General features: G+C 70.6%; 52 protein-coding genes (1 of these 52 running past the window's edge). 31 read left to right on the top strand and 21 right to left on the bottom strand.

The features are described from left to right. A protein-coding gene (gene cobF / locus AAHG03_RS24490) for a precorrin-6A synthase (deacetylating) (RefSeq protein ID WP_342153963.1) crosses the window boundary here: on the bottom strand, window positions 1-176 show its start. The gene continues 580 nt to the left of window position 1, outside the view; the window shows 176 of its 756 coding nt (coding positions 1-176); the start codon lies at window positions 174-176; its stop codon lies beyond the left edge, outside the window. A gap of 494 nt (window positions 177-670) precedes the next feature. On the opposite strand from cobF, the gene AAHG03_RS24485 reads away from it, so the two are divergent. The 5 genes from AAHG03_RS24485 (at window position 671) to AAHG03_RS24465 (ending at window position 5236) form a co-directional block, all read left to right on the top strand. Continuing rightward, the gene (locus tag AAHG03_RS24485; RefSeq protein ID WP_342153961.1) at window positions 671-1930 is read left to right on the top strand and encodes a nucleotide disphospho-sugar-binding domain-containing protein; all 1260 of its coding nucleotides are present in this window, start codon (window positions 671-673) and stop codon (window positions 1928-1930) included. Further along, entirely contained in the window at window positions 1927-3312 is a 1386-nt protein-coding gene (locus AAHG03_RS24480; protein WP_342153959.1) for a glycosyltransferase, read from the top strand. The genes AAHG03_RS24485 and AAHG03_RS24480 overlap by 4 nt, the downstream gene beginning before the upstream one ends. Further along, complete coding sequence (locus tag AAHG03_RS24475; RefSeq protein ID WP_342153957.1) at window positions 3309-4253, top strand: class I SAM-dependent methyltransferase; 945 nt, start codon at window positions 3309-3311, stop codon at window positions 4251-4253. The genes AAHG03_RS24480 and AAHG03_RS24475 overlap by 4 nt, the downstream gene beginning before the upstream one ends. 62 nt (window positions 4254-4315) lie before the next feature. Further along, window positions 4316-4639, top strand: a complete 324-nt coding sequence (locus AAHG03_RS24470) for a hypothetical protein (RefSeq protein WP_342153955.1) — start codon at window positions 4316-4318, stop codon at window positions 4637-4639. Between the two features lie 45 nt (window positions 4640-4684). After that, entirely contained in the window at window positions 4685-5236 is a 552-nt protein-coding gene (locus tag AAHG03_RS24465) for a Uma2 family endonuclease (protein ID WP_342153953.1), read from the top strand. 97 nt (window positions 5237-5333) lie between these two features. Here AAHG03_RS24465 and AAHG03_RS24460 read toward each other — a convergent pair whose 3' ends face one another. Further along, on the bottom strand, window positions 5334-6377 hold the full coding sequence (locus tag AAHG03_RS24460) for a threonine aldolase family protein (protein ID WP_342153951.1): 1044 nt from the start codon (window positions 6375-6377) through the stop codon (window positions 5334-5336). A 233-nt stretch (window positions 6378-6610) separates the two neighbouring features. On the opposite strand from AAHG03_RS24460, the gene AAHG03_RS24455 reads away from it, so the two are divergent. Beyond that, entirely contained in the window at window positions 6611-7288 is a 678-nt protein-coding gene (locus AAHG03_RS24455; protein WP_342153949.1) for a GntR family transcriptional regulator, read from the top strand. 194 nt (window positions 7289-7482) lie between these two features. Here the strand turns inward: AAHG03_RS24455 and AAHG03_RS24450 are convergent, their stop codons facing one another. Then, window positions 7483-8295, bottom strand: coding sequence for an enoyl-CoA hydratase/isomerase family protein (locus AAHG03_RS24450; RefSeq protein WP_342153947.1), 813 nt, complete (start codon window positions 8293-8295; stop codon window positions 7483-7485). Between the two features lie 24 nt (window positions 8296-8319). Then, complete coding sequence (locus tag AAHG03_RS24445; protein ID WP_342153945.1) at window positions 8320-9540, bottom strand: CaiB/BaiF CoA transferase family protein; 1221 nt, start codon at window positions 9538-9540, stop codon at window positions 8320-8322. 250 nt (window positions 9541-9790) lie between these two features. Between AAHG03_RS24445 and AAHG03_RS24440 the strand changes: the two genes are divergently transcribed. Next, window positions 9791-10252 carry a hypothetical protein gene (locus AAHG03_RS24440; RefSeq protein ID WP_342153943.1) on the top strand — a complete coding sequence of 154 codons (462 nt, stop codon included), beginning with the start codon at window positions 9791-9793 and terminating at the stop codon, window positions 10250-10252. Between the two features lie 268 nt (window positions 10253-10520). Next, window positions 10521-10940, top strand: coding sequence for an FKBP-type peptidyl-prolyl cis-trans isomerase (locus AAHG03_RS24435; RefSeq protein WP_342153941.1), 420 nt, complete (start codon window positions 10521-10523; stop codon window positions 10938-10940). A 15-nt stretch (window positions 10941-10955) separates the two neighbouring features. Here the strand turns inward: AAHG03_RS24435 and AAHG03_RS24430 are convergent, their stop codons facing one another. The 9 genes from AAHG03_RS24430 to AAHG03_RS24390 form a co-directional block, all read right to left on the bottom strand. Next, window positions 10956-15008 (bottom strand): PAS domain S-box protein, encoded by a 4053-nt coding sequence (locus tag AAHG03_RS24430; RefSeq protein ID WP_342153939.1) that lies wholly within the window; start codon window positions 15006-15008, stop codon window positions 10956-10958. A gap of 225 nt (window positions 15009-15233) precedes the next feature. Continuing rightward, window positions 15234-16247, bottom strand: coding sequence for an adenosine kinase (locus AAHG03_RS24425; protein ID WP_342153937.1), 1014 nt, complete (start codon window positions 16245-16247; stop codon window positions 15234-15236). Between the two features lie 271 nt (window positions 16248-16518). Further along, window positions 16519-17052 (bottom strand): DUF4142 domain-containing protein, encoded by a 534-nt coding sequence (locus AAHG03_RS24420; protein ID WP_342153935.1) that lies wholly within the window; start codon window positions 17050-17052, stop codon window positions 16519-16521. An 80-nt stretch (window positions 17053-17132) separates the two neighbouring features. Next, window positions 17133-18260 carry a carboxylate-amine ligase gene (locus AAHG03_RS24415; RefSeq protein ID WP_342153933.1) on the bottom strand — a complete coding sequence of 376 codons (1128 nt, stop codon included), beginning with the start codon at window positions 18258-18260 and terminating at the stop codon, window positions 17133-17135. Between the two features lie 81 nt (window positions 18261-18341). Further along, window positions 18342-18704, bottom strand: a complete 363-nt coding sequence (locus tag AAHG03_RS24410) for a hypothetical protein (RefSeq protein WP_342153931.1) — start codon at window positions 18702-18704, stop codon at window positions 18342-18344. Beyond that, complete coding sequence (locus tag AAHG03_RS24405) at window positions 18701-20290, bottom strand: S10 family peptidase (RefSeq protein ID WP_342153930.1); 1590 nt, start codon at window positions 20288-20290, stop codon at window positions 18701-18703. The genes AAHG03_RS24410 and AAHG03_RS24405 overlap by 4 nt, the downstream gene beginning before the upstream one ends. Window positions 20291-20330: 40 nt before the next feature. Continuing rightward, on the bottom strand, window positions 20331-20816 hold the full coding sequence (parT, locus tag AAHG03_RS24400) for a type II toxin-antitoxin system Prs ADP-ribosylating toxin ParT (RefSeq protein WP_342153927.1): 486 nt from the start codon (window positions 20814-20816) through the stop codon (window positions 20331-20333). Then, window positions 20813-21289, bottom strand: a complete 477-nt coding sequence (gene parS / locus AAHG03_RS24395; RefSeq protein WP_342153925.1) for a type II RES/Xre toxin-antitoxin system antitoxin — start codon at window positions 21287-21289, stop codon at window positions 20813-20815. The genes parT and parS overlap by 4 nt, the downstream gene beginning before the upstream one ends. 58 nt (window positions 21290-21347) lie before the next feature. Beyond that, a complete protein-coding gene (locus tag AAHG03_RS24390) occupies window positions 21348-21800 on the bottom strand; it encodes a DNA polymerase III subunit chi (protein WP_342153923.1) in 453 nt (150 codons plus the stop codon). A 132-nt stretch (window positions 21801-21932) separates the two neighbouring features. Between AAHG03_RS24390 and AAHG03_RS24385 the strand changes: the two genes are divergently transcribed. Next, the gene (locus tag AAHG03_RS24385) at window positions 21933-22235 is read left to right on the top strand and encodes a hypothetical protein (RefSeq protein WP_342153922.1); all 303 of its coding nucleotides are present in this window, start codon (window positions 21933-21935) and stop codon (window positions 22233-22235) included. 74 nt (window positions 22236-22309) lie between these two features. Here the strand turns inward: AAHG03_RS24385 and AAHG03_RS24380 are convergent, their stop codons facing one another. Further along, complete coding sequence (locus AAHG03_RS24380) at window positions 22310-23938, bottom strand: CTP synthase (protein ID WP_342153920.1); 1629 nt, start codon at window positions 23936-23938, stop codon at window positions 22310-22312. Window positions 23939-24102: 164 nt separating this feature from the next. After that, window positions 24103-24558, bottom strand: a complete 456-nt coding sequence (secG, locus tag AAHG03_RS24375; protein WP_342153918.1) for a preprotein translocase subunit SecG — start codon at window positions 24556-24558, stop codon at window positions 24103-24105. A 218-nt stretch (window positions 24559-24776) separates the two neighbouring features. On the opposite strand from secG, the gene AAHG03_RS24370 reads away from it, so the two are divergent. After that, window positions 24777-25049, top strand: coding sequence for a hypothetical protein (locus AAHG03_RS24370; RefSeq protein ID WP_342153916.1), 273 nt, complete (start codon window positions 24777-24779; stop codon window positions 25047-25049). Window positions 25050-25205: 156 nt separating this feature from the next. Here the strand turns inward: AAHG03_RS24370 and tpiA are convergent, their stop codons facing one another. Continuing rightward, on the bottom strand, window positions 25206-25970 hold the full coding sequence (tpiA, locus tag AAHG03_RS24365; RefSeq protein WP_342153914.1) for a triose-phosphate isomerase: 765 nt from the start codon (window positions 25968-25970) through the stop codon (window positions 25206-25208). A 329-nt stretch (window positions 25971-26299) separates the two neighbouring features. Between tpiA and AAHG03_RS24360 the strand changes: the two genes are divergently transcribed. The 7 genes from AAHG03_RS24360 to AAHG03_RS24330 all read left to right on the top strand — a co-directional run bounded on the left by AAHG03_RS24360 (window position 26300) and on the right by AAHG03_RS24330 (window position 34605). Continuing rightward, window positions 26300-28201: a peptidylprolyl isomerase gene (locus AAHG03_RS24360; RefSeq protein WP_342153912.1), complete on the top strand. Its 1902-nt coding sequence runs from the start codon at window positions 26300-26302 to the stop codon at window positions 28199-28201. Between the two features lie 8 nt (window positions 28202-28209). Beyond that, window positions 28210-29730, top strand: a complete 1521-nt coding sequence (trpE, locus tag AAHG03_RS24355) for an anthranilate synthase component I (protein WP_342153910.1) — start codon at window positions 28210-28212, stop codon at window positions 29728-29730. Between the two features lie 380 nt (window positions 29731-30110). Then, window positions 30111-30713, top strand: coding sequence for an anthranilate synthase component II (locus AAHG03_RS24350; RefSeq protein WP_342153908.1), 603 nt, complete (start codon window positions 30111-30113; stop codon window positions 30711-30713). A gap of 189 nt (window positions 30714-30902) precedes the next feature. Further along, window positions 30903-31916 carry an anthranilate phosphoribosyltransferase gene (trpD, locus tag AAHG03_RS24345; RefSeq protein ID WP_342153906.1) on the top strand — a complete coding sequence of 338 codons (1014 nt, stop codon included), beginning with the start codon at window positions 30903-30905 and terminating at the stop codon, window positions 31914-31916. A 31-nt stretch (window positions 31917-31947) separates the two neighbouring features. Next, complete coding sequence (trpC, locus tag AAHG03_RS24340) at window positions 31948-32787, top strand: indole-3-glycerol phosphate synthase TrpC (protein WP_342153904.1); 840 nt, start codon at window positions 31948-31950, stop codon at window positions 32785-32787. Window positions 32788-32831: 44 nt separating this feature from the next. Next, window positions 32832-33275, top strand: a complete 444-nt coding sequence (gene moaC / locus AAHG03_RS24335; RefSeq protein ID WP_412759789.1) for a cyclic pyranopterin monophosphate synthase MoaC — start codon at window positions 32832-32834, stop codon at window positions 33273-33275. A gap of 103 nt (window positions 33276-33378) precedes the next feature. Next, complete coding sequence (locus AAHG03_RS24330) at window positions 33379-34605, top strand: molybdopterin molybdotransferase MoeA (RefSeq protein ID WP_342153900.1); 1227 nt, start codon at window positions 33379-33381, stop codon at window positions 34603-34605. A 42-nt stretch (window positions 34606-34647) separates the two neighbouring features. Here the strand turns inward: AAHG03_RS24330 and AAHG03_RS24325 are convergent, their stop codons facing one another. From AAHG03_RS24325 to AAHG03_RS24305, 5 genes are read right to left on the bottom strand one after another with little or no spacing between them, the layout of a single operon-like run. Next, a complete protein-coding gene (locus AAHG03_RS24325) occupies window positions 34648-35535 on the bottom strand; it encodes a type II secretion system minor pseudopilin (protein ID WP_342153898.1) in 888 nt (295 codons plus the stop codon). After that, window positions 35532-36137, bottom strand: a complete 606-nt coding sequence (locus AAHG03_RS24320; RefSeq protein WP_342153896.1) for a prepilin-type N-terminal cleavage/methylation domain-containing protein — start codon at window positions 36135-36137, stop codon at window positions 35532-35534. Before AAHG03_RS24320 ends, AAHG03_RS24325 begins: the two co-directional genes overlap by 4 nt. Then, a complete protein-coding gene (locus tag AAHG03_RS24315) occupies window positions 36130-36525 on the bottom strand; it encodes a type II secretion system protein (RefSeq protein WP_342153894.1) in 396 nt (131 codons plus the stop codon). The genes AAHG03_RS24320 and AAHG03_RS24315 overlap by 8 nt, the downstream gene beginning before the upstream one ends. Then, complete coding sequence (locus tag AAHG03_RS24310) at window positions 36522-36980, bottom strand: GspH/FimT family pseudopilin (RefSeq protein ID WP_342153892.1); 459 nt, start codon at window positions 36978-36980, stop codon at window positions 36522-36524. The genes AAHG03_RS24315 and AAHG03_RS24310 overlap by 4 nt, the downstream gene beginning before the upstream one ends. Further along, entirely contained in the window at window positions 36977-37588 is a 612-nt protein-coding gene (locus AAHG03_RS24305; RefSeq protein WP_342153890.1) for an SCO family protein, read from the bottom strand. Before AAHG03_RS24305 ends, AAHG03_RS24310 begins: the two co-directional genes overlap by 4 nt. Window positions 37589-38196: 608 nt before the next feature. On the opposite strand from AAHG03_RS24305, the gene AAHG03_RS24300 reads away from it, so the two are divergent. The 14 genes from AAHG03_RS24300 to AAHG03_RS24235 all read left to right on the top strand — a co-directional run bounded on the left by AAHG03_RS24300 (window position 38197) and on the right by AAHG03_RS24235 (window position 55807). After that, window positions 38197-38676, top strand: a complete 480-nt coding sequence (locus AAHG03_RS24300) for a YidB family protein (protein ID WP_342153889.1) — start codon at window positions 38197-38199, stop codon at window positions 38674-38676. A gap of 78 nt (window positions 38677-38754) precedes the next feature. Continuing rightward, on the top strand, window positions 38755-39987 hold the full coding sequence (locus tag AAHG03_RS24295; protein WP_342153887.1) for a LysM peptidoglycan-binding domain-containing protein: 1233 nt from the start codon (window positions 38755-38757) through the stop codon (window positions 39985-39987). A gap of 113 nt (window positions 39988-40100) precedes the next feature. Beyond that, window positions 40101-40565, top strand: coding sequence for a hypothetical protein (locus AAHG03_RS24290; protein ID WP_342153885.1), 465 nt, complete (start codon window positions 40101-40103; stop codon window positions 40563-40565). 288 nt (window positions 40566-40853) lie between these two features. Further along, a complete protein-coding gene (locus tag AAHG03_RS24285) occupies window positions 40854-42668 on the top strand; it encodes a sensor histidine kinase (RefSeq protein WP_342153883.1) in 1815 nt (604 codons plus the stop codon). 8 nt (window positions 42669-42676) lie between these two features. Then, a complete protein-coding gene (locus AAHG03_RS24280; RefSeq protein WP_342153881.1) occupies window positions 42677-44020 on the top strand; it encodes a sigma-54-dependent transcriptional regulator in 1344 nt (447 codons plus the stop codon). Between the two features lie 395 nt (window positions 44021-44415). Beyond that, window positions 44416-45747 carry an MFS family transporter gene (locus tag AAHG03_RS24275; protein WP_342153879.1) on the top strand — a complete coding sequence of 444 codons (1332 nt, stop codon included), beginning with the start codon at window positions 44416-44418 and terminating at the stop codon, window positions 45745-45747. Window positions 45748-45923: 176 nt separating this feature from the next. Then, window positions 45924-47582: an acetolactate synthase large subunit gene (locus AAHG03_RS24270; protein WP_342153876.1), complete on the top strand. Its 1659-nt coding sequence runs from the start codon at window positions 45924-45926 to the stop codon at window positions 47580-47582. Window positions 47583-47674: 92 nt separating this feature from the next. Continuing rightward, window positions 47675-48853 (top strand): iron-containing alcohol dehydrogenase, encoded by a 1179-nt coding sequence (locus AAHG03_RS24265; protein ID WP_342153965.1) that lies wholly within the window; start codon window positions 47675-47677, stop codon window positions 48851-48853. A 90-nt stretch (window positions 48854-48943) separates the two neighbouring features. Beyond that, the gene (locus AAHG03_RS24260; protein ID WP_342153874.1) at window positions 48944-49816 is read left to right on the top strand and encodes a poly(R)-hydroxyalkanoic acid synthase subunit PhaE; all 873 of its coding nucleotides are present in this window, start codon (window positions 48944-48946) and stop codon (window positions 49814-49816) included. After that, complete coding sequence (phaC, locus tag AAHG03_RS24255; protein ID WP_342153872.1) at window positions 49813-50937, top strand: class III poly(R)-hydroxyalkanoic acid synthase subunit PhaC; 1125 nt, start codon at window positions 49813-49815, stop codon at window positions 50935-50937. The genes AAHG03_RS24260 and phaC overlap by 4 nt, the downstream gene beginning before the upstream one ends. 28 nt (window positions 50938-50965) lie before the next feature. Beyond that, window positions 50966-52945: an acyl CoA:acetate/3-ketoacid CoA transferase gene (locus AAHG03_RS24250; protein WP_342153870.1), complete on the top strand. Its 1980-nt coding sequence runs from the start codon at window positions 50966-50968 to the stop codon at window positions 52943-52945. Beyond that, on the top strand, window positions 52938-54401 hold the full coding sequence (locus AAHG03_RS24245; protein WP_342153868.1) for an NAD-dependent succinate-semialdehyde dehydrogenase: 1464 nt from the start codon (window positions 52938-52940) through the stop codon (window positions 54399-54401). Before AAHG03_RS24250 ends, AAHG03_RS24245 begins: the two co-directional genes overlap by 8 nt. A gap of 93 nt (window positions 54402-54494) precedes the next feature. Then, window positions 54495-54890, top strand: a complete 396-nt coding sequence (locus AAHG03_RS24240) for a phasin family protein (RefSeq protein ID WP_342153866.1) — start codon at window positions 54495-54497, stop codon at window positions 54888-54890. A gap of 8 nt (window positions 54891-54898) precedes the next feature. After that, a complete protein-coding gene (locus AAHG03_RS24235; RefSeq protein ID WP_342153864.1) occupies window positions 54899-55807 on the top strand; it encodes an alpha/beta fold hydrolase in 909 nt (302 codons plus the stop codon). The last annotated feature ends 454 nt before the right edge of the window (window positions 55808-56261 follow it).

Below are 56261 nucleotides of genomic sequence, written 5' to 3'. Positions count from 1 at the left end.
CCGGGCCGCTCGCGGTAGCGCTCGCAGATCGTCCGGCGCACGGCGTTGAGGCCGGACTTGGCCTCGCCCTTGTCGAGGGCGAAGACGACGTCGATGGCGTTGAGCGCCCGGATGCCCTGAAGCGTCAGGTGCTCGGGATTGCCCGTGCCGATGCCGATGAGATGGATGGTTCGCAACGTCCGCGTCCTGCGCGGGGACGCCTGGTCCCCGAAACGGCTCCCCGAGACGGGAGCGATGGAAGCGGCTTCTTAAACGTTTGGGGTCATAAAGGGAGGGTCGGCGGGGTTCAGCCGACCAGGGCGGTCAGGCAGACGCCGAACAGGGTGACGAAGGACATCGTCGCCATGAACTTGATGTCTTCGATACGCTGGCTCATCGCTCTCGCTCCATCGGCTGGCCCGCTGGCCGCCACATCCGTTAAGTAACTCCTAATCTGTTTCGCTGGGATGCCGCGGTGCGTTTCGTCACCGTGACTCACGCAATCCCGGGCTCTTCCCGACGAAACATCCTTAACGGTTTATGAACAGCCGTAAGACTGGTCGAGCGCCGCTTCGGGACTGCTGAACGCGCGATCGGGCTCCGCGGTTTCAGCTTGACCGTTGCGTGGCCTTGCATCTCGGCGAAGTGCCGCGCAGGAAGGCGGCCGCTCACGATTCGCGCGGAAGAAGTCATGGCGCAGATCGCCTTCGTCGCGCCGCCCTTCCTCGGCCATCTCAACCCGATGCTGGCGCTGGCGGCCGAGCTGGAGCGGCGCGGCCACCGCGCCACCTTCCTGCACATGGCGGATGTCGCCCGCTTCGTGGAGACGCGCGGCCTCGCCTTCCGCCCGCTCGGGGCGTCGAGCCATCCGGCGGGATTCCTCGCCGAGATGAACCGCGGGATCGGGCGCCTCAACGGGCCGTTCGGGGTGCGCCGCACGGTGAGCCGCGTCGCCGGCATCACCGAGATGCTGTGCCGCGAATTGCCCGCGGCGCTCCGGGCGATCGGCGCCGACCTCATCGTCTGCGATCAGGTCGAGGCGGCGGGCGGGCTCGCCGCGATGCATCTCGGGCTGCCGCACGTTTCGCTGGCGAGCGCGCTGCCGATCAACTGGGAGGCGGCGGTGCCGCCGATCTTCACGCCCTGGCGCCCCCATGCGGCGCCCTGGGCGCTGACGCGCAACCGCGTCGGTCATCGCGCCACCGCGTACCTGATGCGCCCGATCGGATCGGTTGTAATCGAGTACGCGGATCGGTGGAATCTCGGTCCCCGCCGCCGGGTCGATCATGCCCTTTCGGCCTATCTGCAGATTGCGCAGACGGTCGCGGGGCTGGAATTCCCGCGCCAAAAACTGCCGCCGGTCTTCCACTATGTCGGGCCGATCCGCGCTCCCTCGCCCCCCGGCCTCGCCCTCCCCCGCGACGGGCGCCCGCTCGCCTACGCCTCGCTCGGCTCGCTCCAGGGCGGGCGCTTTTCCGTGTTTCGCCGCTTCGCCGAGGCCGCCGAGCGGGCCGGGATGCAACTCGTCCTCACCCATGCGGGCGGGCTGAGCGAGGCGCAGGTCGCCCGCCTGCCGGGCAAGCCGCTCGCCTACGATTTCCTGCCCCAGGGGCCGGTGCTGCGGGAGGCGTCCGTGGCGATCCTGCATGGCGGGCTCAACACCGTGCTCGATGCCTGCGCCGCGGGCGTGCCGCTCGTCGTCGTGCCGATCGCCTTCGAGCAGGGCGCCATCGCGGTGCGGGTGGAACATGCCGGCGCCGGGATCGGCCTGCCGCGCTGGCGCCTCTCGGCCAACGCGCTCGCGGCGGCGGTCGCCCGCGTGCGGGACGAGCCCGCGTTTCGCGCGGCGTCCGTGCGGCTGCGTGAAGAGATCGCCCGCGCCGGGGGCGTCGCGCGAGCCGCCGACCTCACCGAGACGCTGCTGCGCACCGGTCAGCCGGTGCTGGCTTGAGCGTCGGCCTTTCGCAGCCGGGGCCGGGCCGCTACAGCACCTCGCGGGGCGAGCAGGGTCTTTTGAAGGTGTCTGACCAGTCCAACGAGGCGGGGCGTCGACCGCGCACCGTCCTCGTCACCTTCGGCACACGCGGCGACGTGATGCCGTTCTGCGTGCTGGGCCGGGCGCTGACCGAGCGCGGCCACGCGGTCCGCCTCGTCACCACCAGCGACTACCACAAGAGCGTGCGCGGCTTCGGCCTGGAGCCGGTCGAGACCGGCGAGGGCTTCGAGGCGATCCTGAAGGACCCGCGCTTCGAGCCGCTGTTCCGCAACTACTTCTCCGCCGGCCTCTCCAGCCTGCCGCTGATCGGGCATCTGCGCCGCGCCGTCCAGGATCGGCTGACCACGCTGATCGAGACGAGTCTCACCGAGATGCGCGACGCCGACATCGTCGTGTTCAACCCCTTCGCCTTCTTCGCCGGACCGCTGGCGCGGGAACTCGGCATTCCCGCGGTGCGGGTGATGGCCCAGCCGCTGCTGCCGACCCGGACGATGTCGGCCTCACTGTTCGGCGGGGTCGATCGCGGCCGGATCGAGAACCGGTTGAGCTACGAATCCTTCCGGTTGCTGTCGCTGTTCGGGCGCCGTTCCTTCGCCGAGATCCGGCGCCGCCACGGCCTTGGCCGGGGGCTGCGGGCGCTGTCCAACCCGCTGACGAAGGATCTCGCCGGCCTGCACCACATCGCCGCCTGGAGCCCGGCGCTCAGCCCCGATCCCGGCGATTGGCCGGTGCCGGCGCTGGTGACCGGGGCGTGGCAGACGCGGCCCGATCCGCAAGCCCGCCTCGGCGAGCATATCGAGGTGTTTCTCGGCGCCGGCCCGCCGCCGGTCTATGTCGGCTTCGGCTCGATGTTCTGGGGAGCCAAGCGCAACACCGAGGTGGTGCTGCGCGCCCTCGAACTGTGGGGCGGCCGGGCGATCCTCCAGACCGGGCCGGGGGGCTTGCAACCGCCCGCCGACCTGCCGCCGAACCTCACCCATACCCGCCACGCCGACCACGGCCTGCTGTTCCCCCGCGTCGCCGCCGTGGTGCATCACGGCGGGGCCGGCACCACCGCGGCGGCGCTGCGCGCCGGGCGCCCGAGCGTGATCCTGCCGCTGCTTGGCGACCAGCTCTTTTGGGGAAGACGCGTCGCGGCGCTCGGCGCGGCGGAAGAGCCGGTGCCGCTGCGTCAGGTCGGCCCGGAGGAACTCGCTGCCCGGATCGCCCGCGCGGTGTCCGATGCCGGCATGGCGCAGGCGGCCGCCGAAGTCGGTCGACGCCTCTCCGAGGAGCCCGGTGTAACGATCGCCGCCGACCGGATCGACGGTCTCGCCCGCGAGAGGATGCGCCGATGAGCGAGCCCGCTCACCCCCTCTGCCCCGTCACCGGCGAACCGGCGGTACGGCGGGTGCAGGTCGTCGATGCCCGGCTGCTGACGGCGCTGTGGCGCATCGTCCACCGCACCGATCCGCGCCCGAGCTTTCGCGGCGCCGCCCGCTTCGGCCTGTGGGAATCGCCCACCGGCCTCTACTTCTTTGATCCCATGCGGGCGGGCGATGCGGGCTTCTATGCCGGCTTCTACCGTAGCCGCTTCATGCAGGGGTACCTGCGCGATGCCGGCCGGGCCGAGTTCGGGCTCGTCGCGGAGTGCATCGCGCCGGGCGCGCGGGTGCTCGATGTCGGCTGCGGCTTCGGCACCTTCCGCCACCGCGTGCCGCGGGCCGACTATACCGGCCTCGACCCGAACTTTTCCGGCGACCCTTCCGAGAATCCGTGGGCGCGGGCCGAGATGCTGGCCGAGCATCTGGCGGAGCGCTCGGGCTTCTACGACGCGGCCTGCGCCTTTCAGGTGATGGAGCATGTCGAGGACCCGCTCGGACTGATGCGCGAGATGGCCGCCGCCCTGCGCCCCGGCGGCTCCGCCTTCGTCTGCGTGCCGCACGTGCCCTCGGCCCCGACCCGCGTTCCGAACTGGCTCACCAACGCCGTGCCGCACCATCTGACATGGTGGACCGCCCCCGCGCTGCGGGCGCTCGCCGCGCGGGCCGGGCTGACGGAGGCCGAGGTGCTGGTCGTGCCCTGGTCGCGCGCCGACGTGTTCGTCTACTGGCTCGCCCGGTTCTCGCCCGTGAAGGCGACGACGCGCCACTACCGCCACGCCGCCGCGTGGCACCTCGCGCCGCTCGCCGCCGCGCTCCCGGCCTATCTCGCGAGCCGGTTCATGCCCCTGCCGAAGCCCGGCCGCGACGAGGGCGTCTCGCTGCTGCTGGTCGCACGCAAGCCGGCCCTCGCTTGACGGGAAGCGGGCCACTTGGACAGAAGCCGCCCGGAATGGGGGCAGGATCGAGGACCATGCCAATGACGACCCGACGACGCGCCGCCCTCGGCCTGATCGGCCTTCTCGCCGGCCCGGCGCTCGCCGCCCCCTGCATGCCGCCCGCCCCGCCCCCGGCGGAGGCGCGGCCGACGGCGCCGAAGCGCCCCGAGAAACCCGCTTGCCTCGACGCCAAGGGCGGCTGCCCCGGCTGGGAGGCCTACAGCTTCAACGACGCCGTGAAGGCCTACAACGCGCAGGTCCAAACCTACCGGCCGCTCGCCGAGGCCTACCTGCAGAAGCTGAACGCCTACGTGAAGGCGGCGAGCGACTACGCGCAGTGCGAGGCGAAGGCGTTGCAGCCGTAGCGGCGCCGCCTTCGCGGCATGAAGGCCCTGTGTTAGTCTCGAAACATGAGCGTCCAGGCTAAAGCCGACATGACCGTCGATGCGTTCCTCACCTGGGCCGAGGGGCAACCGGGACGCCACGAACTCATCGACGGCGAGGTCGTGGCGATGTCGCCGCAACGAGCGCGGCACACCCGCGTGAAGTATCGTGTGCAGTCCGCGCTCGAACGCGCCATATCGGACGCGGGCCTCCCCTGCGAAATGCTGCCCGACGGCATGACCGTGCGGGTCGATGCGCGTACCGCCTTCGAGCCGGATGCGCTCGTACAGTGCGGTGAACTCTTATCCGACGATGCCGTGGAGGCGGACAGCCCCATCATCGTCGTCGAAGTGCTATCGCCCGGCACGAAGCGCATCGATACCGGCCACAAGCTTCAGGGGTACTTCCGCCTGCCGAGCGTGATTCACTACCTCATCGTCGATGCTGAGCGGCGCACGGTCATCCACCACCGCCGCGGCGAGGGCGAGCTGATCGAGACCCGGATCGCCTCGTCCGGCGAACTGCGCCTCGATCCGCCCGGCCTGACGCTGCCGGTCGCCGCTCTCTTCGACGCTTAGCGCGTCGTCCTGGATATCATATCCAAGACGACGCGCTAAGTTATTGTGCCGCATCGGCTTTTTCCGAAAGCCGGCTCCCACCTTTCGGGCCGATGCTTTAGCGCTTCTTGGCAAAGGCCAAAGCCTTCGCCCGCATCACCTCGGCCGCCCGCGCGATGCCGTCCGCGTCCACGTCGAGATGGGTGGTGGCGCGAATGTGGTGGGTGCCGAGCGCGCGCACCCGCACGCCCTCCTCCAGGCAGGCGGCGGCGTACTCCGCGCCCGTGATGCCGAGGCCTTCAACCGAGAAGTACAGGATGTTCGACTGCCCTGCCGTCTCATCGAAATCGAGGCCCGGTAGACCGGCGACCGCCTTGTGAAGCTCCCTGGCGTGGGCGTTGTCGCGGGCGAGCTGATCGATGTGGTGATCCAGCGCGTAGAGCCCGGCCGCGGCGAGCACGCCCGACTGGCGCATGGCGCCGCCGAGCCGGTACTTCCACTGCCACGCCGCCTCCACGAACGCGGAGGAGCCGCACAGGACCGCGCCCACCGGGCAGCCGAGCCCCTTGCTGAGATCGATCCAGGCGCTGTCGAAGCCCGCGGCGTAGTCGGAGGCCGGGATGCCGGTGGCGGCGACCGCGTTGAGCAGGCGGGCGCCGTCGATATGCGCCACCAGCCCGCGCCCCTGCGCCACGTCGCGGATGCGGCGCATCTCGGCGAGATCCCACACCGTGCCGCCGGAAAAGCTCGTGGTCTGCTCGATCGAGACCAGGGCCGAGCGCGGCGCGGTGCGTTGCCGGGGACGGATCGCCGCGGCTACGGCATCCGCCGTGAACAGCCCGACCCTTGTGGACAGCGGCCGCACCGACACGCCGCCGAGCGCCGCCGCGCCCGCGGCCTCGGTGTTGTAGATGTGCGACTGGTCGTCGACGATGATCTCGTCGCCGCGCCGCGTGTGCACGAGGATCGAGGCGAGGTTGCACAGCGTGCCGGACGGCATGAACACGCCGGCCTCCAGCCCGAGCAGGGCCGCCACTCGCTCGCACAGGGCGTTGGTGGTGGGATCGGAGCCGGATTGCTCGTCGCCGACCTCGGCCCTGGCCATGGCCTCGCGCATGCCGGGCGTCGGCCGGGTCTGGGTGTCGCTGAACAGGTCGATCATCGCGGTTTCGTGTCTCGCCGCCGGGGCCCGGCTGGTCGGGCACGATATTGCATGAAAAATACAAACCGTGCCAAGCTCGGTCCGGGCGCTGCCGGGGAGCGCTTCCGGCGACACCGACAAGGTTTTCAACCGGCTCGCGAAGTCGGGATGCCGGTCCTGCCTCGACATCGGACGAGCCGCTCCCTAGACATCGAATCGCGAAATCTCGCATTCAAGAATGATTTGACCGCTCGATGAATAGAATTGAGCCCAGTATCGGGATCAGCCGGCGCTACCTCCACGACGAGGTGGCCGACCGCATGCGCGAGCTGATCAACGACGGCGAGTTGGAGCCGCGCGCGCGGGTCAACGAGAGCGAGTTGACAGAGCGTTTCGGCATCTCGCGCACGCCGCTGCGCGAAGCGATCAAGATCCTGGCGACGGAAGGTCTTCTGGAGCTGCTGCCGAATCGCGGTGCGCGGGTCGCCAGCATTTCGCAGACCGAGCTGGAGGAGATGATCGAGATCGTCGCCGGCCTGGAGGCCACGGCCTGCGACATCGCCTGCCGGGTCATCAGCGATGCCGAGATCGAGGCCATCGCGGCCAAGCACGACGCGATGATCGAGGCCTGGAAGGCGCGCGACACGGCCCCGTATTTCCGGCTCAACCGCGAGATCCACGAAGCGATCATGCAGGCGAGCCGCAACACCAAGCTGCGCAGCCTCTACGACGGGCTCACCGGCCGCATCCAGCGCACCCGCTACACCGCCCACCAGACCGACGAGCAATGGGCCAAGGCGGTCGATGAGCACGAGCGGATGATCAAACACCTGCGCGCCCGCGACGGCGACGCGCTCGCCACGGTGATGCGCAATCACATCCGCTCGAAGAAGCCGGTGATCGCCGCGATGTACGGCGAGGAGGACGGCTGAGGCGGGGAAGCGCCAGCCCGGCGGTTCTCCCGGCAATCCCACCCACCGCCCTCATCCTGAGGTGGCCGCGTCAGCGGCCCTCGAAGGAGGGCTCCAGGGATCGCGCGACTCGCTGGAGCCCTCCTTCGAGGCTCAGCCTTCGGCTGAGCACCTCAGGATGAGGGGGGTGTGTGGGAGGAGCGCTGGCCCCGCCCTCACCGCCCCCTGAACGCGGGCGGGCGCTTGGACAGGAACGCGTCCATGCCCTCGCGAAAATCCTCGCTGGTGTAGCAGAGCACGATCAGGTCGTCGCCGGATGCGTCCTGCCCCTCGCTGGCCTGCCCTTTGGACAGGCGGCGCAGGCCCTCCTTGGTCGCCTGCAGCGTGAGCGGGGCGTGGCTCGCGAGCAGGGTCGCCAGTTCGCTCGCGCGGGCCTGCACGGCGGCGGCGTCCGCCACGACCTCGTTGGCGAAGCCGATGGCGCGGGCCTCGTCGGCGCCGACGAGGCGGGCGGTGAACAGGATGTCCTTCACCCGCGGCGCGCCGATCAGGCCCGAGAGCCGCCGCAGGGTCGATTGCGACAGGCAGTTGCCGAGCGTGCGCGCGATCGGGATGCCGAAGCGGGCGTCCTGGGAGGCGATGCGCAGGTCGCAGGCCGCGGCGATCGCCATGCCGCCGCCGGTGCAGGCGCCCGCGACCGCGGCGATGGTCGGCACCCGCAGCCGCTCCAGGCTGCCGAGAACCTTGTCCATGAAGCGCTCGTAGCCCAGCGCCTCCTCGGCCGTGCGAAAATTGCGGAACTGGCCGATATCGGTGCCGGCGGCGAAGGCCTTGTCGCCCGCGCCCGTCACGATCACCGCCTTGACCGAGCGGTCGGCCTCGATCCGCCCGCACAGCTCGACCAGCCGCTCGTACATCGCGAAGGTGAGCGCGTTGCGGGCCTGGGGCCGGTTGAGGGTGATGCGGGCGATGCCGCCGTCATCGACCGCGTAGAGGAGTTCGTCGCTCAAGGCGGCCTCGGTCGTCATCGGTCAGGCTCCGGTTTTTTCGGATCAGGCTGCGGTTTCGCCGACGATGCCGCGGGCGATCAGATCGTCGATCTGCCCCGCATCGTAGCCGACCTCGGCGAGGATCGCGCGGCTGTGCTCGCCGAGCAGCGGCGCCGGGCCGTGGACGCGGCCGGGCGTCTGCGAGAATTTCACCGGCAGGCCCAGTGTCTCCATCCGCCCGGCGCGGGCGTGATCGACTTCGACCACCATCGCGCGGGCGCGTGTATGCGGGTCGGCCTGCATCGCCAGCACGTCGAGCACGGGCCCGGCGGGCACGCCGCCCGCTTCCAGCCGGGCGAGCCAATCGGCGGACGGGGACCGGCGGAAATGCGGGGCGAGCGCTGCGGCCAGCGCCTCGCGGTTCGCCATCCGGTCGCGATTGGCGGAAAATCGCGGATCGGCCGAGAGGTCTTCGGCGCCGAGCACTCCGAGCAGCCGCAGCCAGTTGGTCTGGTTGGCCGCGCCGATGGTGATCCACCCGTCCGCGGTCTCGAATGCCTCGTAGGGGGCGTTGAGGGGGTGAGCCGAGCCCATCGGCCCCGGCGCGGCGCCCGTCGCCATGGCGATGGCCGATTGCCAGTAGGTCAGGGTGATGCCGGCCTCGAACAGCGAGGTGTCCACGATCTGACCCTCGCCGGTCTTGAGGCGATGGGCGTAGGCTGCCAGCACGCCCATCGCGGCGAGCAGGCCGGCGGTGATGTCGGTGACGGGCGGGCCGCACTTCATCGGCGGGCGCCCCAGCCCCTCGCCGGTGATGCTCATCAGCCCGCTCATGCCCTGCGCCACCAGATCGAACCCGGCCCGCTCGGCATAGGGACCGGAGCGGCCGAAGCCGGAGAGCGAGCAGTAGATCAGCGCCGGAAACTCGGCCTTCAGCACGTCGTAGCCGAGGCCCAGCCGCTCCATCGTGCCGGCGCGGTAGTTCTCGATCAGCACGTCGGCTCCCGCCAGCAGCCGGCGCAGCACCGCCTTGCCGTCCGGGTTCTTGAGGTCGAGGCTGATGCCGCGCTTGCCGCGGTTCATCATCATGTAGGCGGCGCTCTCGCCTTCGATGGCGGGCGGCACCGAGCGGCGGGTGTCGTCGCCGCCATCGATTTTTTCGACCTTGATCACCTCGGCGCCCATGTCGCCGAGCATCAGCCCGCAGACCGGGCCGGCCATGATGTGGGCGAGTTCGATCACGCGCAGGCCCGCGAGCGGCCCGGAACGGGGCGGCTCGGCCATCACGCGCCTCGATGCGGCGGCACGAAGATATGGCCTCGGCCCATCGCAGTTCCCCCCGCCCGCGCTGCCCGCGAGCCGTTGAATTATGAATCGAGCTTACGCAGTCCGCCGGTCTCGGGGCAACCGCGGCCTTGTGCGATCCTTCGGCGGCTTGTCGGTACTCGGTACGTATCGTGCGCGGGAACGCGCAGCCCGCCCAGGCGGTTATCGACGCGAGCGTGGCCGTATGGCGCGGGACGGGAGAGACGGGATGCACGGGGTGAGAACGGTGGTCGGCCTCGCGGCCCTCCTCGGCGGGTTCGTGACAACGAGCGCGGCCGAGGCCGGCTGCACCCGGCAGATCGTCAACCGCTCGGGCTACACCGCCCTCGTCAGCCGCGACGGCGGCCCCTGGGTCGCGGTGCGCCCGCACCGCTCGCAGGCGATCCGCTTCAACCAGTCCGGCCGCATCGACGTGGCCCTGACCTGCGGCCCCGGCGCCGGCCCCGAGGGCGCGGCGTTCCGGGCGAGCTACGGCACGGTCGCGGTGATCGACCGCTGCTACATCCGGTTCGGCGACGGCTTCTTCGAGGAGCAGCTCGGCGGCGGCTTCTGGGGCCGCAAGGACACCGCGCCGCTGGCGCTGAACAACCCGCGCCAGGGCGACCTCGTGGTCGGCCCGGCGGCAGGCGCCTGCGTGACCGAGCGCGCCGCGCTCAGTGCGCGGTACTGAGAAACTGACCCCCGTCATTCCGGGGCGCTGATAAGCGAACCCGGAATCCACGACTGGCCGCGACGCCTCGTATGGCCGCGCATCACGGGTGGATTCCGGGTTCCGCTGCGCGGCCCCGGAATGACGGTGAGGGGAATGAGAGAAGGGCGGTGAACCCCCGGGCTCCCCTGCGCCCCCAACCTACCCCATTCCCAAAAATTCGCTTTCCGAACAGCAGCGTGGTAACCCGCCGGCCCGTCGTCGCGAACGACGCGCCGAGACGAGATTCATGCGTCCGATCCTTCCCATCGCCGGAGCCATCGCCCTCGCCATGACCGCAGCCGCTTCCGCCCAGCCCGTCACGCTGCCCTCGGGCCTGTCCTACGTCGACGAGGTGGTCGGCACCGGCCCCGAGCCGCAGACCGGCCAGCAGGTCACCGTGCACTACACCGGCTGGCTCGATGCCGGCGGCGGTCAGAAGGGCAAGAAGTTCGATTCCTCCCGCGACCGCGGCCAGCCCTTCAGCTTCAAGATCGGCGCCGGCCAGGTGATCCGCGGCTGGGACGAGGGCGTCGCCACGATGAAGGCCGGCGGTCGCCGCATCCTCACCATCCCGCCGGAGCTGGGCTACGGCCCCCGCGGCGCGGGCGGCGTCATCCCGCCGAATGCCACGCTGATCTTCGACGTCGAGCTGATCGGCTCCCGTTGAGTTGAAGCCTCGCGCCTACGCCGCCTTGGCGTAGGCGCTGGTCGCCATGGCGTTGCGGGCCCGCTCCGCCGCCTCGCGCAGTTCGGCGGCGCGTAGGCGTCCGTCCGCGCCGGTCGTGCGTTTTTCCAGATCGCGGCACAGCTCCGACAGCTCGACGAAGCCGAGCTGGCCGCTGAGCGAGACGAGCGCGTGCGCCTCGGTGGCGAAGTCCCTGGCGCCGATCTCGGCGGCGCAGAGCAGGCCGACCCGCCGCTCGATCTCGCGCATCGCCGCCGCCAAGAGGTCGCCGATCCGCTCGCGGCCCACCACGCCTGCCATCATCTCCAGCATCGCCTCGTCGAGGATGCGGGCCGGCGCCGGAGCATCCGCCCGGCACAGCCGGTCGATCGTTCCGAACAGGTCGGGCCAGTGCACGGGCTTGGCCACATGCGCGTCGGTGCCCGCCGAGCGGCAGCGCTCGACCTCGTCGTTCATGGCATTGGCGGTCAGCGCGATGATCGGCAGGCGGGCGTGGCCGTTCGCCAACTCGAAGGCGCGGATCGCGGCGGTGGCCTCCAGCCCGTCCATCTCGGGCATCTGCACGTCCATCAGGATCACGTCGAAGCCGGTGCCGGCCTTCACGGCCTCCAGCGCCTCACGGCCGTTGCCGACGAGGGTGACGGCGTGGCCCTTCCGTTGGAGGACGGTGGTGAGGATCTCCTGATTGATGCGGTTGTCCTCCGCCAGCAGGATGCGGCGCACGCTCGGCGCGGCGCCGAGCAGTTCCGGCCGGGCGGAGGCCGGGCGCTCGGCCTGGGCCAGCGGCAGGGGCAGCGCGAACCAGAAGGTCGAGCCCGCGCCGACCCGGCTCTCGACGCCGATCTCGCCGCCCATCAGCGCCGCGAGCCGCTTGCAGATGGCGAGCCCGAGGCCGGTGCCGCCGAAGCGGCGCGCGGTCGAGCCGTCGGCCTGGCTGAAGCGCTCGAACAGACGCGGCAGGGCGTCCTCCGCGATGCCGATGCCGGTGTCCGACACTGCGATGCGCACCAGCGGCACGCCGCCCTGCGCGCCGGCGCGGGTCACGGCGATCGACACCCGCCCCCCGGCCGTGAACTTCACCGCGTTGGTGGCGAGGTTGAGCAGGATCTGGCGGATGCGCGTCGGGTCGCCCTTCAGCCAGTCGGGCAGATCGGGGGCGATGGAGACGGTGAGCGCCAGATCCTTGTCGCGGGCGGCTTCGGCTGCCAGCCTGCGGCAGCTCTCGACTAGTTCGGACAGGCTGAACGGCACGCTCTCGACGATCATCTCGCCGGCCTCGATCTTCGAGAAGTCGAGGATGTCGTTGACGATGGTGAGCAGCGAGCGGCTCGATTCCTGGGCGAGGCCGACGAGGCGGCGCTGAGCCGGGTTCAGGCTCGGGTCGCTCTGGAGCAGGTCGTGGGTGCCGAGCATGCCGGCGAGCGGCGTGCGCAGCTCGTGGCTCATGTTGGCCAGGAACTCGGCCTTGATCCGCGCGCCGGCCTCGGCCTGCGCCTTGGCCTGTTCGAGATGGCGGGCCTGCCGCTGGCGCTCGGTGACGTCGCGGATCGCGGTGACGATCTGCACGTCGCCCGCCTCGCCCGGCACGCGGCGGAAGGCGGCCTCGGCCCAGATGTAGTGGCCGGCCTTGTGGCGCAGGCGGTAGATGACGCTGGCGGCCGGACGCGCGTCGCTGAGGCGGAGCGTGGTGGAAAAAACCTCGGCGAGGTCGTCCGGGTGGATCCAGTCGCGCATGCCGAGGCCGTGGGCCTCCTCCACCGTGTAGCCGAGCATCGCGGTGACGGCGGGCGAGATGTAGCTGCGCCGCCCGTCGGCATGGCCGAGCACGATCAGGTCGGAGGCGTTGTCGGCGAGCAGGCGGTAGCGCGCCTCGCTCTCGCGGCGGGCCTCGTCGGCGCGACGGCGCTCGTCGATGTTGCGCACCGAGGCGACGAAGCCGCCGAAGCATCGTCCTGGCAGGCGCAGGGCCTTCAGCGAGGCCTCGACCCAGATCCAGCGCCCGTCGCGGTGGCGCAGCCGGGCGACGCTCACGGCCCGGTCCCTTCTGCCGTCCGCGAGGCCGGCGAGCGTCGCGGCGAAATCCGCCGCGTCGTCGGCATGGACGAGGTCGGAAAACGGCGTGCCGGTCAGCGCCTCGGGCTCGCCGCCGACGAGGTCGCGCACCGCGGGCGACACGTAGAGGCAGCGCCCGTCGGGGCCGGTCTGCACCACCATGTCGGTGGCGGCGTCAGCGAGCATGCGGTAGCGCGCCTCGCTCGACACCACCGAGGCCTCGGCGCGGATGCGCTGGGTGATGTCGGAGAAGACGCCGAACAGGCCGGTGACGACGGGTGCGCCGTCCTCGCCCGCGGGTCCGAGCACGCAGATGCCGCGGGCCTGAACGTGGCGCACCTCGCCGTCGGGCCGCACGAGACGCTTGGTGAACTCGAAGCTGCCGTGGCTCTCCACCGCCCGAGCGATCAACCCGGCGACGCTGTCGCGGTCGTCCGGATGGTAGGCGGCGAGACCGTCTTCCAGGGTCGGCCGGAACGTCGCCGGGTCGCGGCCGTGGATGCGGTAGACCTCGTCCGACCAGCGGATCAGGCCGCTTCCCACGTCGAGATGCCAGTGGCCGACATGGGCCATCTGCTCGGCCATGAGCAGGAGGCGGTTGGCATCGAGCGCGGCGGCTTCCGCCTCGCGCAGGTGGGTGATGTCGCGCGCGCCCGCGAAGACGCGCCCGATCCGCCCATCGGGCCGGTGCAGCGGCACGTGGACGACCTCCCAGACGCGGCCCCCCTCCCCGTCGCCGCGCTCGAACGCCCGCGGGGCGCCCGCCCGGATCGTGGCGTCGAGGTCGGCGGCGACGGGGGCGTGGAGGTCCGGCGGCAGGATCTCGTACAGGGGCCGGCCCTTGATATCGTCGCTGCGGCGCCCGAGCATCCCGGCGGCCCGGCCGTTCAGCGCCTCCAGGCGCACCGTGCCGTCGGGCTCGATCCGGTGGACGAACAGGCCGTCGGTGGAATGGTCGAACAGGGCGCGGAACAGCGATTGCGCTTCCACCGCCTCGCGCTCCGCCGCGCGGATGCGGCGCTCGCGCCGCTCCAGGCCGATGCCGAGGCCGATCAGCGCCAGCACGGCGAGCCCGAGGGCGGCGGCCGTGATCAGCGCCTCGCGCCGCCACGCCGCGACGATGTCGTCGAGGCTGACGCCGACGGAGACGATGAGCGAGGGATGGCGCGCGAGGCGCTCGTAGCCGGTGAGCCGCAGCACGCCGTCGACGGCGCCGGGCAGTTCGAGCAGGTGCGTCGCCCGGCCGCCCGCATTGAGCGCGCGGAAGAACGCGGTGTCGGCGAAGCTCCGGTCGGTCGGCGCGACCGCGGGGCGGCGCACCAGAAGGCGCCCGTCCTCGTGCCAGAGGGCGATGGCGCCGCGGGTGTCGAGCCGAACGCCGTCGTAGACGTCCTGCAATACCTTGGGGTCGAGGGCGGCCACCACGATGCCGCTGAAGCTGCCGTCGGGCCGGGTCAGCCGCCGGGAGATCGGGATGATGGGGCCGGCATGCCCCCGGTCCGGCCGCGGCGTGCCGACGAACAGGCTGGTGCCCGGATGCGCGCGGTGCCAGCGCAGGTCGTCGCGGCCCGGCTCCGGCGCGCGGCCGGCCTCGGGATCGCGCGAATCGGCAAGCCAGTGCCCGTCGGCGTCGAGCACGGCGAGGTAGCGGACATGGGCCGAGCCCTCGGCGCGGCGCCGGATGTAGTGCGAGAGCGCTGCGCGATCCTCGCTGCCGGCGCGCTCGGCCATGCCGGAGAGCGTCAGCTCGATGCCGTCGAGGAGGCCGGTGGCGTGCTGAGCCATCGCGCGGCTGATGTTGGTCACATCGTCGCGCGCCTTGCTCATCGCCGCGTCCCAGGCGCGGGAAATCTGCCACACACCGAGCAGGACGATGAGCAGCGCGCAGGCGAAGGCCGTCACCACTCCGGGGCCGGAGCGGAACAGCGGGGAGCGCAGGCCCGGATCGGTGCGCACGTCGGGGGCGGCCTTCCGTGGGACCGCCTTCCTGGCGGCCATCTTCGCGTCAGTGCCGAATCGGGGTTCGGCACGCCGCAGATTCCACATGACCGGGCAAGCAATGGTTAACGCGTCGGTAACGCTGCGCGCGTTTCGTCCCCGTGCCCCAAAAACACGAATGCGGACAGGCCGTTGCCACGGCCGGACCGCCCTTTCACGATCCCGTGATCCGCGTATCCCGGAAACGGTTCGGCAACCGGAGCGCCGAACCGGCTCGGAAACCCGTCAGATCAGCTTCTGCTCGCGGGCGAGCGCCTGGAGGTCGCGCTGCGGCCGGGCGCCGATATGCTCGATCACCTCTGCCGCCGCGAGCGCGCCGAGGCGGGCGCTCGCCACGTAGTCGAGGCCGCGGGCGTGGCCGGCGAGGAAGCCCGCGGCGAACAGGTCGCCCGCGCCGGTGGTGTCCACCACCTCGCGCACCGGCGAGGCCTCGACCGAGCGGACCTCGCCGCCGCGCACCACCAGCGCGCCCTCGGCCGAGCGGGTGACGAGGCCGAGCAGGTGCTTGCCGTGGCCGCCGCGCTCGTCGCGGAGCGCCGCGATCGCCTTGTCCGGATCGTCGGTGGAATAGAGGCTCTGCAGCTCGCCGATATTGGCGAACAGGATGTCGATGCTGCCCTCGCGGATCAGCCCCAGGAACTCGTCGCGGTAGCGATCGACGCAGAACGCGTCCGACAGCGTCAGCGCCACGGCGTTGCCGGCGCCGTGGGCGATGCCGACCGCCTTGCGGAACGCGTCCTTGGCGGCGGGCGGATCCCACAGGTAGCCTTCGAGGTAGGTGACGCGGGCGGCCCGCACCGCAGTCTCGTCCACGTCGTCGGAGGACAGCTTCTGGCAGGCGCCGAGATAGGTGTTCATGGTGCGCTCGCCGTCCGGCGTCACCAGGATGAAGCAGCGAGCGGTGGCCGGACCCTCGCTCGCCGGGGCGCTCTCGAACGCGACGCCGGTGGCCTTGAGGTCGTGGCTGAACAGGCGGCCGAGTTCGTCGTCGCGGACCTTGCCGACGAAGCCGGTCTTGGCGCCGAGCAACGCCGCGCCGACGGCGGTGTTGGCGCCCGAGCCGCCGGAGACTACGGTGGCCGGCCCCATCACGGAGAACAGCGCCTCGGCGCGCGCCTCGTCGATGAGCTGCATCGCGCCCTTGGCCACGCCCTGTTCGACCAGGAAGGCGTCGTCGGCATGCGCGATGAGATCGACGATGGCGTTGCCGAGGACGAGGAGATCGAGGGGTTGCGACATCGGTCCGTCCAGTCTCGCGGGGTCAGATGATCCCGCGGCTGTCGCACCGTGCCGATGGGGCGTCAAGCAACGGCTCGTCCGCGAGGCGTCGCCGCTCTTGCAGCCGAATGGAGCGCTCTGCGCTTCGTCAACCCACCCCCGTCATTCCGGGGCCGCGAAGCGGAACCCGGAATCCACCCGTGATGCACGGTCTCACAAAGCGTCGCGGCCAGTCGTGGATTCCGGGTTCGCTTCGCGCCCCGGAATGACGGTGGGTGAATGTACGTAGGAGCTATTTCTTATCCAGCTCCTGGGCCATCTTAAGATGCTCGTCGATATGCGGCTTGTTCTTGGCCGCGAACGCCTTCAGCTCGGCGTTGTCGCCGCCCTCCGCGTAGCGCTTGTAGAGGTCGGACGCGGTCTTGTGCCCGCGCACCTGATCCTCGTGATACTGCTTGGTGAAGTCGGCGCCCTTCAGGCCCTTGAGCGTGTCGAGCTTGCTCTGGTGGGTCGAATCGAGCGCCTTCGGCAGCTCGGCCTTCACATGGCCGCTCTGAAGGATCATCTTCATCTCGTCGGAGATCTTGCGGTGATCCTCGATCATCTTTTTGGCGAACGCCTTGGTCGGCTCGTCGGCGCGCTCCAGGGCGAGTTCGCTGGTCTGGATCTCGAACAGGTCGCTGATCGCGGCCTGCGTGACGAAATCCTGGGTCGAGGGGCTGACGCCGATCAGCGAGTTCACCCCGGTCTTCTCGCCGACCGATTGCGCCGCGGCGGGGCCGGCGGCGGCGATCAGCAGGCAGGCGACGGCAGTCGTTACTCTCATGACGGGCACTCCTGTGGCGGCTCCCTCTCGGGCTGTGGGAACCGGGGGGTGAGCCGCCGGTTCCTGCCGCGACCCGGAGGCTACCCGCCGCAATCCGCCGTCTCGCGGGCGAGCCAGTCGATGACGCGCGACAGCGCCCTGCGCTCGCTCGCGCCTTTCCCGAGCGCCTTCTCGTAGGCGGCGATCTGCCCGTCGGCGCTCGATCCGCAGGAGGCGATGGTGAGCGCGTGGGCGACCTGGGAAGCGCAGCCCAGGGCCGCCGCGTCCTCCGCCGTGAGGTCGAGCAGGCGCTCGACGAGGCGGCGCACCGGCACGATCTCTTCCGCGGCCTCGTCGATCAGCGAGGCGTGGACGCCGTCGCGCTCGGCCCGCCACAGGTTCTCCTGAGCGACGCCGCGGCTGGCGCCGGTGAGCGGCACGGCGAGGTCGGGCCGGCGCACGTAGAGGCGCACGAGGCAGCGGTAGAGCGCGGCGATGGCGAGCGCGTCCTTGAGCCGGGTGCAGCTGTCGGCGACGCGCAATTCCAGGGTCGGATAACGGACGGACGGGCGGATGTGCCACCAGAGATAGGTCGCGTCCTCGACCGCGCCCGCCCGCGTCATCACCCGGACGAAGCGGTCGAAGTCGGCGGCGTCGGCGAAGAGTTCGGGCAGGCCGGTGCGGGGCAGCTCGGCGTAGGCGCGCAGGCGGTAGCCCGCGAGGCCGGTGCGGTGCCGGTCGTAGAACGGCGAGGAGGTCGAGAGCGCGAGCAGCACCGGGAGATGCGGCATCAGCCGGTTGATCAGCGCGATCCGTTCGTCCGGGTCCGGCACCTCGACATGGACGTGCAGCCCGCAGACGACCGAGCGGCGCCCGACCATCTGGAGGTTGTCGATCATCTTGCGGTAGCGCAGCTTCGAGGTCTCGCGCTGCTTGGCCCAGATCGCGGTCGGATGGGTGCCGGCGGCGAAGACCTTCAGGCCGTGCTCGCGTCCGATCCGGCACAGGCCGGTGCGCAAACCCGCCAGCGCGTCCTCGGCCTCCGCGAAGCTGTCGGAGGGTTTTGAGGAAATCTCCGCCTGATTTTCGAGCAGTTCGCGCTCGACGCCCTCCAGCCGATGGCCCGCGGCCTCGTGGAACGCGGCGACCGAATCCTGCGGCGCTGCCCGCGTCCGGGCATCCGCCAGAAACAGCTCTTCCTCGATCCCGAACCGGTACGCGTGGGCCATTGCCGCCTGATGTCCTCTCGCCCGGATGGGGCCGGGCTCATACACGGCGCAAGCAATCCCGTGTCCAGTTGGTTAGCGTCTTTAGCGCACGATGCGGTCCAAACGGTTGTTCACGAAGAAATACAGCTCCTTGGCGCCGGGCTCGGCATAGAGCACCTGCACCTCGCGGCCGGCGCGCCCCTCGCCCACCAGCACGTCGGTCGGCGGGCGGCCCTTGAGGCGCACGAGATCGCATTCGTCGATGCCCGGCTCGATCGCCGCCGCAGTGCCGGGCGCCGGCCCGGTGCAGGCGCCGCCCGCGTCGAGGACGGGGCCGGAGAGGGTCGCGGGGGTTTTGGGTAGTACGGCGCTCGGCGGCGGGGGGGCCGGAACGGGCGCGGCCCGCTCCGTCGCCGTGCAGGCGGAGAGCGCGGTCAGCGCGAGAAGAACCCCAAAAAATCTCACGGCGTCGGCCTCGTGCGCTCCGGCTCGCTCCCGCCTCCGGCGGTTCCGTCGGAACGGCCTCGAATGGCTTTGGCATAGAGGTCGGCGGCGTCTTCGTGGAACGCTTTTCGCGAGTCGGGCCGGGTGTAGAACATGTGCCCGCCGGGATAGACCGAGAGCTTGAGCCGGTCGGCGGAGCCGTAGACCGGCATCTGGTCGATCAAGAGCTTCGAGGTGAAGTAGGGCGTCACCAGATCGGTGAAGCCGTGGACCACGAGGACGCGAAGGTTGCCGTCGAGCGCCAGGGCGTCCTTGAGCGCGCCCATCGCCTCCGGCGGGGAGCGGCCCGAACCCCAGCTCCAGCCGCGGTTGACCGCATCCGAGAGGAGTTCGTAGCGCATGTTCTCGACGCGCCAGCCGAGCTTTTCCGTGTAGAGCCGCAACATGGCGCCCGTGAGCGGGGCCTTGAGCGCGGTCAGCACCGGGTCCTCGAAGCCCGAATGGGGCGCGTTCGGATCGGGGTCCCAGCCGGTCACCCCGGTGTCGTAGGCCGAGGCGACGCGGCCGGAATCGCGCCCGATCTCGCGCTGGTAGCTGCCCGCCGAAATGCGCCCGGCCTGCCGCCGCACGGTCTCGGGATCGAGCCCGGTCAGCGCCGCTACCTTGTCGGAGAGCCGCACCACCGCCTCACGGTCGGCTGGGCCCTTCAACAGGTCGGCGAGGTACTCGCCCGACGCGTAGGCTTCTGCCTCCTTCATCGTTGCGCGCGTCGGCGTCGCGCCCTTGCGCTCCTGGCCGGCGGCCGCGAAGGACGGCAGCCGGGTCACGTAGCCCCAGGGCGTGGTGCGGGGCGATTGCAGCCACGCGAAATCGAGCACGGGCGAGAGCAGCACGAGGCCGGACAGGCCGATCCCGACATCGTCCTGAAGCTTCTGCGCGATCAGCGGCCCGCGGAAGCCGCCGTAACTCTCGCCGACGAAGAATTTCGGCGAGGCGAGCCGGTCGTTTTGGCGCAGGTACCGCGCGATGGTGGCGGACAGGATCGAGGCGTCGGCGTCGATGTTCCAGTACTTCTTGCCGTCGCCGTCCGCGGCGCGGCTGTACCCGGTGCCGACGGGATCGAGGAAGACCAGATCGGTGAAGTCGAGCCAGGTCGAGGGGTTGGGCTGGAGATCGAGCCGCTGCGACGGGCTGATCGTCCCGCCGTCCGTCGGCAGGCGCCAGGGGCCGAGCGCGCCGATGTTGAGATAGGCCGAGGCCGCGCCGGGGCCGCCGTTGACCGCGAAGGTGATCGGGCGCGCAGCCGTCTCCTCCTGCGTGCCGGGCTTGAGATAGGCGATGAAGGCGATCTCGGACTGAAGCTTGCCGTCCTCATCGACGAGGCCGAGGCTCCCCGCGGTCGCCTTGAAGCTGAGCGAGCGGCCGTCGCCGAGATCGATCTTCTGCTCGGTGGTGGAATCGGGCGGCAGGCGCCGGCCCTCGCGGTCGGGGGCCTTGCGGGCCTGACCCGGCGGCGGGCCCTGCTGGGCCGAAGCGGTGACCGGCGCGAGGCCGATACCGAGCGCCAGGAGGGCGGTGAGGCCCGTTCGCAGCTTGGCCTTCATCATGATCCTGTTCCGATGGCCCGACGCGACCGACGCCCCGGGATCACGCGGACCCGGCGAGACGGGGGTCGTAGAGCCATTTCCTCACCTTGCGGGCGCGGAGGCGGTCCCGGTCGGGATGCTCCGCGTTGATGAGGATGTTGCACTCCTCGGGCACGATCACCGATGGGACGAAGAGCAGCACGGAGCGCTTCGCCTTGGCCCACGCACTGCCGTAGGCGATGCTGGTCCGCCCAGCGGGCTCCGCTTCCCAGCCGATCTTGAGAGAATCCGCGGTCTCGACCTCGGCCGCCGCCCAGATATCGTCGGGCACCGCGATCTCGACCAGATAGCGGTTGAGCGGCAGGCCGCCGGCATTGAGATGAACCACCGTCTCCAGGCAGGCCAGGGCGCGGCTCTCGGAAGCATAGAGCATCGGCACGCCGACCTCGTTCCAACGGCCCCCGGTGATCTTGGCGCCCGCGCCGGACAGGTCGTCGGCCTCGTACTCCTTCGTGTCGGTCGCGATGCGCCAGACCGAGCGGGTCACGCATAGGCCCCACTCTGGATGCGGGCGAGCGCCTGCGCGACCAGCGACTGTCCCTCCATCGTATCGAGCAGCTCGATCGGCCGGACACCGCCCAAGGCCGGCAGCGGCGCGCGCAGCCATTGCGCCAGCCAAGCGGGCGCATCGAAGCCGTCCGCGGCGCCGGATTCGGCGAGCATCGCTTCGAGCTGTCCGACGAGGCGTGCCATCCCGATCACCCGCTCGCCGTCCTCCGGCGACAGCGCCTCGTCGCGGGCGGCCTTCCGGTTGACCGTCGCGGTCTTGAGGTTGAGGGCCTCGAACAGGATGCTCTGTTCGAGGCGCAGGTCGGCGGTCAGCCGCTTGGCTTGACGCGCCGGCACGCCCGCGCGGATGAGGCGGATGCGGTCACCCGGCGAGGCACGGTAGATCTCGGCATAGGCCAAGGGACCGGACGGGACACGCCCAGCCTCGGATTTGACGGCGACGCGGGACATGGTCTGCTCCTTCGAGCAGTAGCGTAGCTCAATCGAGCAGCCGGTCAATCGGCAGGCATCACGCCTTCTTGTTCCAGCGGCCGGTCTCGTCCTGCTGCCAGTAGGCGACGCTGTGGCCCGCATCCTTGGCGACGCGCCATTGCTCGCGGGCGCGCAGCAGGGCGTCGGTGTCGGTGCCGTCGAACAGGATGCAGATGCGCGCATAGCCGCCCGCATCCTCGGGCAGGTCCGCGCCCTCCACGAGGAAGCGGATCGAGGCGCCGTTGGGGTTGTCCGGGCGCAGGGTCAGCACCACGGGCTGGGTCGCGGCGTCGCTGTCGCGGTCGGTGCCGTGGGGGAGAAAACTCTCGTCGGTGTAGGTCCACAGGCCGTCGTCGAGGGCCTGAAGCCGCTCCTCGCTTACCGCCTGGATGGCCGCCTGCCAGCCGCGCTCCAGCGACTTCTCGAGGAGGTTCGGCAGCACCTTCTCGAGGGGCTGGCGCTGAAGGTGGTAGAACAGGATTTCGGTCACGGCGGCCCTGATATAGGGCCGCCGCCCGTCGGCACAGCGCGGACGGAGCGTCGCGGGGTGTGAAACAGCGTTCTGAACATCGCCGGTGCTCGTGGGGTTCTCCTCCCAACACAAACATCAGGGATGGATGACATGCGAACCACCACGATCGCGCTCGCCGCCACGCTCAGCTTTGCCCTGTCGGGTGCCGCCCTCGCCCAGGCGGGCGCGGGGGCCGGGACGGCCGGCAGCGGAAGCGCCCAGGGCAACATGAACAATCCCGGCAGCGTGAAGAGCAATTCCGAGAAGGCGATGGAGGGCCGGACCGGCTCGACCACCGGCACGACCGGAACCGGCATGGCACCGGCCGCCCCCGGCGCGGCGGGCGGCAGCATGGGCACCGGAACCGGTGGCCCGGGCGCCGGGCCGGGCGCAGGAGCGGCGGGCGGTCGCTGAGCGTCTCCGAACGGGAAAGGGCCGGATCATCCGGCCCTTTCCACGAATTAATCGTCCTGTGCTTTGCTTCGCGCCTACACCAAGCGGCTCTGCTCGACGGCCGCTGCCACGAAGCCCTTGAACAGCGGGTGCGGCTCGAAGGGGCGCGACTTCAGTTCCGGATGGAACTGCACGCCGATGAACCACGGGTGCCCCTCGTGCTCGATGGTCTCGGGCAGGAGGCCGTCCGGCGAGGTGCCGGAGAAGCGCAGGCCCTTGGCCTCCAGGCACTCGCGATAGGCCATGTTGACCTCGTAGCGGTGGCGGTGGCGCTCGGAAATTTCGGTGTCGCCGTACATCTGCGCGATCTTGGTCCCGGCCTTCAGCGTCGCCCCGTAGGCGCCGAGGCGCATCGTGCCGCCGAGATTGCCCTCGGCCGCGCGCCGCTCCAGCTCGTTGCCGCGCATCCACTCGGTCAGCAGGCCGACCACCGGCTCCTTCGTCTCGCCGAACTCGGTGGAGTTGGCGTCCGCGATGCCGGCGAGCGAGCGCGCCGCCTCGATCACCGCCATCTGCATGCCGAAGCAGATGCCGAAATACGGGATGCGCCGCTCGCGGGCGTAGCGGGCCGCGCGGATCTTGCCCTCCGCGCCGCGCTGGCCGAAGCCGCCGGGCACGAGGATGCCGTGCAGCCCTTCGAGGAACGGCGCTGGGTCCTCGCGCTCGAACACCTCCGCCTCGATCCATTCGAGGTTGACGCGCACGTTGTTGGCGATGCCGCCGTGGGTGAGCGCCTCGGTCAGCGACTTGTAGGCGTCCTTGAGCCCCGTGTACTTGCCGACGATGGCGATGGTGACCTCGCCCTCGGGGTTGCGCACCCGCTCCAGAATCCTCTGCCAGCGGTCGAGCTTGGGCTCCTGGGGCGGCTCCATGCCGAAATGCGCCAGGATCTCCCGGTCGAGGCCAGCCTCGCGGTAGGAGAGCGGCACGGCGTAGATCGTGTCGACGTCGCGGGCCTCGATGACCGCGCTTTCCCGCACGTTGCAGAAGAGGCCGAGCTTGCGCCGCTCGTCCTGCGGGATCGGCCGGTCGCAGCGGCAGAGCAGGATGTCGGGCTGGATGCCGATGGAGCGCAACTCCTTGACGGAGTGCTGCGTCGGCTTGGTCTTCAGCTCGCCGGCCGAAGGGATGTAGGGCAGCAGGGTGAGATGCAGGTAGCAGACGCTGCCGCGCGGGCGCTCCTGGCCGATCTGGCGGATCGCCTCGAAGAACGGCAGGCCCTCGATGTCGCCGACCGTGCCGCCGATCTCGACGAGCACGAAGTCGTCCTCGCCGTCGCTGTCGAGCACGAACGACTTGATGGCGTTGGTCACGTGCGGGATCACCTGGATCGTCGCGCCGAGATAGTCGCCGCGCCGCTCCTTGGTGATGATGTCGAGGTAGATGCGCCCCGTGGTCACGTTGTCGGCGCGGGACGCCGGGAGCCCCGTGAAGCGCTCGTAATGGCCGAGATCGAGATCAGTCTCGGCGCCGTCGTCGGTGACGAACACCTCGCCGTGCTGGGTCGGGCTCATCGTGCCCGGATCGACGTTGAGGTAGGGGTCGAGCTTGCGCAGGCGGACGCGGTAGCCGCGGGCCTGAAGCAGCGCCGCGAGGGCGGCGGAGGCGAGACCCTTGCCGAGCGAGGAGACCACGCCGCCGGTGATGAAGACGTACCGCGTCATGGGCTTCGGTCCATAAAGGGGCTCGAGCGATTCGCCAAACCGCAACGGTCGCCGCACCCCGCCGGCCGAACGGGGCGCGGCGCAGGCCCAGGGGCCCCGCGCCGGTGCGAGATTTTTTGTTGGGAGGGTCGTCTGCCGCCGGCTGGTGCTGACGGCATGACGGATCAGCGGGACTGCGGCGCCTCGGGGGCCGACGGCGCGGCGGGCGCAGCCGGGGCCGGGGCGGCGGGCGCAGCGGGCGCCGGAGCCGCCGGCGCGGCGGGCTGGTTCGTCGGCGCGTTCTGGCTGCCCTGGCGGAGCGTGTCGAGCAGGTTGTCGGCGCTCACCGGCTTGTCGGGCTGCTGCGTCTGGGTCGGGCCGGCGCCGTCGAGGATCGAGCGCGGGGCCGCCGAGCGGTGGGCCATGATCGCCAGCGCCATGCTGGTGGTGAAGAACAGGGCCGCCAGGATCGCGGTCGCGCGGGTGAGCGCGTTCGCCTGACCGCGGCCGGTCATGAAGCCCGACACGCCGCCGCTGCCGCCGCCGCCCAGCCCCAGGCCGCCTTCCGAGCGCTGCAGCAGCACCACGGCGATGAGCGCCAGCACGATGATGAGGTGGACGACGATCAGGAGGGTCTGCATGGTGATTCCGGTGTCCGCCCGTCGGCGGGCCTGTCGGTGCCTTCGTCCCCTAACGATCGCGCGGAAGAGCGCGCTCGCGGGGGCCGCTGCACGAAGTGGGGGCTCCTACACCGTTTGCCGAGCGGCGCCAACCGGGCTCGGCCGCATGGCGCGTGCGGCGCACGCCTTTCTGGTGCATCGCCCCTCGCCAGGGCGCCGGGACCGTGCGAGGAACGGGCATGAGCGAATACGCACAAGACGCCGCGCGCCTGCGCGCCTTTATCGACCGCGCCGACCGCGACGAGCTGGGAGCGGTGCAGACCGACCTCCTGCGCATCGCCCTGCAGAAGCCCGATCCGGCCGGGCGTGCTGCGGCGATGGACGGGGTGCAGGCGGCGCTGTCCGACACGATCCGGCCGGACCAGATGAGCCCGCTGCATCAGGCGTTCTATGTGGCGCTGCTGTCGATGATCGAGCGGACCAGGGAGGCCGTGGCGAAGACGCCGGCCTGAACGATCACAGCGTCAATCCCACCCGCGCCCTCATCCTGAGGTGCGCAGCGAAGCGGAGCCTCGAAGGAGGGCTCCAGTAGACGCGCGATCCCTGGAGCCCTCCTTCGAGGCTGCTGCGCAACACCTCAGGATGAGGGGGATGGGTAGGAGAAAAACCTACTTCTCGTAGGCCCGGCAAATCCCCAAAAAGTCTTCGGCCACGAGGCTCGCGCCGCCGACCAGCGCCCCGTCCACGTTCTCGACCGCCATCAGCTCGCGCGCGTTGCCCGGCTTCACCGAGCCGCCGTAGAGGATACGGATCTTGGCGCCCTCGGTGCCGGCCATCTTGTCGAGCATTTCGCGGAGCGACGCGTGGACCTCGGCGATCTCCTTCGGGGTCGGGGTGCGGCCGGAGCCGATCGCCCAGACCGGCTCGTAGGCGATCACCGTGTCCTCGGCGGTGGCGCCCTTCGGGATGCCGATGGCGAGCTGCGCGCGGACGATGTCGAGCGCGCGGCCCTGCTGGCGCTCCTCCATGGTCTCGCCGACGCAGATGATGCCGCGCAAGCCGGCGCGGCGAGCGCCGAGCGCCTTGGCGTGGACGCCGTCGTCGGTCTCGTAATGATAGGCGCGCCGCTCGGAATGGCCGACGATGACGTATTCGGCACCGAGGTCGGCGAACATCTCCGCCGAGATCGAGCCGGTGAAGGCGCCGTTGGCCCGCGCATGCAGGTTCTGGCCGCCGATGGCGATGGGCGAGTCCTTCACCGCCTCGACGCAGGCCGAGACCAGCGTCGCGGGGGGGCAGATCAGCACGTCGATGTCGGCGAGCAACTGGGGCGACAGCCCGTCCCGGATCGCCTCGACGGTGGCGATCGACGAGCGCAGACCGTTCATCTTCCAGTTGCCGGCAACCAGTGGACGTCGTCCCTCGCTCGCCATGGCGTCCCGGTCCCTCCGCACGTGAAAATCGGTATGGGGCGGACCTAGCAGAGCAAGCTTGAGCGCGCAAACAGCGCAAGCGCTGATTCCTTGGCTCTGCCTCAATCGCCGGCGCCCGCCTCTGCGGGCTTAGGCTTTCGCTCCGCTAGATGCCTTGGCGTAGCCGAAGCCGCTGCGCGGGGCGCTCTTCGCGCCCGGCCATACGGATTTCTTTGCGTGGGCGTTCTGAGGGAGTCCTTTGCGGTGGGCGTCCTGATCGTCTATCGCGAGCCTAGACACGGCTCCGCGCCACGCGCCGGGGCGATCAGGGTTTCAGGTCCGGCCGTCCGATGCTCCAGTCCATCCGCAGCGCCAGCCAAACGTGGCTCGGCAAGATCGTGCTCAGCGTGATCTTTACCTTCCTCATCGCGGGCGTGGCGATCTTCGGTGTGGAGGAGTTCTTTCGCGGTGGGTCGAGCACGACGGTGGCCACCGTCGGTAAGACGCCGATCTCGGCCGAAGAGGTCCGCACCGCCTACCAGAACCAGCTCAATCGCTATCAGCAGCAGCTCAAGCGCACGCTGACCCCGGATCAGGCCCGTGCGCTCGGCCTGGAGCGGCAGGTGCTGTCGCAGCTCATCACCGAAGCCGCGCTCGACCAGAAGACCGCCGATCTCGGCCTCGCCGTGTCGGATGCCGCGGTGCTGAAGGCGATCCAGGACGAGCCGAGCTTCAAGGGCGCGAACGGTGCGTTCGACCGGACGCTGTTCTACCAGACGCTCCAGCGCGCGGGCCTCAACGAGGCGCTGTTCGTGCGCGAGCAGCGCTCGGTCATCGCCCGGCTCCAGCTCGCCGATTCGACGGTGGCCGAACTGCCGGTGCCGCAGGCGATGCGCGAGGCGGTCCACCGCTACTCGACCGAGCGCCGCTCGGCCGCCGTACTGGTGCTGACGCCGGCGACCGCGGGCGAGATCCCGGCCCCCACCGACGACGAGCTGAAGAGCTACTACGAAGGCCACAAGGCGAGCTACCGCGCGCCCGAGTACCGCTCGCTGAACCTGCTGGTGCTGGAGCCCGAGACGCTGGCCAAGCCCGATGCCGTCAGCGAGGCCGACGCGAAGACGGCCTACGAGAACAACAAGGGCGTCTACGGCAAGCCGGAGCGCCGCACGATCCAGCAGATCAGCTTCCCCGACGAGGCCGCCGCGCAGGAGGCGCGCGCCAAGATCGAGAGCGGCGAGCAGCCGTTCGAGGCGGTCGCCGTCGCCCGCGGCGCCGATCCGAAGGAGCTGAGCCTCGGCACGCTGGCGAAGTCCGAGCTGTTCGACCCGGCCGTGGCCGACGCCGCCTTCGGCCTGGAGCAGGGCAAGGTGAGCCAGCCGGTCAAGGGTCGCTTCGGCACGGTGCTCCTGCGCGTCACGGCCATCGAGCCCGGCACCGTCAAGCCGTTCGAAGAGGTGAAGGACGAGGTCCGCAAGGAGGTCGCGCTGCGCCGCGCCCGCGACGGCCTCACCGCCGCCCAGGACGCCATCGAGGACGCCCGCGCCTCGGCGAAGCCGCTGGCCGAGATCGCGAACGAGCGCGGGCTCGCCGTGCTGTCGATCCCCGAGGTCGATGCCCGCGGGCTCGACCCGGCCGGCAACGAGGTGGCGGGCATCCCGGACAAGGACACGACGCTGGCGGCCGCCTTCCGCGCCGATGTCGGCAACGACACCGAGGCGCTTCGCACCAAGGACGGCGGCTCGATCTGGTACGACGTCACCAAGATCACGCCCCCGCGCGAAAAGCCGCTGGACGAGGTGCGCGCGGAGGTCGTGAAGGGCTGGACCAAGGCCGAGACCGCAAAGCGCCTCGTCGCCAAGTCCAAAGAGTTGACCGAGCGGCTGGAGAAGGGCGACGCGGTCGAGACCGTGGCGCAGGAGGCCGGCATTCCGGTCAAGGACGTGAGCGATCTCGGCCGCAACCAGAGCAAGGACGACCTCTCGGGCGAGACCGTCGAGCGCATCTTCGTCACGCCGGTCGGCAAGGCAGCCTCCGCGCCCTCGGGCGATGGTCGTGCGGTGTTCAAGGTGACGGCGGCGACGATGCCGGCCTTCGTGCCGGGTACGCCGACCGACACGCAGCTCGTCAACTCGCTCCGCACGGCGCTCGCCGACGACGTGCTCGGCGAGTTCCTGGCCGAGGTGCAGAAGAGCGCGGGCGTGAGCGTCAACCAGACGGCGTTCCGGCGCGCGCTGGGCGGCGAGTACTGAGGGCGTCGATGAGCGATCCTGCCCACGACGCGGTGCGGCGCGCCTACGCGGCGGGCCGCCCGAGCCTGCTCGGCCTCACGCTGGTGGCCGATCTGGAGACCCCGGTCGCCGCCTTCCTCAAGCTGAAGGGGGGGCATGCCGGCCCCGGCTTCCTGCTCGAATCGGTCGAGGGCGGCGCCGTGCGCGGGCGCTACTCGATGATCGGGCTCGACCCCGACCTGATCTGGCGCTGCCGCGACGGGCGAGCCGAGACCGCTCGCGACGCCGCGCTCACGGAGTTCGTCGCCGACGACCGCGCCCCGCTCGAATCCCTGCGCGCGCTGATCGCGGAGAGCGCCATCGGCGACGATCCGGACGGCGCGGCCCTGCCGCCGATGGCGGCGGGGCTGTTCGGCTATCTCGGCTACGACATGGTGCGTGCCATGGAGCGGCTGCCGCAGCCCAACCCCGATCCCCTCGGCGTGCCCGACGCGATTCTCGTGCGCCCGCAGACCATGGTGGTGTTCGACGCGGTCGCCGACGCGCTCACCGTCGTCACCCCCGTGCGCCCCGTCGAAGGCATGAGCGCGAGCGCGGCCGTCGAGGCGGCGCAGGACCGGCTCGACCGGGTGGCGGCGGCGCTGGAAAGCCCGCTGCCGATCGAGGCGTGGGTGGACGCCGCGGGCCTCGCCCTGCCCTCCCCGGTCTCGAACACCCCGCCTGACGAATTTCTGGGTATGGTCGCCAAGGCCAAGGAATACATCGTCGCGGGCGACATCTTTCAGGTGGTGCTGTCGCAGCGCTTCGAGGCGCCGTTCACCCTGCCGGCCTTCGCGCTCTACCGCTCGCTCCGGCGCACCAACCCGGCGCCGTTCCTCTGCTACCTCGATTTCGAAGGTTTCCAAGTCGTCTGCTCTAGCCCCGAAATCCTCGTGCGGGTGCGCGAGGGCACGGTGACGATCCGCCCCATCGCAGGCACGCGGCGGCGCGGCGCCACGCCCGCCGAGGACAAGGCGCTCTCGGACGAGCTGCTGGCCGACCCGAAAGAACGCTCCGAACACCTGATGCTGCTCGATCTCGGCCGCAACGACGTCGGCCGCGTCTCGAGGATCGGTAGCGTGCGGGTCACGGACTCGTTCTTCCTCGAATACTATTCCCAGGTCATGCACATCGTCTCGAACGTCGAGGGCGATCTCGACCCGCAGCACGACACGCTCGCCGCGCTCGCCGCGGGTTTCCCCGCCGGCACGGTCTCGGGCGCGCCGAAGGTGCGGGCGATGGAGATCATCGACGAGCTGGAGCGCGAGAAGCGCGGACCCTACGGCGGCTGCATCGGCTATTTCGGGGCGCGGGGCGAGATGGACACCTGCATCGTGCTCCGCACGGCAATCGTGAAGGACGGCCGCATGCACGTGCAGGCGGGCGCTGGCATCGTCTACGATTCCGACCCGCATTCCGAGCAGCAGGAATGCGTGAACAAGGCCAAGGCATTGTTTCGCGCCGCGGAGGATGCGGTGTCGTTCGCCAGCCGGGCGCGGCGGGGGCAGTAGGCGGCGCCTCACTGTAGGGTATTCCCTCTACCGTCATTCCGGGGCGCGAAGCGAACCCGGAATCCACGACTGGCCGCGACGATGTGAGTGAGCCGCGCATCACGGGCGGATTCCGGGTTCCGCTGCGCGGCCCCGGAATGACGGCGGTGGGTCGGAAAGATTGATCCGTCTTGACTCCCGTTCGCGGTCTCGCCACCCCGTAACGACGGCACATCCCACCCACACCCTCATCCTGAGGTGCCCGCCTCGGCGGGCCTCGAAGGAGGGCTCCAGGGATCGCGCGATACGCTGGAGCCCTCCTTCGAGGCCTACGCTTCGCTGCGGCACCTCAGGATGAGGGGGGTGGGTTGGAGAGATTTCGCCGCAAGGCCTTACGCCCGATGTCCAACGTCCTCGTCATCGACAACTACGATTCCTTCACGTGGAATCTCGTCCACCTGATCGGCCCGCTCTGCGGCCGGATCGACGTGGTGCGCAACGATCAGATCGATGTCGCCGGCATCCGCGCGCGGGCGCCGGATGCGCTGGTGCTGTCGCCGGGGCCGTGCACGCCCAACGAGGCGGGGGTGTGCCTTGACGTGGTGAGGGAGCTGGGCGCGGAGGTGCCGATCTTCGGCGTCTGCCTCGGGCTGCAGACCATCGGGCAGGCCTATGGCGGCGACGTGGTGCGGGCGCCCGCGCCGATGCACGGCAAGGTCTCGACCATCCGCCACGAGGCGAAGGGGGTGTTCCGCGGCATCAACGAGGGGTTCGATGCCACCCGCTACCACTCGCTGGTAGTGGACCGCGCGAGCTGCCCGGACGACCTCACGGTGACGGCCGAGGCCGACGGGCTGATCATGGGGCTGCAGCACCGGGACTTGCCGGTGCACGGCGTCCAGTTCCATCCCGAGAGCATCCTGTCGAACCACGGCACCCAGATCATCCAGAACTTCCTCGACCTCGCCGCGGCGTGGCGGGCGCAGGCGCGCCCGGGTGCGTGACAAGGCGGGCCTAGCCGTGCATTGACGGTCGCATCCCCCTCCCCCCCTCCGCGGGGGAGGGTGGCCCTCGCGTCAGCGAGGGTCGGGAGAGGGGAGCGACGTTTCCGGACAGTGCGCGCCCCTCACCCGACCCGCTTCGCGAGCCACCCTCTCCCGCGGAGGGGAGAGGGTTCGAGCAGAGCCCGACCCATGGACGCCTTCAAGACCCATCTCGCCACCGTCGCGACCGGCGCCGCGCTCAGCCGCGAGCAGGCGCGTGCCGCCTTCGACGACCTGCTCTCCGGCGAGGTCACCCCGGTCCAGGCCGGCGCCTTCCTCACCGCCTTGGCCGTGCGCGGCGAGAGCGAGGACGAAATCCTGGGCGCCGTCTCGGCGATGCGCGCCCGGATGCTGCCCGTGACCGCGCCAACGGGCGCCATCGACATCGTCGGCACCGGAGGGGATCATTCGGGCAGCTACAACGTCTCGACGCTCGCCGCGATCCTCACCGCGGCCTGCGGCGTGCCGGTGGCCAAGCACGGCAACCGCGCCGCGACCTCGCGCTCGGGTGCCGCCGACGTGCTCGCCGCGCTCGGCGTCACCATCGGGCTCGATCCCGCCGGGCTCGCCCGTTGCCTCGAACGGGCGGGCCTGTGCTTCATGTTCGCGCAGACCCATCACGGCGCCATGCGCCACGTCGCGCCGACGCGCTCCGAATTGCCGTTCCGCACGATCTTCAACATGCTGGGCCCGCTCTCGAACCCGGCCGGCGTCACGCGCCAAGTGTTCGGCGTGTCGCGCCCGGCCTGGGCCGAGCCGCTGACGCGGGTGCTCGGCGCTCTGGGCAGCCGCCGGGTCTGGACCGTGCACGGCTCCGATGGGCTCGACGAGATCACCACCACCGGCCCGACTGCGGTGGTCGCGCTGGATGACGGCGCGCTCCGGCACTTCACCATCCACCCCGAGGATGTCGGCCTGCGGCTGTCGACCCTCGACGACCTGCGCGGCGGCGATCCCGAGCACAACGCGGCGGCGCTCAGCGCCGTGCTGGCGGGCGAACGCAACGCCTATCGCGACATCGCCGTGCTGAACGCGGGCGCCGGCCTCGTGGTGGCGGGCGCCGTCGGCACCCTCTCGGAGGGCGTCGAACGCGCGCAGGCCGCGATCGATTCGGGCGCGGCGCGGGGCACGCTGGCCCGGCTCGTCGCCGCCTCGCAGGCGTGATAAGGCCCGCCAGGGCTTCGAGGAATAACCGATGGACGACATCGTGGCCGATGTGATCGCGGCGCCGGAGCGCGCCAGCGTGCTCGCCCGGATCGAGGCCTACAAGCGCCGCGAGGTCTCGGAGGCGAAGCTGCGCCTGCCGCTCGCCAAGCTCGAGAAGCTCGTCGCCAAGGCCGACGCGCCCCGCGGCTTCGCCGACGCCATCGCGGCGCATATCGCGGAAGGCCGCCCGGCCCTGATCGCCGAGATCAAGAAGGCCTCGCCCTCCAAGGGGCTAATCCGGGCCGACTTCGACCCCGCGACGCTTGCCAGGGCCTATGAGGCGGGCGGGGCCACCTGCCTCTCGGTGCTGACCGACACGCCGTCCTTCCAGGGCGCGCCGGAGTTCCTCGTCCAGGCCCGCGCCGCCTGCGCGCTGCCGGTGATCCGAAAGGATTTCCTGTTCGAGCCGTATCAGGTGTTCGAGGCCCGCGCCTGGGGCGCCGACTGCATCCTCGTCATCATGGCCTGCCTCGACGACGCGGAGGCGAAGGCGCTGACCGAGACCGCCCACGATCTCGGCATGGACGTGCTGGTCGAGGTCCACGACGCGGACGAGCTGGCACGCGCGATCCCCCTCGGCACGCGGCTGGTCGGCGTCAACAACCGCAACCTCAAGACCTTCGAGGTCTCGTTCGAGACCGCGATCGACCTCAAGCCCGGCATCCCGGCGGACCGGATCGCGGTGGCCGAGAGCGGCATCGGCAGCCACGCCGACGTGCGGCGGCTGCGCCAGCACGGCCTCGACACCATCCTCGTCGGCGAGAGCCTGATGCGCCAGGCCGACGTCACCGCCGCGACCCGCGCCCTGCTGTTCGGAGACGAGGCTTGAGCGAGGGCCGCCTCACCCATATCGACGCGTCCGGCGCGGCCAACATGGTCGATGTCTCGGACAAGGCCGCGACCTCCCGCACGGCGGTCGCCGAGGGCGTCGTCGTCATGCTCCCCGAGACGCTCGCGCTGATCCGCGAAGGCGACGCCAAGAAGGGCGACGTGATCGGCACGGCGCGGCTCGCCGGCATCATGGCGGCCAAGCGCACCCACGAGCTGATCCCGCTCTGCCACCCGCTGCTGCTGACGAAGGTCAGGATCGCCTGCGAGCCCGACGACGCGCTGCCGGGCCTGCGCCTCACCGCCGAGGTGCGGGTGCAGGGTCAGACCGGCGTCGAGATGGAGGCGCTGACCGCCGTGTCGGTCGCCTGCCTCACGGTCTACGACATGGTGAAGGCCGCCGACCGCGGCATGCGGATCGAGGGGATCCGGCTGCTGTCGAAGGAGGGTGGGAAATCGGGCGAGTGGCGGGCGGAGGACGGGGCGTGACCGTGCGGCAGCGCAGCCCTCTCCCCTCTCCCGCCCGTTCCGCGGGCACCCTCCCCCGCAGAGGGGGGAGGGTTTTTGGCGGGCGCGCCCGAGGAGTTCGCGCATGAGCCTCCTCCCCGTCGCCGAAGCGCTCGCAAAAATCCTCGCCGCGATCCCCGGCCCGGTCGAGTCCGAATCCGTCCCCGTCGCCCAAGCCGCTGGCCGCACCCTGGCGGCCGACATCGCGGCCCTGCGCACCCAGCCCCCCTTCCCCGCCTCCGCCATGGACGGCTACGCGGTACGGGCCGAAGACGTCGCGCAGATCCCGGCCACCCTGCGCTTGGTCGGCACCAGCGCCGCCGGGCACGGCCATTCCAAAAGAATCGGGCCGGGCGAAGCGGTGCGCATCTTCACCGGGGCTCCGGTGCCGGAGGGCGCCGACGCCATCCTGATTCAGGAGAACGCCGACACGGACGGCGATACCGTCACCGCCCGCGAGTCCGTCGCCGCGGGCCGGTTCCTGCGCCGGGCCGGGCTCGATTTTTCCCGAGGCGCGACGCTGCTGCGGGCGGGCGAGACCCTCGATGCCCGCCGCCTCGCGCTCGCGGCGGCCGCGGGCCATGCGGTGCTGCCCCTGCGGCGGCGCCCGCGGGTCGCCGTCATCGCCACCGGCGACGAGCTGGTGCGGGTGGGCGAGACCCCGGCCTGGGACCAGATCGTCGCCTCGAACGGGCTGGCGCTCGCCGCGCTCGCGACCGAATCCGGGGCCGAGGCGATCGATCTCGGCATCGTCGCCGACGATCTCGGCGCTTTGCGCGACGCGATCACCCGCGCCCGCACGGCTGAGGCCGACCTCGTCGTGACGCTCGGCGGCGCCTCGGTCGGCGATCACGATCTCGTCCAGGCGGCGCTCCACGAGGAAGGGCTCGAACTCGGCTTCTGGCGCGTGGCGCTCCGCCCGGGCAAGCCGCTGATGTTCGGACGGCTCGGGGCCATGACGGTGATCGGGCTGCCGGGCAATCCGGTCTCCTCGATCGTCTGCGGCCTTCTCTTTGTGGTGCCGGCGATCCGGGCGCTGCTCGGCGACCCGCGCGCCGGGGCGGATCGCAGCGAGCCGGCCCGGCTCGGCCGCGACATGCCGGAGAACGATGGGCGCCAGGATTACCTGCGCGCCCGCCTCGACACGGCGCCGGACCGCCTGCCGGTCGCGCACCCGGAGAGCCGGCAGGATTCCTCCATGCTCTCGGTGCTGGGATCGAGCGAGGCGCTTCTCGTCCGCGCGCCGCACGCGCCGGCGGCCAAGGCGGGCGATCCCTGCCGCATCATCCGCCTCGACCGCCGCATCGTCTGACACGGAACGCGACGGGAAGGGCTTGAGGGCTCGTGCCGGGTGTCAGCCCCGCGCCAGCAGCATCAGTTGCTCGCAGGCCGGATGCGGCGTGCCCGGCGCGGTCACGAGGGTCGAGCTGCGCCACGTGAGGAGGCCGAGGCCGGTGCTGCGCCCATCGACCGACAGGGCCGCCGCCCGCCCCGAGTGCGCGCCGGTCGGCGTCTCGGCCACCACGCGGATCTCGTAGAACTGGCGCAGCGACGCCTTCACGTGCTGGCGCAGGCCTTCGGAGCGGGCGCCGCCGCGCGCCGCCAGGACCGGGTTGAGGCTCGGATCGATCCCGCCGCCGGTGTTCCACACGGTCACGGCGGGCCGCAGGAGCGCGGCGATCGCCCGTGTCATGGAGGGGAGCCGGTCGAGTTCGTCGATGGAATCGTAAGGGGCGTTGCGCGGGCCGTAGGCGAGGCCGCGGGCCTTGTATTGCGGGCCTTCCGCGCCGCCCATCGGTTCGGGCACGTCGTCGGCGTCGCGATCATCGACGATCTCGGCGGCGAGGGTCGCGGCGTCGCGGTCGGGCACGCCCAGCGCCCGGAACGCCTCCTCAAGCAGCGGGCGCGGCGAGGCGTTGAGGTCGATCAATCCGCCCTGATCCTGCACGGTGACCCGGATCAGGCCGCCGCCGGGCAGCGGACAACTGAGCGTGCCGCCGTTCTCGGGGAGGCCGAGGCCAGGGAGGCGCCGCACCCGCTCGTTGATGAGCGAGACCGCGACGAAGCGGGTGAATCCGTCCACGAGGCCCTGCAGCCGCAGCCCGTCGAAGCGGGCCGTGGTCGTGCGGGTGTGGGTCTGCATCTGCTGCGTCGCAAGTGCCGCGGCGGCGGCGACGATCATCAGGATCGCGACGACCGAGGGCAGCACGAAGCCCGCCTCGCCGGATCGGTCGCGGCTCATGGGCCGGCTCCGAGCGGAAGCACCAGGGCGGGCCAGCGCCGGGCGTCGGCGGCGGGGAAATCGACGCTGACCTCGACCAACGTCGGCAGCCGGTCGTTGCGCGGCCAGGTCGTGACCCAGCGCGGCTGCCAATCCGACGCGCCGCCCTGTCCCAAGGTGCCGAAATAGCGCAGCCTCAGGCCCAGGATGCCGTCGAGCAGCACCTCGCGCTGCGGCCCGGTCGCGGTCTCGGAGGTGACGCGGGTGTCCTCGACCAGCGCGACGCTCCCGTCGGGGGCCGCCGCCGTGGTCAGCCCGAACGCGATCTGCGAGATGCGCTCGGCCTCGGCATTCGCCCCGATCGTCGCCGTGAGCGCCCCGCTCTGCCCGAGGAAGGCGACGCGCTTGCCGTCGCGGCGGCGGCGGACGACGTTGGCCAGCGTGCGGCGCAGATGGCCGCGCACGAGCTGCACCTCCTCCTGCGCGCCCAGCCGCTGCGCGCTGCGGGTGACGAGCCCCGTCGCCTGGAGCGACTGGATCAGCAGCATCGCGATCAGCGACATCAGCGCGAGCGAGACGATCATCTCGATCAGGGTGAAGCCGGATTCGTCGGTCTCAGCCACCGAGCCCCTCCGCCACGAGGGTGGTGTAGATCACGCGGCCGTCCGCGGCGCCCTCGCGCAGGCGCACGCGCCAGAGCGGCGGCAGGTTCCGCCAGCCCAGCATTGGCCCGATATCGGCGACTTCGAGCGACCACAGCCGCCCGTTGGAGAACCGGCCCTGCTCGATGCCGGGCCGCAGCGCCCCCGCGGCGGCGCGCAGCTGCACGATGCTCTCGGCCTCGTCGATGACGATGTCGATCGCCTCGACCCGCTGGCCGCGGGCGAGGATGTCGCCGTGGATGCGCAGCACGAACATGGTGGCGAGCGCCACGATGGCGAAGGCGACGAGCACCTCGACCAGGGTGAAGCCGGCCTCCGCCTCCGCCGGATCGTGCGGGGGCAGTCTCACGGCGCGATCTCGGCCCGCCGGACCGCGCCCGTCGCCCGGCTGACGACGAGGATGCGGGTGCCTCCCGAGCCCGACAGAGTGATGCGTGCGCCCGTGCTGCCGCCGTCCGGCAGGAAGCGGATTTCCCCCGGCTCGACCCGGCCGGGCGTGCCGCCCTCGACGCTCACCCGCCACTCCGGCATCGCCAGGGCGGGTGCGCCGGGGCGGGTGCTGACGAAGCGGCGCGTCTCCTCGTCGTAGGCGAGGCTCATCGGGCGGCCGGTGCGTTGGGCCTCGATCCGCAGCAGGGCGACCTCGCCGACGACGGCCTCGGCGGCGGCGTTGAGCCGGTGCGAGGGGAAGAGGCCGCCGATCGACGGCGCGCCGATCCCGACGGCGAGCCCGAGGATCGCCAGCACGACCAGCATCTCGACCAGCGAGAAGCCGGCATTCCGCCTGTCGCGGCGGGCGCTCATCGCGCGGGCGCCTCCGCCCCCGACCGCTCGCCCCCTGCCAGCGCGGCGAGCCGCGCCGCCAGCCGGTCCGGCGCGTCCTCGGCCGAGAGGCGATCCACGATCAGCCCGTCGCCGTCGATCAGGAGGATCGCGGCGGTATGGCCGTAGACATGGCCGCCGCCGGGTAGATCGGTGCGCCGCGCGACCGCGCCGAAGCTCGCCAGCGCCTCCTCGACCGCGCCGCGCGTCCCCGTCAGGGCGACGATGCGCGGATCGAAATGCGTCATGTATCGGGCCAGCACCTCGGTCGTGTCGCGCTCGGGATCGACCGTGACGAAGTAGAGGGGCGGCGCGCGGCCGGGCAGCCGCGCCAGGGCGGCCGACAACGCCGCCAGCGTGGTCGGGCAGATGTCGGGGCAGTGGGTGAACCCGAAGAACAGGCCGTAGGGCCGGCCGACCAGTTCGTCCGAATCGATCGTCGTGCCGTTGGAGGCGGTCAGGCGGAAATATCCGGCCAGAAGGCCCGTGTTCGCGGGCGCGAGCCGGGTCGGGACGGGGGGCGCCTCGGTCGCGACGGCGCCGGAGAGCGCGAGCCCGAGCGCGGCGGCACCGATTCTGATCGCGAGCATGGACGGGCCTTGCAGGATGTCGGCGCGGCGGGCCGCCCCGCCGCGGGAACCTGACCCTCAGGCCTATTCGCAAAGCGTTAACGATGCCTTGGCCGCCGCGCCCGACCGGGATCGGGACGACGCACCCGGTCCCGATCCATCAGAAACGTGATCCCGGCATCCCGGCCTTTGCCGGAACCGGTTTGCGCGCAACCCGTTTGTGCCTCGCGAACGATGGCCTGGACTTGGATCGATCCGATCAGAATACCAGTATGATTGTATCATTGAAGTCCGGTGCCGACCCCTCATCTCACGGGTGAACCGAAGCTCTGTCGAACTCGATGGAGCCGCGGACCGAACACAGAATTCGACCTCGGCGGAGCCCGCGAGGACCGGTCCGGCCAGTTCCGAACCGTCTCGTTCCTCTCGCCGAGCACACCCGAACCTCAGGAGAACCGCATGATCCGTAAGCTTCTCACCGTCTTCGTGCTGCCGCGGGTGATCGCCCTCGTCACCCGCCGCCTCACCGGCCGGGCCGCGACGCCGCCGCGCCGGGGCTACTGAGCTTCGCCCCCTCGAACCTCGCATGACGGCGGCCTGACGCTGATCCACACGGACAAGGACGAGACATGAGCAAGGGATATCCCTCGATGACGGCCCTGCTGGGCCTGCTCGCGATGGCGGGCTACCAGAACCGGGACAAGATCGCCGAGTGGCTCGGCTCCTCCCACCGGGACGCCCGCGGCGGCGTCGTGCCTCCGGTGACCCCGAGCGCCCCGGTGACGGGCTCGACGATGCCGTCCGGCCTGGAGCGCGTGCTCGGCGGCGTCGGCACCGCCGGCGTCGGCGGCCTGCTCGCCACCGGGCTCACCGAACTCGTCGAGCACTTCACGAAGGGCGGCCACGGCGAGACGGCGAAGTCCTGGGTCGACGAGGGCACCAACCGCGCCATCGCCGAGGCGGAGCTGGAGCGCGCCATCGGCCCGGCGACCCTCGACCACCTCGCGCAGCAGACCGGCCTCAGCCGCTCGGACATCGTCTCCCGCCTGTCGCGCGAGCTGCCCTCGGCCATCGACCGTTACGCGATCGACGGCCGCCGCTTCGCCTGACCGCGCGAGGACGGACGAGAAACGAGCGCCGTCGCCCACGGGCGGCGGCCCGCACCGCCCCGAGGAGCCCGATCCGATATGACGACCGGCCCGCGCCGCATCATCCTTACGGTGCTGCTCGTCGCGCTCGGGTTGCTCGTGACCCTGCTCGGACGCCGACCGCGCCAGCGCGGGGCGGTGCCGGTCGCGCTACCGGCCCCCGTCGCCGGCCCCTCGCCCGCGCCGCGCACGCAAGGCCGGAGGCGGGGCGCGCTCGTCGCCGGGCTCGCGGGCCTGCTGCTCCTGGCCGGGATCGCCGGTGCCCTGTTCGCGAACCGCGATGGGGCATTCGGGCCCGGTCCGCACGCGACGGACGGTGAGCGGACCCCGCTCGCGGCCCTGTCGCCGCCGGATGCCGGCCAAGGCGACGCCCCGGCGCGGGGACCGGAGATGCTCCAAGCGGTCCCGCCGCAGCCGGGGCAACGCGCCGAGATCGGTGCGGACGACGCAGTGCCGAGCCGGTCGCCCGGCGGGCCCGTGCCCGATGCGCCGCCGCCCGCGCAGGATCGCCGCCCTTCGTCGGACGTGCCCGTCGCCGGGGCATATCCGAACGCCGCCTCGAAGCGCGCCGACACCGAGACCGTCGATCCCACTCCGCGGTCAACCACGGACAGCGCGGGAGCGCTTCCCGGCGCAGTGGACACCGGCTCGTCGAACGAAAGCACGGCGAAATCCGAATCGAGGGACGCGACCCGACCTGACGGGGCCGGGCACGGCGCGAGCGCCGGCCCGCGCATGGTCCTGAACGATCCGCTCGTCGCCCCCGCCACCGTCGAGCCCGATGGGACCGTGACGTTCGCCGCGCGCCGAGGCAGTGGCCCGGACGTCCCCGAAATCCCGTCGCAAGCCGCCGATCCCGCCGCGGGCGAGGCCCGCGAGACCGCCGAGGCTCCGTCCGCTCACTCGCCTCCGGGCCGCGACGGGGTCGAGCGGTCGGCGGCGGGGCCGGACACGCCACATGAGCGCGGGGTGGAGCAGGACGCCGCATCGCAGCCCTTCAGCACCGGAAGCCTCGCCCGGAACGTCCCGACCGGGTCCGGCCCGGCATCGTCGCATGTCCACGTCCCCGACATCGGGACGGTGCTCATCGCGCTGGGCGACACCCTGTGGGCGATCAGCCGGCGCACCTATGGCGGCGGGCGCCGCTACACGGCGATCCACGCGGCCAACCGGGACGTGGTCCGCGATCCCGACCTGATCTACCCCGGACAGATCCTCGTTCTCCCGAGCCGAGACGCCCTCATCACCGACCGTGGAGCACTGCGCGACTGACGCCGCGCGTCGAGCCCCCGTCCGCGATCCGGCCGGATGGGCGGATGTGTCTCAGATCGACGGCGGCGGCGTGAGGACGATGTTTCGCCTCTCAGCCGCACCGGGAGAAGCGAATGCCGTTCATCAGGGAGACGATCTGCGCCGTGGCAATCGGCTTTTCCGCCACCGTCGCGCACGCTCAGGAGGCTGCACCGACCATCGCCGAAGAAGGCGACTGGGTTCTCAAAAAATCCGAAAATTCCTCCGGCCCGGGGGCGGCCTGCATCCTGGCGCCGAAGAGCCGCTCGCGCATCCAGATCGTCGGCGACCGGCTTGAGGTGACGGGCCTGCCGAAGAACTCGATCTTCAACTACCAGTACCGGATCGACGACGGGCCAGTGTCGAGCATTGGGTTTCCTACGGCGTCGATGCAGCAGGCCGGGGCAGTCACGCTGGAGGGCGCCGCCTTCGAGAGCATCCTGAACGGCCGCCGCTTCAGCATCCGCCTGCTCGACCGCTGGCACGAAGCCATCACGGAAGAGGTCAGCCTCGCCGGCCTGCGCAGCCTGCGCGACAGGAGCGCGGAGGCCTGCAGGTGATCCGGCCTACAAAGAATTCTGTCAAGTGCCGGCCGGACCCGATCGTCGGCCGCGCCGAAGAGGGGTCGCCGAGCCGGAAGATTCCATAGGCGGCACGAAGCCCTTTCCTCGAACAGTTGATCGAGCCGGCCAGCATCGGCCTTCCGCGGGGACGCGGCGGATGACAAGCGCCCGCCCGGCTGGGATGATGGCCGACGAGCCGCCGCAAGGCCGGTTCCAGGCTGCGATTCGAAAAAGGTCGCCTCCCCAGGGAATGCCGTGAGAGCGTCGTCGATCGTAGAAGGGACCGTGCATCGGATCACCCGGCACGGCGCCGTCCTCGTGACCCTGGGATGGGGTCTGGCCGCCTTCACCCTCGTGGTCACCCTCGCGGCCTTCGGCGTCACGCTCGACGCCGGCCACGAGCAGGTGCGGCGCGCCGCGCGCCAGCGGCTCGTCATCGACGAGGCGATCCTGCGCGCCGCGGTGGAGCGCTACCAGTATCTTCCCGGCGTCCTCGCCCTCGACACCGAGGTGCGCGGCCTTCTCGACGATCCGGACGCGGCGGCCCATGTCGCGACCGTCAACGCGAAGTTCGAGGCCATCGAGACGGCATCGGGCGTCGCCGCCATCTACCTGCTCGACCGGTCCGGGCTGGCCCGCAGTGCGGGCAACTGGAACCAGACGCTCACCTATGTCGGGCGGTCCTACGCCTATCGGCCGTACTTCACGCAAGCCCTCGAGACCGGAGCCTCGCGCTATTTCGGCGTCGGCACCACCACGAGCCGGCCGGGCCTGTTCATCGGCAAGGCGGTTCCGGCCCGCGAAGGGGGCGTCGCCGGGGTCGTCGTCGTCAAGATCGATCTCGAGAACCTGCAGCGGGACTGGCGCCAGGCCGGCGAGAACGTCCTCGTGTCGGACGCCGCCGGCGTGGTCTTCCTGGCGAGCGACCCCGCCTGGAAATACCGCCCGTTCCGTCCCCTTGCCGAGGCCGACACCGCCCGCATCCACGCTGCCCGCCAGTACGGCGACAGCGCCCTGCGGCCCCTGCTTCCGGAGCAGGACCAGGGCGGCACGATCGAACTCGCCCGCGACAAGGGTACCCTGTCCGGCGTCGTCGAACGGGTCGTCATGCCCGATCTCGGCTGGACGCTCTGGTCCATCACCGAGACCGAGGCCACCCTGCGGCAGGCGGTGCTCGCGGCGCTCGCCGCCGGCATCTCCTGCCTCGCGGTCGCGCTCGCCCTCGCGGCGGCGAGGGAGAGACGGCAGCGCCTGCGCGGCGAGCAGGCCATGCGCCTCACCCTGGAACGCCGCGTGGCGGAGCGGACCAGCGATCTCAGCACCGCCAACGCCCGCCTGCACGAGGAGATCGCCGAGCGGGAGCGGGCCACCGTCGCCCTGCGGGCGACGCAGGACGAGCTGATCCATGCCGGCCGGCTCGCGGCGCTGGGCCAGATCTCCATGGCGATCAACCACGAGATCAACCAGCCGCTGGCTGCCCTGCGCACCTTCCTGTCCAGTTCCTCCGTCTTTCTCGAGCGCGGCGACACCGCGACTGTCGGGCGGAACCTCAAGCGCATGACCGAGGTGACGCAGCGCATCGCCGAGATCATCCGCCATCTCAAGGTCTTTGCCCGCAAGACCGGGCCGGAGCATTGGGAGCCGGTGCGCCTCGCCACCGCCGCGGCCGCGGCCCTCGACCTGCTCGCCGCCCGCATCCGGGCCGAGGCGGTTCAGGTCACCTGCACGATCCCGCCCGAGGCCGCGGTGAAGGCCGAGCCGATCCGGCTGGAGCAGGTGATCCTGAACCTGATGGTCAACGCTCTCGACGCCATGCGCGACGCCCCCGAGCGCCGGCTCGACCTGACCGCCACGCGCGACGAGACATCCTCGTGGCGTCTTCGGGTCGCCGACAGCGGCAGCGGCATCCCCGAGGAGCACTTGGCCCACCTGTTCGATCCGTTCTTCACCACGAAGGCGGCCGGCGAGGGCCTCGGGCTCGGCCTGTCCCTGTCGTCGCTGATCGTGCGCGATTTCGGCGGCAGCCTCGCCGCGGCGAACGGTGATGCGGATACCGAGGGTGCGGTGTTCACCCTCGTCCTGCCGGCAGCGGAGACTTGAGAAGCGCGATGGCGAAGCTCCCGAACCGAGTCATCTTCATCGACGACGAGGAGACCGTGCGGGAGGCGCTGCACCAGTGGCTGACGCTCGCCGACTACGACGTCACGACCTTCGAGGACCCGGAGGGGGCGTTCGCCGAAATCGACGAGCGCTTCCTTGGCATCCTCGTCACCGACATGCGCATGCCGCGCATGAGCGGCTTCGACGTGCTCGGACAGGCCCTGCGACGCGACCCCGACCTTCCCGTCCTCCTCGTCACCGGGCACGGCGACGTGGCGATGGCGGTCGAGGCGATGCGGCACGGCGCCTACGACTTCATCGAGAAGCCGTTCGAGCCCGAGCGCCTCGTCGGCGCCATCGCTCGGGCCTGCGAGAAGCGCCATCTCACCTTGCGCCTGCGCCGCCTGCACGCGGTCGCCGACGCCCCCGGCATCGAGAGCCGCTTGGTCGGCACGTCGCGGGCGATGCAGACCCTGCGGCGCGAGGTGCTCGATCTCGCCGCCACCCCGATCAACGTCGTCGTCAACGGCGAGACGGGCTCGGGCAAGGAGCTGGTGGCGCAATGCCTGCACGCCTTCTCCGGGCGGCGCGACGCCCGCTTCGTCGCGGTCAATTGCGGCGCCATCCCCGACACGATGGTTGAGAGCGAGCTGTTCGGCTACGAGGCCGGCGCCTTCACCGGGGCGGTCAAGCGCCGGGTCGGCAAGCTCGAATACGCCCATCGCGGCACGCTGTTCCTCGACGAGATCGAGGCGATGCCGCTCTCGGGCCAGGTGAAGATCCTGCGCGTGCTGCAGGAGCGCAGCCTGGAGCGCCTCGGCTCGAATGCGGCGGTGCCCGCCGACCTGCGCACGGTCTGCGCCAGCAAGGTCGATCTGCGCGCCGAGGCGGGGGCCGGGCGGTTCCGGGCCGACCTCTATTACCGCCTCGGCGTCGCCGAACTGCGCATCCCGCCGCTGCGCGAGCGGCGCGAGGACATCCCGCTGCTGTTCGAGCATTTCGCCAGCCGCGCCGCCGAGGCGCACGGGCGGGCGATGCGCCCCTTGAGCGACCGCCTCGTGCAGGATCTCCTCGACCATTCCTGGCCGGGCAACGTGCGCGAGTTGCGCAACGCCGCCGAGCGCCACGCCTTCGGCCTTGACCGCCTCGTCACCGCGCCCGAGCCCGTGATCGACGAGGCGCAGCCGCTCGCGGCGCGGATCGAGGCGTTCGAGCGCGACCTGATCCGCCAAGCCCTGCAGCAGGCCCAGGGCAGCGTCGCCGAGGCGATGCGCCTGCTCGACCTGCCCCGGCGCACCTTGAACGAGAAGATGCAGCGCTACGGCCTCAACCGGAGCGACTTCGCTTCGTAGCGAAACCGTCGTTCCGACGATGGCGGGCGGGCCCGCTCAAGAGCATCGGCCCGAACGGTGGGAACCGGCTTTCGGAAAAAGTCGATGCGGTACAAGGCTCTATCGCATCGCCTTGGATACAATATCCACGACGATGCACTTGAACCGTCGGCGGAATTCGGCCGAGGGGTTGCGGGGGATCGGCGGAAATCCGCCGATCGGGTCCTCGGCGCAATAGAGCAAAATACTGATACGAAACGATTATTGATTTTTTAACGGGTTGGCATCCGCGTTGCCAATGCTCTCCCAGCGTATCCCGCACGTCCCGTCCGAAAGGCCAGAGCCCGAGGAACGGCGGAGCGGGCGCTCCCGGCGACAATCGCCGGGAGGACGCAACGAGCATTGGGAGAACGTTCATGAATACGGCTGTGACCGCCGCGCTCGGGGACATTCCGGCGCGTGCCGAACCCTCCGACCGCCAGAAGATCAAGGCCATCGTCGCCGCCTCGTCCGGCAATTTGGTCGAGTGGTACGATTTCTACGCCTACGCCTTCACCTCGATCTACTTCGCCTCGGCCTTCTTCCCGTCGAGCAGCCCCACGGGCCAGCTTCTGGCCACCGCGGGCATCTTCGCCGTCGGCTTCTTCATGCGCCCGCTCGGCGGCTGGATCTTCGGCCGGATCGCGGATCGGCGCGGCCGCAAGTCCTCGATGATGTTCTCCGTGCTCCTGATGTGCGCCGGCTCGCTGATGATCGGCCTGCTGCCGACCTACGAGTCGATCGGCGTGCTCGCCCCCATCCTGCTCCTCGTGGCGCGTCTCGCGCAGGGCCTCTCGGTCGGCGGCGAGTACGGCACCGCGGCGACCTACATGAGCGAGATCGCGGGCAAGGGCCGGCGCGGCTTCCTGTCCTCGTTCCAGTACGTCACCCTGATCGGCGGTCAGCTGCTCGCCGTGCTCATCGTGTTCGCGCTCCAGCACATCCTCACGGGTGAGGAGATGCGGGCCTGGGGCTGGCGCATCCCGTTCCTGATCGGCGCCGCCGCGGCCGTCGTCGCGATGCTGCTGCGCGGCTCGCTCAAGGAGTCGGTGTCCCACGAGACGATGCAGAGCAAGGAGGCCGGCTCGCTGCGGGCGCTCATGCAGCACAAGCGCGCGCTGCTGATCACGCTCGCCTTCACCATGGGCGGCTCGCTCTACTTCTACACTATGACCACCTACATGCAGAAGTTCCTGGTCAACACCGTCAAACTCGACCTCAAGTCGGTCTCGACCGTGATGACCCTGGCGCTGATCGCGTTCATGGTGCTCCAGCCGCTGTTCGGCCTGCTCTCCGACCGGATCGGACGGCGCAACAACATGATCCTGTTCAGCGGGCTCGCGATGGTCGGCTCCGTGCCGCTGCTCTCGGTCCTGTCGGGCGTCACCAGCCCCGTCGCCGCCTTCGGCCTGATCATGATCGGCCTCGTCATCGCGACCTTCTACACCTCGATCAGCGGCGTGGTGAAAGCCGAGCTGTTCCCGGCCGAGGTGCGCGCGCTCGGCGTCGGCCTGCCCTACGCCATCGCCAACGCGATGTTTGGCGGCACGGCGGAGTACGTGGCGCTCTCGTTCAAGAATTACGGCAACGAGAGCCTGTTCTTCTACTACGTCGCCGCCATGGCCGCGATCGCCTTCGCGGCCTCGCTGTGGATGCCCGACACCCGCAAGTACGGCTACCTCGACGGCAACGGCCGCATGACAGGCTGAGGCAAGCCTATCCCCCGCGGTGCCTCGGAGGGCGCCGCAGGCCTTTCCCGAATCCCTTCCGACACGCACGATCCCGGCTGCTGGCCGGGATTCTCCAATCCCCGATCGGCCGTGTCCGGCGCGGGCCGAACGGTCCGCCCGATGAAGCCGACGACAGATCACCGATAGGATAGACTATGCCCAAAGGATCCGACCTCCTGGTCCAGGCCCTGGAGAACGAAGGCGTCGAGCGCATCTTCGGCATCCCCGGCGAGGAGAACCTCGACATCGTCGAGAGCCTGCGCACCTCGAAGATCGAGCTGGTGCTGACCCGCCACGAGCAGGCCGCGGCGTTCATGGCCGCCACCTACGGCCGGCTCACCGGCAAGCCCGGCGTCTGCCTCGCCACGCTCGGCCCGGGCGCGCTCAACTTCTCGACGGGCGCGGCCTACGCGCATCTCGGCGCCATGCCGATGATCATCATCACCGGCCAGAAGGGCATCCTGAAGTCCCGTCAGGCCCGCTTCCAGATCGTCGACGTGATCGCCTCGATGAAGCCGATCACCAAGATGGCCCGCCAGATCGTCTCCGCCTCCTCGATCCCGACCATCGTGCGCGACGCCTTCCGCGTCGCCTGCGAGGAGCGTCCCGGCCCGGTCCTGCTGGAGCTGCCCGAGGACATCGCCGCCGAGGAGGGCGAGGCCCACACCGTGCCGAGCCACCCGATCGACATCCCGGTCGCCCATCCGTCCTCGATCGAGCGCGCCGCCCGGATGATCATGGCCGCCGAGCGCCCGCTGATCATGCTCGGCGCCGCCGCGAGCCGCCCGCGCTCCACCAGCGACCTCGGCGGCTTCGTCCAGCGCACCGGCATCCCGTTCTTCACCACGCAGATGGGCAAGGGCACCGTCGCCCACGGCACCCGCCTCTACATGGGCACCGCCGCCCTGTCCGAGCGCGACTACGTCCACGAGGCGATCGACGCCGCCGACCTGATCATCGCCATCGGCCACGACACCGTCGAGAAGCCGCCCTTCTTCATGGGCCAGAAGGGCCAGAAGGTGCTGCACATCAGCTACACCCCGGCCAACGTCGAGGAGGTCTACTATCCCGACGCCGAGGTGGTGGGCGATCTCGGGCCGACCCTGAAGCTGATCGCCGACCGCGTGGAGGAGGAGCTGCCCAACGCGGGCGCGCTGCTCCCCTTGCGCGAGCACATCCTCAAGCGCATCGCCGACCGCAACGACGAGGACCGCTTCCCCGTCACGCCGCAACGGCTGGTCCGCGACGTGCGTAGCGTCATCCCGCAGGACGGCATCGTCTGCCTCGACAACGGGATGTACAAGATCTGGTTCGCCCGCAACTACCGCACCTACGTCGCCAACACGCTGCTCCTCGACAACGCGCTCGCCACCATGGGCGCGGGCCTGCCCTCGGCGATGATGGCCGCGCTCCTGTACCCCGAGCGCCGCGTCATGGCGGTGTGCGGCGACGGCGGCTTCATGATGAACAGCCAGGAGATGGAGACCGCGGTGCGCCTCGGGCTCAACCTCGTCGTGCTGATCCTCGACGACTCGGCCTACGGCATGATCCGCTGGAAGCAGGCGGTGGACAACTTCCAAGACTACGGGATGACCTTCAAGAACCCGGACTTCGTGAAGTACGCCGAATCCTACGGCGCCACCGGCCACCGGGTCGGCGCGGTCGAGGACTTGGTGCCGACCCTAGAGCGGGCGTTCCGGGCCGGCGGCGTCCATCTCGTGGCGGTGCCGATCGACTACTCCGAGAACACCCGCGTCCTCGTCGACGAGCTGCGCACCAAGGTCCAGGACCTCGTGCTCGACGCGGCCGAGTAGCCGCATCCCGGCCGGCCGAGCGCCCCAGGCGAGCCCCGGGGGGCTCAGGCCCCCTTTCACGAAATCGCCCCGAGAGATCGACCATGACTTCGCTGAATCCGTTCACCTTCCAGACCACCCCGAACGTGCTGTTCGAGCCCGGCGCGTCGAAGAAGATTCCGGGGATCGTGGCCGAACTCGGCGCGCGCCGCGTCCTGCTCGTGACCGACCGGGGCGTGCGCGCGGCGGGCCTCACCCGGGCCGCCGAGGAGGCGCTGGCGGCCGCCGACATCGCGGTCGACGTCTACGACGCGGTCGTGGCCGACCCGCCCTCGACGGTGATCGAGGAGGCCGCCCGGCAGGCGCGCGAGGCCGGCACCGACCTCGTGCTCTCGATCGGTGGCGGCTCGGCCCTGGATACGGCGAAGCTCGTCGCCTACCTCGCCCGCTCCGACGAGCCGCTCGACACCCTCTACGGCGTCGGGCTGGCCAAGGGCGCGCGCCTGCCCCTGGTGCTGGTGCCGACCACCGCGGGCACCGGCTCGGAGGTGACGCCGATCTCCATCGTCACCACGCCGACCACCGAGAAGAAGGGCGTGGTCTCGGCGCGGCTCCTGCCCGACTGGGCGGTGCTCGACCCGGAGCTGACCCTCGGCCTGCCCGCGCCCGTCACCGCCGCCACCGGCATCGACGCGATGGTCCACGCCATCGAGGCCTTCACCAGCCGGCACCGGAAGAACCCGATCTCCGACCAGCTCGCCAAGCAGGCTCTGGCGCTGCTCTCGGCCAACATCCGCACCGCCTGCGCCGAGGGCACGAACCTCCAGGCCCGCTCCGGCATGCTGCTCGGCTCGATGCTCGCCGGCATGGCCTTCGCCAACGCGCCGGTCGCGGCCGTGCACGCGCTGGCCTACCCGATCGGGGCGATCTTCCACGTGCCGCACGGACTCTCGAACGCGCTCGTGCTGACCGGCGTGATGCGCTTCAACCTCTCGCACGCCGAGGAGCTGTACGCCGAGCTGGCGCCGATCCTCGATCCGGGGGCGGCCGGGCTCCCCGTGCCGGAGGCCGCCGCCGCCTTCGTGCGCGCCCTCGAAGCCCTGTGCCGGGACTGCAAGGTGCCGCCGACGCTGGCCGAGGTCGGCGTGAGCGAGGGCGATCTCGAACGGCTCGCAACCGACGCGATGAAGCAGACCCGGCTCCTCGTGAACAACCCGCGCGACGTGACCCACGCCGACGCCCTCGCGATCTACGCCGAGGCCCTGGACGGCACGCGCAACCGCGCCGCCTGAGCGGCTCCGGAGCGCAGCCGGAATCCGCTTCGGCGGACTGCGCTCCGGGCCCGTGCGGACCTTTCACGAACGGAACGGGAGGTGACGGGAATGGACCCCTTCGAGACGATGCAGGCGATGGGCGACCTGTGGGGACGCAGCGCCCAGTCCTTCTGGGACGCCCAGCGCAACATGGCCGGGGCGATGAACACGGCGATGCCGGGCAACCTCGCGATGCCCGACGCCGTCGCGATGCAGAAGGCGCAGGCCGCCTTCGAGCAGGCCTGCGCGAGCGCGCAGGCCATCGCCACCAACGTCACGGCGGGGCTCGACGCGGCCCGGCAGGCCGCCCGCGAGCGGACGGACCCGATCGCCGCCGAGGTGCTGGCCAAGGTGTTCGACCCGCGCGGCTGGCTCTCGGCCTCGAACGAGGTCGATCAGGCCCTGAACCGGATGGCGCAGGGGCCTCAGCTCGCCGACCTCTGGACCAACGAGCGCAAGTTCGCGGCTTTGTTCACCGCCTGGGCGGCCCTGCGGCGGCGCAACCTCGAGCACAACACGATCATGCTGGAGGCCTGGACGCGGGCGACCGGCACCTTCGCCAAGGCGGTCAACGCGCGGGTCGAGGCCGGTGAGCCCCTCGAATCCTCGCGCGCCCTCATGACGCTCTGGATCGAGACCGCCAACGACGTGCTGCTGGAGACGCAGCGCTCGGAAGCCTTCCTCCGGAGCCAGCGCGAGAGCCTCAAGGCCGCCACCGATCTGCGGCTGGCGCAGCAGGCGGTCGCCGAAATCTTCGCCGAGATGTACGGCGCCCCCTCCCGCTCCGAGATGGACGACGTCCACCGCAGCCTGACCGACCTGCGCCGCGAGCTGCGCGCGCTCAAGCGCGAGCAGCGCACGCGCCGGACCGCCGCCCGGAGCAAGGTGACGCAGACGCCCGAGGCCCCCATCGAGACCGCCATGCAAGGAGCAGCCGAATGAGCAAGGCGACCGACCGCCCGACGAAGCCGCTCCCCCTCACGCCCCTCGACGCGATGGCCGAGGCCTCCGTGCTCGGCAAGCGCATCGCCGAGGGCACGAAGCTGTTCGGCGAGGTGATGGACGACGCGGTGCAGATCGCCACCACGCCGAAGGACCTGGTCTGGAGCCAGGACAAGGTCCGGCTCTACCGCTACCGGCCGCTTAGCCCCTCGAAGGGTCTGCCCCCGGTCCTGATCGTCTACGGGCTGATCGGCCGCTACACGATGGCGGACCTGCAGGAGGACCGCTCCCTGGTCCGCAACCTGCTGAGCCTGGGGCTCGACCTCTACGTCGTCGATTGGGGCCATCCGGGCCGGGCCGAGCGCTACGTCACGATGGACGACTACGTCGACGGCTACGTCGATGCCTGCGTCGACGTGATCACCGAGCGGTCGGGCCGCGACACGGTGAGCCTGCTCGGCATCTGCGAGGGCGGCGTCTTCACCACTTGCTACGCGGCGCTCTACCCCGAGCGGGTGAGCGCGATGGTGCTGACCATCACGCCGATCGACTTCCACGCCGACAAGCTGTCCGACCGGCCGAACCACGGCTTCATCAACGTGTGGACCCGCGCGCTCGAGCCCGAGGACGTCGATCGGCTGATCGAGGCTCAAGGGGCGCTGCCCGGCGCCCTGATGGGCTCGATCTTCTCGCAGATGACGCCGATGCGGACCCTGACCAAGTACAATCTCGATCTGCTCGACGCCCTCGACGACAAGAAGAAGTTCATGAACTTCCTCCGGATGGAGAAGTGGATCGCCGACCGACCCGACCATCCGGGCGAGGCGGCCAAGCAATGGCTCAAGGACCTCTATCAGGAGAACAAGCTCGTCAACGACCGCTTCGAGCTGAGCGGGCGCATCGTGAAGCTGTCCGACATCACCTGCCCGGTCCTCAACGTCTTCGCGCAGGACGACCACATCATCCCGCCCGAGACCTCGAAGGCGCTCGCGGGCCGGATCGGCACCGACGACTACACCGAACTCGGCCTGCCCGGCGGCCATGTCGGCGTCTTCGTCGGCGGCAAGTCGCAGAAGCTGCTCGGCTCCGGCATCGCCGACTGGCTGAGCCGCCGCGGATGATCCGGACCATCACGGGGAGGTTCACGCCATGGTCAGCCTGAAGAACAAGATCGTCAGCGCCGAAGAGGCGGTGGCGGTCATCCAGGACGGCGACATGATCGCCGTCTCCGGCTTCGTCGGGATCGGCACGCCCGACGAGCTGATCCTGGCGCTCGCCTGCCGATACGAGGAGAGCGGCGCGCCCAAGGATCTCGGCCTGATGTTCGCCGCCGCCCCCGGCGACGGGCGCGAGCGCGGCCTCAACCGCCTCGCCCTGCCGGGCCTCGTCCGCCGCGTGGTCGGCGGACACTGGTCCCTCGTGCCGAAGCTCGGCGCTCTGGCGCTGGACGGGAAGATCGAGGCCTACAACCTGCCGCTCGGCGTCGTCTCGCATCTCTACCGGGAGATCGCAGGCAAGACTGCCGGCCACCTCACCAAGGTCGGGCTGCACACCTTCGTCGATCCGCGGCTCGGCGGGGGCAAGCTGAACGCGCGGACCACGGAGGATCTCGTCGCGCTCGTCGAACTCTCCGGCGAGCCGTGGCTGCACTACCGGACCTTTCCGGTGAACGTCGCGCTGATACGCGGGACCACCGCCGACCCGCACGGCAACATCACGATGGAGCGCGAGGCGCTGACGCTGGACAACCTCGCCGCCGCCATGGCCGCGCGGAATTCCGGCGGCGTCGTCATCGCCCAGGTCGAGCGCATCGCCGAGGCCGGCTCGCTCAACCCGCGCGAGGTCCAGATTCCCGGCGTCCTCGTCGACTGCGTCGTCCTGAGCGAGCCCGAGAACCACCGGCAGACCTACGGCACGGCCTACAGCCACGCCTTCACCGGCCGCCAGCGCGTGCCGCTCGACCGGATCGCGCCGATACCCCTCGACGCCCGCAAGGTCATCGCCCGCCGCTGCGCCTTCGAACTGCCGCCCGGCGGCGTGATCAACCTCGGCATCGGCATGCCGGAGGGCGTCGCGGCGGTCGCGGCCGAGGAGCAGGTGCTCAAGTACCTCACCCTCACCGCCGAGCCCGGGGTGATCGGCGGCCTGCCGCAGGGCGGCCTCGATTTCGGCGCGGCGCTGAACCCGGCCGCGGTGCTGCACCAGAACCAGCAGTTCGACTTCTACGACGGCGGCGGCCTCGATCTCGCCTGCCTGGGGCTCGCCCAGGTCGATGCGCAGGGCAACGTCAACGTCAGCCGCTTCGGCAAGCGGCTCGCCGGGGCGGGCGGCTTCATCAACATCTCGCAGAACGCCAAGTCGCTCGTCTTCGCCGGCACCTTCACCGCCGACGGGCTGGAGGTGGCGATCCGCAACGGCGAGGTGCGCATCCTGCGCGAGGGCCGCTCGCGGAAGTTCGTCCCGGCGGTCGAGCAGATCACCTTCTCGGGTGCCTACGCGGCCGAGCGCGGCCAGCCGGTGCTCTACGTAACGGAGCGCTGCGTCCTCCGGCGCACGGCCGCGGGCATGGAACTCGTCGAGGTGGCGCCCGGCATCGACATCGACCGCGACATCCTCGGCCAGATGGAGTTCGCCCCCATCGTCAACGACCCGAAGCCCATGGACGCCTGGCTGTTCCACGACGTGGCGATGGGGCTGGAGCCGCTGCTCCTCGGCCTGAGCCTCGCCGACCGGATCGCCTACGATCCCGAACGCAACACCCTGTTCGCCAATTTCGAGGGCTTCCGGGTGCGCACCATCGAGGATGTCGAACTGGTCCGCCGCGAGTTCGAGCGCACCTGCCGCGAGATCGGCCGCAAGGTGCACCTGATCGTCAACTACGACAGCTTCGAGGTCGATGCGGCGGTGAGCGACGCCTACTTCTCGACCATTGCCTATCTCGAAAGCCGCTACTACGAGACCGCCGCGCGCTACACCACGAGCGCCTTCCTGCGGCTGAAGCTCGGCGCGTCCTTACGGATGCGCGACCTCGCCCCCCACGTGTTCGAGACGCGCGCCGAGGCGCAGGCCCGCAGCACGGCCACGACCCGCCGCGGCGCGCCCTCACCCAAGGAGTCGATGGATGTCTGAAACCGGCCTCTCGCTGCGCAATCCCAAGCTCCTGGTGGAGGCGAGCCGCATCGGCGGCGCGTGGTCGCGATCGGGAAGCGGCCTCATCGACGTGACCAACCCCGCCACCGGCGCGGTCCTCGCCCGGGTCCCGAACGCGGGCGAGGCGGAGGCGCGGGCCGCGATCGGCGCAGCGCACGCGGCGTTCCCGGGCTGGCGGGACAGGACGGCCGCCGAGCGCGCCGTGATCCTGCGCCGGCTGAGCGCGCTCGTGACCGAGAACCTCGAGGATCTCGCCCGCCTCCTGACCTGCGAGCAGGGCAAGTCCCTCGCCGAGGCCCGCGCCGAGGTCGGCATGTCGGCGGCCTACGTCCTGTGGTTCGCCGAGGAAGCGCGCCGCGTCTACGGCGAGACGGTACCCTCGCCCTGGCCGGACCGACGCATCCTCGTCACGAAGGAGCCGGTCGGCGTCGTGGCGGCGATCACGCCCTGGAACTTCCCCTCCTCGATGATCGCGCGCAAACTCGCGCCCGCGCTCGCGGCCGGCTGCACCATCGTGATCAAGCCCTCCGAGCTGACGCCGCTCTCGGGCCTGGCCTGGGGCGTCCTGTGCGAAGAGGCCGGCGTGCCGGACGGCGTGGTCAACATCCTGACGGGCGACGCCAAGGGCATCGGCGGCGCGATGACGGGCGATCCGCGGGTGCGGAAGGTGACGTTCACCGGCTCGACGCCGGTGGGCAAGCTGCTGCTCGGACAGGCCGCAGGGACGGTCAAGAAGACCTCGATGGAGCTGGGCGGCAACGCGCCCTTCATCGTCTTCGACGACGCCGACCTCGACCGCGCGGTCGCGGGCGCGATGCTGGCCAAGTACCGCAATTCGGGCCAGACCTGCGTCTGCACCAACCGGTTCCTCGTCCAGGACGGCATCCACGACGCCTTCGCGGCCCGGCTGGCCGAGGCGGCGCGGCAGCTGAAGGTCGGCAACGGCCTGGAGGAAGGCGTGATGCAGGGGCCCCTCATCAACAGGGCCGCCATCACGAAGATCGAGGATCACATCGGCGACGCCCTGGACAAGGGGGCCCGGATCGTCGCGGGCGGACGCCGCCATGCCCTGGGCGGCACGTTCTTCGAGCCGACCGTCCTGACCGGCGCGACGGCGGAGATGAAGCTCGCGCGCGAGGAGACGTTCGGCCCGCTCTCGGCGCTCTTCCGCTTCAAGGACGAGGCCGAGGCGGTGCGGATGGCCAACGACACCGAGTTCGGGCTCGCCTGCTACTTCTACACCCGCGACCTCGGCCGCGCCTTCCGGGTGGCGCAGGGGCTCGAATACGGCATGGTCGGCGTCAACGAGGGTATCATCACGACGGAGGTGGCCCCGTTCGGCGGCGTCAAGGAATCGGGCGTGGGCCGCGAGGGCGGCCGGCAGGGCATCGAGGATTACCTCGACACCAAGTACATCTCGCTCGGCGGTCTGTAAGGGACACCGTTGCGCGTGGACTGGCTTCACCGGCTTCGAACGCGTACAGGCGAGCGATCACCGTCGACCGCTCGTTCCCGAGGACAATCCGAGATGGCTCAACCGATCGAGGCCGGCCCGGACGACGGCCGGCCGCACGTCACGGCCGGGCGCAGCGTCGCGGAGATGCGCGCCGCCTACGAGCGTTCGTTCAGCCTCTGCCAGGATGTCCTGCTGCATTGGGAGGGCCTGACGGTGCAGTGGGCGCTGGGCCTGCGGGAAATCGGCTCCCACATCGGCCGGAACGCGGACGTGAACATTCGCGCGCTCTTCGATCTCGCCGAACAGCAGGCGCAGGCCCGGTCGGCCTCGGAGATCGCCGCCCTTCAGGGCCGGTTCCTGCAGGAACAGTCGGAGCGGATGGCCGCACAGTTCGAGGAACTCGAGTCACTCGTCAGCTCCCAGGTCCGGACGTTGCAGGACGAGTTCCGCCAGGGGTTCGGGAGATAGGCCGGACGATGCAACCCGCCCAAGCCGATTTTCGAAACGGAGACTTCCTCGGCTATGCGGAGCAGCGCTTCCACCGGATCGCCTACACCGAGTGGGGCGACCCGGGCAGCCCGCACGTCGTCGTCTGCCTCCACGGCCTGAGCCGCCAGGGACGCGACTTCGACGCGCTCGCCGCCGTGCTGGCGCAACGCGGTTGCCGGGTCGTCTGCCCCGACCTCGTCGGACGAGGCCGCAGTGCCCGGCTGGCCAATCCGGACGACTACGCTCTGCCGCAATACGTCGCCGACATGGCGACGCTCATCGCCCATCTGGGCGTGCGGCAGATCGACTGGATCGGCACCTCGCTCGGCGGACTGGTCGGGATGATGATCGCCGCCGCGCAGGACGCGCCGATCCGACGCCTCGTCATCAACGACATCGGCCCTTCCCTCCCCTGGAGCGCGCTGCAACGGATCGGCACCGGCTTGCGGAACGCACCGCGCACCTTCCCGAACCTCGAGGCGGCGGAGACGTATCTGCGCACGATCCACGCCCCGTTCGGCCGGCTGACGGACGCGCAGTGGCGGCAGATGGCGACTTACAGCTTCGTGCGCGATTCTGCGGGAACGCTGACCCACCACTACGATCCGGCGATCGGCCACAACTTCCGCCCGGGACGGATCTACAATGTCGGCCTGTGGCGCTACTGGGACAGGATCCGCTGCAAAGTCCTGCTGCTGCGCGGCGAGGAGTCGGATCTCCTGCCCCGGCAAACCGCCGAAGAGATGACCCGCCGCGGCCCCGGTGCCGCGTTCGTCGAGATCGCCGGATGCGGGCATGCGCCGGCTTTGATGGATGAGCCGCAGATCGATCTGGTCGTGAATTGGATCACGCAGACACCGGCCGTCAGGCAGGATAGGGCAGCCTCGTCTCATTGAGTGAGGCCGAAATATTCGAGATTATTTTTAAACGAATATATACGTAAAATCGACCGACCGTTCAGGCCATGAAAAACCCGCCAAGTCGGCGACCGGGCGGGTGAAAAGAATTTGGTAGCGAGGGAGGGATTTGAACCCCCGACACAAGGATTATGATGCCCGTAATCGGGAATTTGCAGGAAGAAGCCGTTTTTCGCGCGTTGAGCCGTAGTTCCTTCTGGACAAAGGAGCGAACGGTGGCTTCGTCTGTCCCACGCGATGAACCAGATCGCAACGAAGGAATGGAATGCTCGGTACCAGATCGGTACGATGGAGTGGATCCATGACTGTCCGGCGTCAGCACTTTTGAGACAGATTGAGGGCCTTCACGAACGGAGGATGGCTGGTTCATCGTAGCCCCCAGGAGCGAAGATGAAGCAGCCATCCGGGCCGGCACGGAAGCCGGCAGAAGCCG

The organism is Methylorubrum subtropicum, from assembly GCF_038442325.1.
Classification (GTDB): Bacteria; Pseudomonadota; Alphaproteobacteria; order Rhizobiales; family Beijerinckiaceae; genus Methylobacterium; species Methylobacterium subtropicum.
This window is presented reverse-complemented; position numbering and strand designations above follow the sequence as displayed.

What these genes read in the sequence shown, in the direction of transcription:
- AAHG03_RS24485 (WP_342153961.1), top strand. Translation starts at nt 671, where the DNA reads ATGGCGCAGATCGCCTTCGTCGCGCCGCCCTTCCTCGGCCATCTCAAC.
- AAHG03_RS24475 (WP_342153957.1), top strand. Translation starts at nt 3,309, where the DNA reads ATGAGCGAGCCCGCTCACCCCCTCTGCCCCGTCACCGGCGAACCGGCG.
- AAHG03_RS24470 (WP_342153955.1), top strand. Translation starts at nt 4,316, where the DNA reads ATGACGACCCGACGACGCGCCGCCCTCGGCCTGATCGGCCTTCTCGCC.
- AAHG03_RS24465 (WP_342153953.1), top strand. Translation starts at nt 4,685, where the DNA reads ATGAGCGTCCAGGCTAAAGCCGACATGACCGTCGATGCGTTCCTCACC.
- AAHG03_RS24460 (WP_342153951.1), bottom strand. Translation starts at nt 6,377, where the DNA reads ATGATCGACCTGTTCAGCGACACCCAGACCCGGCCGACGCCCGGCATG.
- AAHG03_RS24455 (WP_342153949.1), top strand. Translation starts at nt 6,611, where the DNA reads ATGAATAGAATTGAGCCCAGTATCGGGATCAGCCGGCGCTACCTCCAC.
- AAHG03_RS24450 (WP_342153947.1), bottom strand. Translation starts at nt 8,295, where the DNA reads ATGACGACCGAGGCCGCCTTGAGCGACGAACTCCTCTACGCGGTCGAT.
- AAHG03_RS24445 (WP_342153945.1), bottom strand. Translation starts at nt 9,540, where the DNA reads ATGGCCGAGCCGCCCCGTTCCGGGCCGCTCGCGGGCCTGCGCGTGATC.
- AAHG03_RS24440 (WP_342153943.1), top strand. Translation starts at nt 9,791, where the DNA reads ATGCACGGGGTGAGAACGGTGGTCGGCCTCGCGGCCCTCCTCGGCGGG.
- AAHG03_RS24435 (WP_342153941.1), top strand. Translation starts at nt 10,521, where the DNA reads ATGCGTCCGATCCTTCCCATCGCCGGAGCCATCGCCCTCGCCATGACC.
- AAHG03_RS24430 (WP_342153939.1), bottom strand. Translation starts at nt 15,008, where the DNA reads ATGGCCGCCAGGAAGGCGGTCCCACGGAAGGCCGCCCCCGACGTGCGC.
- AAHG03_RS24425 (WP_342153937.1), bottom strand. Translation starts at nt 16,247, where the DNA reads ATGTCGCAACCCCTCGATCTCCTCGTCCTCGGCAACGCCATCGTCGAT.
- AAHG03_RS24420 (WP_342153935.1), bottom strand. Translation starts at nt 17,052, where the DNA reads ATGAGAGTAACGACTGCCGTCGCCTGCCTGCTGATCGCCGCCGCCGGC.
- AAHG03_RS24415 (WP_342153933.1), bottom strand. Translation starts at nt 18,260, where the DNA reads ATGGCCCACGCGTACCGGTTCGGGATCGAGGAAGAGCTGTTTCTGGCG.
- AAHG03_RS24405 (WP_342153930.1), bottom strand. Translation starts at nt 20,290, where the DNA reads ATGATGAAGGCCAAGCTGCGAACGGGCCTCACCGCCCTCCTGGCGCTC.
- parS (WP_342153925.1), bottom strand. Translation starts at nt 21,289, where the DNA reads ATGTCCCGCGTCGCCGTCAAATCCGAGGCTGGGCGTGTCCCGTCCGGT.
- AAHG03_RS24385 (WP_342153922.1), top strand. Translation starts at nt 21,933, where the DNA reads ATGCGAACCACCACGATCGCGCTCGCCGCCACGCTCAGCTTTGCCCTG.
- AAHG03_RS24380 (WP_342153920.1), bottom strand. Translation starts at nt 23,938, where the DNA reads ATGACGCGGTACGTCTTCATCACCGGCGGCGTGGTCTCCTCGCTCGGC.
- secG (WP_342153918.1), bottom strand. Translation starts at nt 24,558, where the DNA reads ATGCAGACCCTCCTGATCGTCGTCCACCTCATCATCGTGCTGGCGCTC.
- AAHG03_RS24370 (WP_342153916.1), top strand. Translation starts at nt 24,777, where the DNA reads ATGAGCGAATACGCACAAGACGCCGCGCGCCTGCGCGCCTTTATCGAC.
- tpiA (WP_342153914.1), bottom strand. Translation starts at nt 25,970, where the DNA reads ATGGCGAGCGAGGGACGACGTCCACTGGTTGCCGGCAACTGGAAGATG.
- AAHG03_RS24360 (WP_342153912.1), top strand. Translation starts at nt 26,300, where the DNA reads ATGCTCCAGTCCATCCGCAGCGCCAGCCAAACGTGGCTCGGCAAGATC.
- trpE (WP_342153910.1), top strand. Translation starts at nt 28,210, where the DNA reads ATGAGCGATCCTGCCCACGACGCGGTGCGGCGCGCCTACGCGGCGGGC.
- AAHG03_RS24350 (WP_342153908.1), top strand. Translation starts at nt 30,111, where the DNA reads ATGTCCAACGTCCTCGTCATCGACAACTACGATTCCTTCACGTGGAAT.
- trpD (WP_342153906.1), top strand. Translation starts at nt 30,903, where the DNA reads ATGGACGCCTTCAAGACCCATCTCGCCACCGTCGCGACCGGCGCCGCG.
- trpC (WP_342153904.1), top strand. Translation starts at nt 31,948, where the DNA reads ATGGACGACATCGTGGCCGATGTGATCGCGGCGCCGGAGCGCGCCAGC.
- moaC (WP_412759789.1), top strand. Translation starts at nt 32,832, where the DNA reads ATGGTCGATGTCTCGGACAAGGCCGCGACCTCCCGCACGGCGGTCGCC.
- AAHG03_RS24330 (WP_342153900.1), top strand. Translation starts at nt 33,379, where the DNA reads ATGAGCCTCCTCCCCGTCGCCGAAGCGCTCGCAAAAATCCTCGCCGCG.
- AAHG03_RS24325 (WP_342153898.1), bottom strand. Translation starts at nt 35,535, where the DNA reads ATGAGCCGCGACCGATCCGGCGAGGCGGGCTTCGTGCTGCCCTCGGTC.
- AAHG03_RS24310 (WP_342153892.1), bottom strand. Translation starts at nt 36,980, where the DNA reads ATGAGCGCCCGCCGCGACAGGCGGAATGCCGGCTTCTCGCTGGTCGAG.
- AAHG03_RS24305 (WP_342153890.1), bottom strand. Translation starts at nt 37,588, where the DNA reads ATGCTCGCGATCAGAATCGGTGCCGCCGCGCTCGGGCTCGCGCTCTCC.
- AAHG03_RS24300 (WP_342153889.1), top strand. Translation starts at nt 38,197, where the DNA reads ATGAGCAAGGGATATCCCTCGATGACGGCCCTGCTGGGCCTGCTCGCG.
- AAHG03_RS24295 (WP_342153887.1), top strand. Translation starts at nt 38,755, where the DNA reads ATGACGACCGGCCCGCGCCGCATCATCCTTACGGTGCTGCTCGTCGCG.
- AAHG03_RS24290 (WP_342153885.1), top strand. Translation starts at nt 40,101, where the DNA reads ATGCCGTTCATCAGGGAGACGATCTGCGCCGTGGCAATCGGCTTTTCC.
- AAHG03_RS24280 (WP_342153881.1), top strand. Translation starts at nt 42,677, where the DNA reads ATGGCGAAGCTCCCGAACCGAGTCATCTTCATCGACGACGAGGAGACC.
- AAHG03_RS24275 (WP_342153879.1), top strand. Translation starts at nt 44,416, where the DNA reads ATGAATACGGCTGTGACCGCCGCGCTCGGGGACATTCCGGCGCGTGCC.
- AAHG03_RS24270 (WP_342153876.1), top strand. Translation starts at nt 45,924, where the DNA reads ATGCCCAAAGGATCCGACCTCCTGGTCCAGGCCCTGGAGAACGAAGGC.
- AAHG03_RS24260 (WP_342153874.1), top strand. Translation starts at nt 48,944, where the DNA reads ATGGACCCCTTCGAGACGATGCAGGCGATGGGCGACCTGTGGGGACGC.
- phaC (WP_342153872.1), top strand. Translation starts at nt 49,813, where the DNA reads ATGAGCAAGGCGACCGACCGCCCGACGAAGCCGCTCCCCCTCACGCCC.
- AAHG03_RS24250 (WP_342153870.1), top strand. Translation starts at nt 50,966, where the DNA reads ATGGTCAGCCTGAAGAACAAGATCGTCAGCGCCGAAGAGGCGGTGGCG.
- AAHG03_RS24245 (WP_342153868.1), top strand. Translation starts at nt 52,938, where the DNA reads ATGTCTGAAACCGGCCTCTCGCTGCGCAATCCCAAGCTCCTGGTGGAG.
- AAHG03_RS24240 (WP_342153866.1), top strand. Translation starts at nt 54,495, where the DNA reads ATGGCTCAACCGATCGAGGCCGGCCCGGACGACGGCCGGCCGCACGTC.
- AAHG03_RS24235 (WP_342153864.1), top strand. Translation starts at nt 54,899, where the DNA reads ATGCAACCCGCCCAAGCCGATTTTCGAAACGGAGACTTCCTCGGCTAT.